This window comes from Synechococcus sp. HK05 (assembly GCF_019104765.1).
In the GTDB taxonomy this organism is placed as follows: Bacteria; Cyanobacteriota; Cyanobacteriia; order PCC-6307; family Cyanobiaceae; genus Vulcanococcus.
Genome location: NZ_JAHRXJ010000012.1, coordinates 1 through 53281, shown reverse-complemented (window position 1 = coordinate 53281; position 53281 = coordinate 1). Strand labels below are relative to the sequence as shown.

The 53281-nt window shown below is 65.6% G+C and carries 61 protein-coding genes and 1 tRNA gene (1 of these 62 cut by a window edge); 25 read left to right on the top strand and 37 right to left on the bottom strand.

Going from position 1 to position 53281, the window contains the following annotated elements; all coding sequences use genetic code 11:
- Positions 1 to 587: the 5' portion of an aromatic acid exporter family protein gene (locus tag KUL97_RS12910; RefSeq protein WP_217797404.1), read on the bottom strand. Its footprint begins 385 nt before the window's first position; only the first 587 of its 972 coding nucleotides appear in the window; it begins with the start codon at positions 585 to 587; its stop codon lies beyond the left edge, outside the window.
- An 84-nt stretch (positions 588 to 671) separates the two neighbouring features.
- Here KUL97_RS12910 and KUL97_RS12905 point away from each other — a divergent pair, with 84 nt between their 5' ends.
- Positions 672 to 1124: an MgtC/SapB family protein gene (locus KUL97_RS12905; RefSeq protein ID WP_217797403.1), complete on the top strand. Its 453-nt coding sequence runs from the start codon at positions 672 to 674 to the stop codon at positions 1122 to 1124.
- Positions 1117 to 1353, top strand: a complete 237-nt coding sequence (locus KUL97_RS12900) for a DUF6737 family protein (protein WP_217797402.1) — start codon at positions 1117 to 1119, stop codon at positions 1351 to 1353. The genes KUL97_RS12905 and KUL97_RS12900 overlap by 8 nt, the downstream gene beginning before the upstream one ends.
- Here the strand turns inward: KUL97_RS12900 and KUL97_RS12895 are convergent.
- Both KUL97_RS12895 and KUL97_RS12890 read right to left on the bottom strand, forming a co-directional pair.
- Positions 1335 to 2225, bottom strand: coding sequence for an LCP family protein (locus KUL97_RS12895; protein WP_254896530.1), 891 nt, complete (start codon positions 2223 to 2225; stop codon positions 1335 to 1337). The genes KUL97_RS12900 and KUL97_RS12895 overlap by 19 nt on opposite strands.
- Before the next feature lie 125 nt (positions 2226 to 2350).
- Positions 2351 to 4141: an ABC transporter ATP-binding protein gene (locus tag KUL97_RS12890; RefSeq protein WP_217797430.1), complete on the bottom strand. Its 1791-nt coding sequence runs from the start codon at positions 4139 to 4141 to the stop codon at positions 2351 to 2353.
- 65 nt (positions 4142 to 4206) lie between these two features.
- Between KUL97_RS12890 and KUL97_RS12885 the strand changes: the two genes are divergently transcribed.
- The gene (locus KUL97_RS12885; protein WP_217797400.1) at positions 4207 to 5106 is read left to right on the top strand and encodes an oxaloacetate decarboxylase; all 900 of its coding nucleotides are present in this window, start codon (positions 4207 to 4209) and stop codon (positions 5104 to 5106) included.
- Between the two features lie 72 nt (positions 5107 to 5178).
- Entirely contained in the window at positions 5179 to 5379 is a 201-nt protein-coding gene (locus KUL97_RS12880) for a hypothetical protein (protein WP_217797399.1), read from the top strand.
- Between the two features lie 116 nt (positions 5380 to 5495).
- Here the strand turns inward: KUL97_RS12880 and KUL97_RS12875 are convergent, their stop codons facing one another.
- Positions 5496 to 5924 (bottom strand): RNA-binding protein, encoded by a 429-nt coding sequence (locus KUL97_RS12875; RefSeq protein ID WP_217797398.1) that lies wholly within the window; start codon positions 5922 to 5924, stop codon positions 5496 to 5498.
- Positions 5925 to 6163: 239 nt separating this feature from the next.
- Between KUL97_RS12875 and KUL97_RS12870 the strand changes: the two genes are divergently transcribed.
- A complete protein-coding gene (locus tag KUL97_RS12870) occupies positions 6164 to 6376 on the top strand; it encodes a hypothetical protein (protein WP_136644158.1) in 213 nt (70 codons plus the stop codon).
- A 23-nt stretch (positions 6377 to 6399) separates the two neighbouring features.
- Here KUL97_RS12870 and KUL97_RS12865 read toward each other — a convergent pair whose 3' ends face one another.
- The 6 genes from KUL97_RS12865 to KUL97_RS12840 form a co-directional block, all read right to left on the bottom strand.
- A complete protein-coding gene (locus KUL97_RS12865) occupies positions 6400 to 8127 on the bottom strand; it encodes a DEAD/DEAH box helicase (protein WP_254896536.1) in 1728 nt (575 codons plus the stop codon).
- 302 nt (positions 8128 to 8429) lie between these two features.
- The gene (locus tag KUL97_RS12860) at positions 8430 to 8801 is read right to left on the bottom strand and encodes a phosphomannose isomerase type II C-terminal cupin domain (protein WP_217797397.1); all 372 of its coding nucleotides are present in this window, start codon (positions 8799 to 8801) and stop codon (positions 8430 to 8432) included.
- Between the two features lie 10 nt (positions 8802 to 8811).
- Positions 8812 to 10380 carry an ATP-dependent RecD-like DNA helicase gene (locus KUL97_RS12855; RefSeq protein ID WP_217797396.1) on the bottom strand — a complete coding sequence of 523 codons (1569 nt, stop codon included), beginning with the start codon at positions 10378 to 10380 and terminating at the stop codon, positions 8812 to 8814.
- Positions 10377 to 13997, bottom strand: coding sequence for a UvrD-helicase domain-containing protein (locus KUL97_RS12850; RefSeq protein WP_217797395.1), 3621 nt, complete (start codon positions 13995 to 13997; stop codon positions 10377 to 10379). The genes KUL97_RS12855 and KUL97_RS12850 overlap by 4 nt, the downstream gene beginning before the upstream one ends.
- A complete protein-coding gene (locus KUL97_RS12845) occupies positions 13994 to 17251 on the bottom strand; it encodes an exodeoxyribonuclease V subunit gamma (protein ID WP_217797394.1) in 3258 nt (1085 codons plus the stop codon). The genes KUL97_RS12850 and KUL97_RS12845 overlap by 4 nt, the downstream gene beginning before the upstream one ends.
- 3 nt (positions 17252 to 17254) lie before the next feature.
- Entirely contained in the window at positions 17255 to 17932 is a 678-nt protein-coding gene (locus KUL97_RS12840; protein ID WP_217797393.1) for a metallophosphoesterase, read from the bottom strand.
- A gap of 92 nt (positions 17933 to 18024) precedes the next feature.
- Here KUL97_RS12840 and KUL97_RS12835 point away from each other — a divergent pair, with 92 nt between their 5' ends.
- Positions 18025 to 18378 carry a hypothetical protein gene (locus KUL97_RS12835; RefSeq protein ID WP_217797392.1) on the top strand — a complete coding sequence of 118 codons (354 nt, stop codon included), beginning with the start codon at positions 18025 to 18027 and terminating at the stop codon, positions 18376 to 18378.
- 12 nt (positions 18379 to 18390) lie between these two features.
- On the opposite strand, the gene KUL97_RS12830 is transcribed toward KUL97_RS12835, so the two are convergent.
- Together KUL97_RS12830 and KUL97_RS12825 are read right to left on the bottom strand one after the other, a co-directional pair.
- The gene (locus KUL97_RS12830) at positions 18391 to 18711 is read right to left on the bottom strand and encodes an MgPME-cyclase complex family protein (RefSeq protein ID WP_217797391.1); all 321 of its coding nucleotides are present in this window, start codon (positions 18709 to 18711) and stop codon (positions 18391 to 18393) included.
- On the bottom strand, positions 18708 to 19457 hold the full coding sequence (locus KUL97_RS12825; protein WP_217797390.1) for a pyridoxine 5'-phosphate synthase: 750 nt from the start codon (positions 19455 to 19457) through the stop codon (positions 18708 to 18710). The genes KUL97_RS12830 and KUL97_RS12825 overlap by 4 nt, the downstream gene beginning before the upstream one ends.
- Positions 19458 to 19584: 127 nt before the next feature.
- Here KUL97_RS12825 and KUL97_RS12820 point away from each other — a divergent pair, with 127 nt between their 5' ends.
- The 4 genes from KUL97_RS12820 to grxD are packed head-to-tail and all read left to right on the top strand — an operon-like array spanning position 19585 to position 21472.
- Positions 19585 to 20325, top strand: coding sequence for a 1-acyl-sn-glycerol-3-phosphate acyltransferase (locus KUL97_RS12820; RefSeq protein ID WP_217797389.1), 741 nt, complete (start codon positions 19585 to 19587; stop codon positions 20323 to 20325).
- 9 nt (positions 20326 to 20334) lie between these two features.
- On the top strand, positions 20335 to 20862 hold the full coding sequence (locus KUL97_RS12815) for a hypothetical protein (protein ID WP_368656168.1): 528 nt from the start codon (positions 20335 to 20337) through the stop codon (positions 20860 to 20862).
- Between the two features lie 49 nt (positions 20863 to 20911).
- A complete protein-coding gene (locus KUL97_RS12810) occupies positions 20912 to 21148 on the top strand; it encodes a BolA family protein (RefSeq protein ID WP_010303368.1) in 237 nt (78 codons plus the stop codon).
- A 3-nt stretch (positions 21149 to 21151) separates the two neighbouring features.
- A complete protein-coding gene (grxD, locus tag KUL97_RS12805) occupies positions 21152 to 21472 on the top strand; it encodes a Grx4 family monothiol glutaredoxin (RefSeq protein ID WP_010303363.1) in 321 nt (106 codons plus the stop codon).
- A 15-nt stretch (positions 21473 to 21487) separates the two neighbouring features.
- Here grxD and KUL97_RS12800 read toward each other — a convergent pair whose 3' ends face one another.
- The gene (locus KUL97_RS12800) at positions 21488 to 21754 is read right to left on the bottom strand and encodes a DUF6761 family protein (RefSeq protein ID WP_010303359.1); all 267 of its coding nucleotides are present in this window, start codon (positions 21752 to 21754) and stop codon (positions 21488 to 21490) included.
- Positions 21755 to 21835: 81 nt separating this feature from the next.
- Between KUL97_RS12800 and KUL97_RS12795 the strand changes: the two genes are divergently transcribed.
- The gene (locus tag KUL97_RS12795; RefSeq protein WP_217797388.1) at positions 21836 to 22618 is read left to right on the top strand and encodes a response regulator transcription factor; all 783 of its coding nucleotides are present in this window, start codon (positions 21836 to 21838) and stop codon (positions 22616 to 22618) included.
- Here the strand turns inward: KUL97_RS12795 and KUL97_RS12790 are convergent, their stop codons facing one another.
- The gene (locus KUL97_RS12790; RefSeq protein WP_217797387.1) at positions 22619 to 23140 is read right to left on the bottom strand and encodes a hypothetical protein; all 522 of its coding nucleotides are present in this window, start codon (positions 23138 to 23140) and stop codon (positions 22619 to 22621) included.
- Complete coding sequence (locus KUL97_RS12785) at positions 23137 to 23433, bottom strand: hypothetical protein (RefSeq protein ID WP_217797386.1); 297 nt, start codon at positions 23431 to 23433, stop codon at positions 23137 to 23139. The genes KUL97_RS12790 and KUL97_RS12785 overlap by 4 nt, the downstream gene beginning before the upstream one ends.
- A 29-nt stretch (positions 23434 to 23462) precedes the next feature.
- On the opposite strand from KUL97_RS12785, the gene KUL97_RS12780 reads away from it, so the two are divergent.
- Complete coding sequence (locus tag KUL97_RS12780; protein ID WP_217797385.1) at positions 23463 to 24953, top strand: glycoside hydrolase family 13 protein; 1491 nt, start codon at positions 23463 to 23465, stop codon at positions 24951 to 24953.
- 117 nt (positions 24954 to 25070) lie between these two features.
- Here the strand turns inward: KUL97_RS12780 and crtH are convergent, their stop codons facing one another.
- From crtH to KUL97_RS12750, 6 genes are read right to left on the bottom strand one after another with little or no spacing between them, the layout of a single operon-like run.
- Complete coding sequence (gene crtH, locus KUL97_RS12775) at positions 25071 to 26642, bottom strand: carotenoid isomerase (protein ID WP_217797384.1); 1572 nt, start codon at positions 26640 to 26642, stop codon at positions 25071 to 25073.
- A 28-nt stretch (positions 26643 to 26670) separates the two neighbouring features.
- A complete protein-coding gene (locus KUL97_RS12770; protein WP_217797383.1) occupies positions 26671 to 27003 on the bottom strand; it encodes a type II toxin-antitoxin system PemK/MazF family toxin in 333 nt (110 codons plus the stop codon).
- Positions 27000 to 27248 carry an antitoxin MazE family protein gene (locus KUL97_RS12765; RefSeq protein WP_217797382.1) on the bottom strand — a complete coding sequence of 83 codons (249 nt, stop codon included), beginning with the start codon at positions 27246 to 27248 and terminating at the stop codon, positions 27000 to 27002. The genes KUL97_RS12770 and KUL97_RS12765 overlap by 4 nt, the downstream gene beginning before the upstream one ends.
- A 32-nt stretch (positions 27249 to 27280) precedes the next feature.
- Positions 27281 to 28219, bottom strand: coding sequence for a cation transporter (locus tag KUL97_RS12760; RefSeq protein ID WP_217797381.1), 939 nt, complete (start codon positions 28217 to 28219; stop codon positions 27281 to 27283).
- 37 nt (positions 28220 to 28256) lie between these two features.
- A complete protein-coding gene (gene trmFO, locus KUL97_RS12755) occupies positions 28257 to 29651 on the bottom strand; it encodes an FADH(2)-oxidizing methylenetetrahydrofolate--tRNA-(uracil(54)-C(5))-methyltransferase TrmFO (protein ID WP_217797380.1) in 1395 nt (464 codons plus the stop codon).
- Positions 29652 to 29660: 9 nt separating this feature from the next.
- On the bottom strand, positions 29661 to 30110 hold the full coding sequence (locus tag KUL97_RS12750) for a hypothetical protein (protein ID WP_217797379.1): 450 nt from the start codon (positions 30108 to 30110) through the stop codon (positions 29661 to 29663).
- 106 nt (positions 30111 to 30216) lie between these two features.
- On the opposite strand from KUL97_RS12750, the gene KUL97_RS12745 reads away from it, so the two are divergent.
- Entirely contained in the window at positions 30217 to 30720 is a 504-nt protein-coding gene (locus KUL97_RS12745) for a hypothetical protein (RefSeq protein WP_254896529.1), read from the top strand.
- A gap of 8 nt (positions 30721 to 30728) precedes the next feature.
- Positions 30729 to 31499, top strand: a complete 771-nt coding sequence (locus KUL97_RS12740; protein ID WP_254896528.1) for a hypothetical protein — start codon at positions 30729 to 30731, stop codon at positions 31497 to 31499.
- Positions 31500 to 31603: 104 nt separating this feature from the next.
- Here KUL97_RS12740 and KUL97_RS12735 read toward each other — a convergent pair whose 3' ends face one another.
- Together KUL97_RS12735 and KUL97_RS12730 are read right to left on the bottom strand one after the other, a co-directional pair.
- Positions 31604 to 31726: a photosystem II protein Y gene (locus KUL97_RS12735; RefSeq protein ID WP_010303228.1), complete on the bottom strand. Its 123-nt coding sequence runs from the start codon at positions 31724 to 31726 to the stop codon at positions 31604 to 31606.
- A 93-nt stretch (positions 31727 to 31819) separates the two neighbouring features.
- Positions 31820 to 32344, bottom strand: a complete 525-nt coding sequence (locus KUL97_RS12730; RefSeq protein ID WP_217797377.1) for a gamma carbonic anhydrase family protein — start codon at positions 32342 to 32344, stop codon at positions 31820 to 31822.
- Between the two features lie 126 nt (positions 32345 to 32470).
- On the opposite strand from KUL97_RS12730, the gene KUL97_RS12725 reads away from it, so the two are divergent.
- Positions 32471 to 32542 (top strand) — tRNA-Lys (locus KUL97_RS12725).
- Between the two features lie 234 nt (positions 32543 to 32776).
- Positions 32777 to 34141 carry a hypothetical protein gene (locus KUL97_RS12720; RefSeq protein WP_217797376.1) on the top strand — a complete coding sequence of 455 codons (1365 nt, stop codon included), beginning with the start codon at positions 32777 to 32779 and terminating at the stop codon, positions 34139 to 34141.
- Between the two features lie 55 nt (positions 34142 to 34196).
- On the opposite strand, the gene KUL97_RS12715 is transcribed toward KUL97_RS12720, so the two are convergent.
- The 3 genes from KUL97_RS12715 to KUL97_RS12705 all read right to left on the bottom strand — a co-directional run bounded on the left by KUL97_RS12715 (position 34197) and on the right by KUL97_RS12705 (position 34988).
- The gene (locus KUL97_RS12715) at positions 34197 to 34406 is read right to left on the bottom strand and encodes a hypothetical protein (RefSeq protein WP_217797375.1); all 210 of its coding nucleotides are present in this window, start codon (positions 34404 to 34406) and stop codon (positions 34197 to 34199) included.
- Entirely contained in the window at positions 34406 to 34603 is a 198-nt protein-coding gene (locus KUL97_RS12710; protein WP_217797374.1) for a hypothetical protein, read from the bottom strand. The genes KUL97_RS12715 and KUL97_RS12710 overlap by 1 nt, the downstream gene beginning before the upstream one ends.
- Positions 34604 to 34673: 70 nt before the next feature.
- A complete protein-coding gene (locus KUL97_RS12705) occupies positions 34674 to 34988 on the bottom strand; it encodes a hypothetical protein (protein ID WP_254896527.1) in 315 nt (104 codons plus the stop codon).
- Positions 34989 to 35159: 171 nt separating this feature from the next.
- On the opposite strand from KUL97_RS12705, the gene KUL97_RS12700 reads away from it, so the two are divergent.
- The gene (locus KUL97_RS12700) at positions 35160 to 35405 is read left to right on the top strand and encodes a galactose oxidase (protein ID WP_368656167.1); all 246 of its coding nucleotides are present in this window, start codon (positions 35160 to 35162) and stop codon (positions 35403 to 35405) included.
- A 10-nt stretch (positions 35406 to 35415) separates the two neighbouring features.
- Positions 35416 to 35712, top strand: coding sequence for a DUF1651 domain-containing protein (locus KUL97_RS12695; protein ID WP_254896526.1), 297 nt, complete (start codon positions 35416 to 35418; stop codon positions 35710 to 35712).
- Positions 35713 to 36137: 425 nt separating this feature from the next.
- Here KUL97_RS12695 and KUL97_RS12690 read toward each other — a convergent pair whose 3' ends face one another.
- The 5 genes from KUL97_RS12690 to KUL97_RS12670 form a co-directional block, all read right to left on the bottom strand.
- Positions 36138 to 36299, bottom strand: a complete 162-nt coding sequence (locus KUL97_RS12690; RefSeq protein WP_217797370.1) for a hypothetical protein — start codon at positions 36297 to 36299, stop codon at positions 36138 to 36140.
- Between the two features lie 128 nt (positions 36300 to 36427).
- The gene (locus KUL97_RS12685) at positions 36428 to 36904 is read right to left on the bottom strand and encodes a hypothetical protein (RefSeq protein WP_217797369.1); all 477 of its coding nucleotides are present in this window, start codon (positions 36902 to 36904) and stop codon (positions 36428 to 36430) included.
- Positions 36905 to 36970: 66 nt separating this feature from the next.
- On the bottom strand, positions 36971 to 37345 hold the full coding sequence (locus tag KUL97_RS12680; RefSeq protein ID WP_254896525.1) for a hypothetical protein: 375 nt from the start codon (positions 37343 to 37345) through the stop codon (positions 36971 to 36973).
- On the bottom strand, positions 37345 to 38517 hold the full coding sequence (locus KUL97_RS12675) for a hypothetical protein (protein WP_217797368.1): 1173 nt from the start codon (positions 38515 to 38517) through the stop codon (positions 37345 to 37347). The genes KUL97_RS12680 and KUL97_RS12675 overlap by 1 nt, the downstream gene beginning before the upstream one ends.
- 90 nt (positions 38518 to 38607) lie before the next feature.
- On the bottom strand, positions 38608 to 39021 hold the full coding sequence (locus KUL97_RS12670; RefSeq protein ID WP_217797367.1) for a sigma factor: 414 nt from the start codon (positions 39019 to 39021) through the stop codon (positions 38608 to 38610).
- A 509-nt stretch (positions 39022 to 39530) separates the two neighbouring features.
- Here KUL97_RS12670 and KUL97_RS12665 point away from each other — a divergent pair.
- The gene (locus tag KUL97_RS12665) at positions 39531 to 39986 is read left to right on the top strand and encodes a hypothetical protein (RefSeq protein ID WP_217797366.1); all 456 of its coding nucleotides are present in this window, start codon (positions 39531 to 39533) and stop codon (positions 39984 to 39986) included.
- On the opposite strand, the gene KUL97_RS12660 is transcribed toward KUL97_RS12665, so the two are convergent.
- Together KUL97_RS12660 and KUL97_RS12655 are read right to left on the bottom strand one after the other, a co-directional pair.
- Complete coding sequence (locus KUL97_RS12660) at positions 39883 to 40740, bottom strand: DNA-binding response regulator (protein ID WP_254896524.1); 858 nt, start codon at positions 40738 to 40740, stop codon at positions 39883 to 39885. The genes KUL97_RS12665 and KUL97_RS12660 overlap by 104 nt on opposite strands.
- A 56-nt stretch (positions 40741 to 40796) precedes the next feature.
- Positions 40797 to 41729, bottom strand: a complete 933-nt coding sequence (locus KUL97_RS12655; RefSeq protein ID WP_217797365.1) for a sigma-70 family RNA polymerase sigma factor — start codon at positions 41727 to 41729, stop codon at positions 40797 to 40799.
- Between the two features lie 419 nt (positions 41730 to 42148).
- Between KUL97_RS12655 and KUL97_RS12650 the strand changes: the two genes are divergently transcribed.
- The 3 genes from KUL97_RS12650 (at position 42149) to KUL97_RS12640 (ending at position 46610) form a co-directional block, all read left to right on the top strand.
- Positions 42149 to 43204 (top strand): hypothetical protein, encoded by a 1056-nt coding sequence (locus KUL97_RS12650; protein ID WP_217797364.1) that lies wholly within the window; start codon positions 42149 to 42151, stop codon positions 43202 to 43204.
- A gap of 62 nt (positions 43205 to 43266) precedes the next feature.
- The gene (locus tag KUL97_RS12645) at positions 43267 to 44970 is read left to right on the top strand and encodes a DnaB-like helicase C-terminal domain-containing protein (RefSeq protein WP_217797363.1); all 1704 of its coding nucleotides are present in this window, start codon (positions 43267 to 43269) and stop codon (positions 44968 to 44970) included.
- A gap of 29 nt (positions 44971 to 44999) precedes the next feature.
- Positions 45000 to 46610 carry a CHC2 zinc finger domain-containing protein gene (locus tag KUL97_RS12640; protein ID WP_217797362.1) on the top strand — a complete coding sequence of 537 codons (1611 nt, stop codon included), beginning with the start codon at positions 45000 to 45002 and terminating at the stop codon, positions 46608 to 46610.
- A gap of 202 nt (positions 46611 to 46812) precedes the next feature.
- Here the strand turns inward: KUL97_RS12640 and KUL97_RS12635 are convergent, their stop codons facing one another.
- From KUL97_RS12635 to KUL97_RS12620, 4 genes are all read right to left on the bottom strand, one after another.
- The gene (locus KUL97_RS12635; RefSeq protein ID WP_368656166.1) at positions 46813 to 47034 is read right to left on the bottom strand and encodes a DUF3136 domain-containing protein; all 222 of its coding nucleotides are present in this window, start codon (positions 47032 to 47034) and stop codon (positions 46813 to 46815) included.
- A gap of 1327 nt (positions 47035 to 48361) precedes the next feature.
- Positions 48362 to 49252 (bottom strand): winged helix-turn-helix domain-containing protein, encoded by an 891-nt coding sequence (locus KUL97_RS12630; RefSeq protein WP_254896522.1) that lies wholly within the window; start codon positions 49250 to 49252, stop codon positions 48362 to 48364.
- Between the two features lie 1041 nt (positions 49253 to 50293).
- The gene (locus KUL97_RS12625; protein ID WP_217797360.1) at positions 50294 to 50692 is read right to left on the bottom strand and encodes a gamma-glutamylcyclotransferase family protein; all 399 of its coding nucleotides are present in this window, start codon (positions 50690 to 50692) and stop codon (positions 50294 to 50296) included.
- Positions 50693 to 51488: 796 nt separating this feature from the next.
- Complete coding sequence (locus tag KUL97_RS12620; RefSeq protein ID WP_217797359.1) at positions 51489 to 51590, bottom strand: DUF4278 domain-containing protein; 102 nt, start codon at positions 51588 to 51590, stop codon at positions 51489 to 51491.
- Positions 51591 to 52071: 481 nt separating this feature from the next.
- Between KUL97_RS12620 and KUL97_RS12615 the strand changes: the two genes are divergently transcribed.
- The 3 genes from KUL97_RS12615 to KUL97_RS12605 are packed head-to-tail and all read left to right on the top strand — an operon-like array spanning position 52072 to position 52964.
- On the top strand, positions 52072 to 52251 hold the full coding sequence (locus KUL97_RS12615) for a hypothetical protein (RefSeq protein ID WP_217797358.1): 180 nt from the start codon (positions 52072 to 52074) through the stop codon (positions 52249 to 52251).
- Positions 52232 to 52708, top strand: coding sequence for a hypothetical protein (locus KUL97_RS12610; RefSeq protein ID WP_217797357.1), 477 nt, complete (start codon positions 52232 to 52234; stop codon positions 52706 to 52708). The genes KUL97_RS12615 and KUL97_RS12610 overlap by 20 nt, the downstream gene beginning before the upstream one ends.
- Positions 52709 to 52727: 19 nt before the next feature.
- Positions 52728 to 52964 (top strand): hypothetical protein, encoded by a 237-nt coding sequence (locus KUL97_RS12605; protein ID WP_217797356.1) that lies wholly within the window; start codon positions 52728 to 52730, stop codon positions 52962 to 52964.
- The last annotated feature ends 317 nt before the right edge of the window (positions 52965 to 53281 follow it).

The window sequence follows — 53281 nt, the reverse complement described above, 5'->3', positions numbered from 1 at the left end:
AGATCACCGGTGAGGGGCGCCGGGTTGAGGGGGAGGGGACGCTCCGCCTGCTCAAGCAGCCAGGCGCTGTAGTGCCGCAGTTGGCGTTGCAGGCTGCTGCGCAGCCGCGCGTCGGCGGCCGTGAGTTCGTGGTAGCTGTTGCGCGGCCAGAACAGCAATCCCACCAGGATCGCCACCACGCATCCCACCACCGTGTCGAGGGCTCGATTGAACACGTAGTTCCAATTGAGCGCCACGTGGCTGGGGATCATCAAAAACATGATGCTCGTCATGCTTGCGGTGCCCAGGGCGCTCTGCCAGCCCAGCGCCTGCAGGATCGGAATCATCAACAGAAGCGACACCAACACCCCCATCCAGCCGGAGAGGATTGTGTGCACGATGAAGGTGATCAGCCCGCCCGCCACCGTGCCGAGGATCCGGGCTGATGCGGCGCTGATCGTCTGATCATCGTTGTCATCCACAACGATGATGGCCGCTAAGACGGGATACCAGACAAACTCAATGCGTTCCGTCCAGACCGCAATAGTGGCTGTGATGAACACCGCCACCGCCAACTTGAAGCTGTTGCGCAGCAGCTCATTCGACACGTGTTGCGGCTGCCGGCGCTGGCTTGGAGCTTATGGCCCAGATTCCGTTTGTGCGTGGCTTGCGTCGGGGCGCTGATCACCGTGATGCCGAACACCGGGATGCCGGCCCTCTCCCCTGATCTCGAGGTGTTGCTGCGCCTGGGGCTGGCCGTGCTCTGCGGTATGGCGGTGGGGGTGAACCGTGCTCAGCATTTTCGCCATCCCCAGCCCAGCCGCCTGCGCATGCATGTGCTCGTGGGGTTGAGCGCCTGTTTGCTGGTGCTGGCGGCGGGGCCGGATCTCGAGGCCCGTAGCCGGGTGATTCAGGGGGTGGCCACCGGCGTGGGGTTCCTGGGGGCGGGCGAAATCCTGGTGGACCGCCGCGGCAATGGCCACGACGACCCCACCCCGCAGGTGCATGGCCTCACCAGTGCCGCCTCGATCTGGTTCACCGCCGCCCTGGGGGTCACGGTGGCTGCGGCCAGCCCGTTGATGGCGCTGGTGGCGTTGCTGCTCGCTTTGCTTGTGCTCTCCCGCTCCGGTCAAACCCATGGCTGACAACATTTGGTGCCACAAACCCTGGTGGTGCCAGCCCTGGTCGATCCTGCTCACCGGTGTGGTGGTGGTGGGCGGCAGCTGGTGGTGGCTGCGGATCTGGTGGATCACGGCGCCGCTGGGCTTGGCCGTGCTGCTGTGGTGGTGGCTGTTTCTGGTGGCCGTGCCGGCGGCCTACCGGGCTGAGCCGTTGGCGGGCGAGCCGGCTCCCGATCAGAACACCGAGCCGTAGCGCTCGCTCTGGCTGGTGCTTGCGGCGCCTGAGCTGGGCGCGGGCCATTCCGCTTCCCAGTAGCTGATGCCATCGCGCATGAAGGGGCGCCCACCCAGGCGTTCCGCATCGAGGCGGGTGCCGCCCATGGCGGTCATCAGGCCGCCGATTTCCATCGGGCCCAGATCGGTTTTCATATCTTTGCCGGCGGCGGCCAGCAGGGCGGGCATGCGCACCAGGTTTTCCGGCTTGGTGAGCTGATCAAACAGGGCCTTGAGCAAGAGCTTCTGGCGATCGAGGCGGCCGATGTCGCCCAGTTCGTCGTGGCGGAAGCGCAGGAAACCTTCAATGTCGCGGCCGCGCAGCACCTGGCGGCCGGGCTGAAGATCGATGTAGAGGCCCTGGGTTTTGTCGGTGTAATACATCCGCTTGGGCACATCCACCTCGAGGCCGCCGAGGGCGTCGCCGAGGCGGCGGATCACCGAGAGGTTCACCAGGATGTGGTGCTGCACCGGCCGGCCCAGGTGCTTGGAGAGCTCCTGCTTCACCGCGTCGGGGCCGCCGAAGGCATAGAGGGCATTGGCCTTGAGCGGGCCAAAGCGGGCCGAATCGATGAAGGTGTCGCGCGGCACCTGAGTGAGCTTGGTGACGCCGTTCTCCACCCGCAGCGTGTACATCACATCGGTGTTGCCACCGCCCACATCGGTGCCGAGGATCACCACCTCCTTGTCGCCCATGCCGGCCCAGCGGCTGAACGGATTCACCACCTCGTGGTTGCTGCCGGCGGGCGGGCCATCCAGCAACTGGGTGAGCGGCGCCGCCAGCAGCAAGCCGCCACCCAGGCCCACGGCAATGGCCATCAGGATCGGGCCCCGATCATCGCGGGGGCGCATGCCGATGCTTTTCAGGCCATCACTCTTCATCCTCACAACTTATTTCACGTCTCTTGACCATCCCTTAACCGCTGCCTAGGCCGCGGTCAGTTTCTGGGCTGGTTGGTGGGCGTGCCCCCGGGCGATCAGAGCCGCAGGGCTTCATCGGCCCGCAGGCCCGCCTGCACGCGCCACAGGTTCACGTAGGCGCCGCCGGCCGCAATCAGTTGATCGTGGCTGCCGCACTCCACAATCCGCCCCTGATCCATCACCACGATCTGATCGGCGTGGCGCACGGTGGAGAGGCGGTGGGCAATCACCAGGGTGGTGCGCTCGGCGGTGATGTGATCGAGGGAGCGCTGGATCGCGGCTTCGGTTTCGTTGTCCACCGCGGCGGTGGCTTCATCGAGGATCAGCACCGGCGGGTTCTTGAGGATGGCGCGGGCCAGGGCGATGCGCTGGCGCTGCCCGCCCGAGAGGCGCTGGCCTCGCTCCCCCACCACCGTGTCGTAGCCCTGGGGCAGCGCTTCGATGAAACGGGCGGCCTCAGCGAGATCGGCGGCGCGTGCGATCGCGGCGCGTGGGGCGGCAAAGCTGCCGTAGGCAATGTTCTCGGCCACGGTGCCGTGAAACAGGAACACCTCCTGACTCACCAGGCCGATGGCGCGCCTGAGGTCAGCCAGCTGCAGCTCTTGGATCGGGATGCCATCGAGCAGGATCTCGCCGCCTTGGAGCTCATAGAGCCGCAGCAGCAGTTTCACGATCGTGCTCTTGCCGGAGCCCGTGGCACCCACGATGCCGATGGTGCTGCCGGCGGGCACCTCCAGATTGAAGTTGTGAAGTAAGGGCTCGCGGCCGCTGTAGGCGAAGTTGACCTGGTGGAAGCGGATGGCGCCCTGCACGCGGCCCAGGGGGAGAGGGCGATCACCGCTGGGGATGGCGATGGGCGTATCGATCAGATCGAGCACCCGCTGGCTGGAGGCCATGGCGCGCTGGTAGTCGTCGAGGGTGCGGCCGAGGCTGGTGAGCGGCCAGAGCAGCCGCTGGGTGATGAACACCAGAAAGGAGTAAGTGCCCACGGCGATGGCGCCATTCCAGGCCTGCAGGCCGCCGATCACCAGGATCGCCAGGAAGGCGAACAGGATCGCGAAGCGGATCAGGGGGATGAAGGCGGCTGAGAAGCGGATCGCTTTGGCGTTGCTGATCCGGTAGGCCTGGCTTTGCTCGGCGAGGCGTTGGTTCTCCCACGGCTCAGCCGCGTAGCTCTTGATCGTGAGCATGCCGCCGAGGTTGTTGGCCAGGCGGCTGGCGAGATCTCCGGCGCGCTCGCGCACCTCGCGGTAGCGGGGTTGCAGCTGTTTCTGGAAACGCAGCGATCCCCAGAGGATCAGCGGGATCGGGATGAACGACACCCCCGCCACCATGGGCGAGAGCCACACCATCGCGCCGCCCACCGCCAACACTGTGGTGATCAGCTGCAGGATCTCGTTGGCGCCGTGATTGAGGAAGCGCTCGAGCTGGTTGATGTCGTCGTTCAAGATCGCCATGAGGCGACCACTGCTGCTGGCTTCAAAGAAGCCCATCTCCAGCCGTTGCAGATGGCTGTAGGCCTCGAGGCGCAGCTCGTGCTGCACGGTTTGCGCCAGGTTGCGCCAGAGCAGGGCGTAGAGGTATTCGAACAGCGATTCGGCGCTCCAGATCACAAAGGAGAGCGCGGCCAACACCCCCAGCTGTGCGGGCACCGTGGTCACCCCGAAGGCCGCAAGCCAGGAGGTGTTTTGCTGCACCACCACATCCACTGCCAGGCCGATCAGCACTGGCGGCGCCAGATCAAACAGCTTGTTGAGCACCGAGCAGCTGGCCGCCAGCCACACCAGGCAGCGGTGGGGGCGAAGGCTGCCAAGCAGGCGTTGCAGGGGGGAGGGGTGGTGAGCCATGGCTGCATTCAAGGCCAGGCGCACGATGAGCTGTGCAACGCTCAAGCGATGGCGCCAGGGGTCTGATGCAACCGTTCACCAGCCCCGCCGCCCAGCTGCGCACCCTGTTGGCGGCTGACGCGTGCCAGGTGATGCCCTGCTGCTTCGATGCCCTCTCGGCGCGGTTGGTGGAGCGCGCTGGCTTTCCGCTCACCTTCATGAGTGGTTTCTCGGTGGCCGCGGCGCGGGCGGCGTTGCCCGATACGGGCTTGCTCACCGTGTCGGAGATGCTCGATCAGGGGCGCTCGATCTGCAGTGCGGTGCGCATCCCCGTGATCGGTGATGGCGACACCGGCCACGGCAACGCGGCCAACGTGCAGCGCACCATGCACCAATTCGCCCGGGCTGGGTTCGCCGGGATCATGCTGGAAGACCAGCTGGCCCCGAAGCGTTGCGGCCACACCGGTGTGAAGGAGGTGGTGAGCCGCGAGGAGGCACTGGGCCGGATCCGCGCGGCGGTGGCGGCCCGCGCGGAAGGTGCCGACTTGGTGATCGTGGCGCGCACCGATGCCCGCTCGGCCCTGGCGGCGAGCCATGGCGACGAGGCGGCGCTGGAGGAGGCCCTGTGGCGTTTGCGGGCGTTCGCTGAGCTGGGCGCTGAGGTGTTGTTTCTGGAGGCGCCGCGCTCGGAGGCGGAACTGCGGCGCTTCTGCGCCGAGGTGCCTGGCTGGCGCATGGCCAACATGCTCGAGGGGGGCTTCACACCGCTGCTGCCGCCGGCGCAGTTGGCGGAGATGGGCTTCCGGCTGGCGGCCTATCCGCTCACCCTGCTCTCCTGCGCGGCCGCCGCGATGCAAGAGGCCCTGGCGGATCTGGCGGCCGGCCGCACCCCGCAGCGGATGCTGGAGTTCGCCGAGCTGCGGGAGCTGGTGGGCTTCGATCAGTACGACGCGGTGCTCCAGGCCCAGGCCAACGGCTCCTTGTGAAGCTGTTGCCGATGAACAGTGCAAGGGTTGCGCCCGGCGTTAGACCTGTGGTGTCACCACCAGGAGGTGTTCATGACACGGACCCGAGACTTTCATCGCTTCCATCGTTGGACGGCGAAGCTGCGCCGCCGCAGCCTGCGCAACGCCTTGCCGGAGCCCCGTGAAGGCGAACTGCAACCCACCCATCCCGTGACCGAGGTGCGTTGCCGCGAATGGCAGCGCGATCAGCTGCACGATCTGGTCGAACTCGAGGAGTCCGAAGCGATCGCTTGATTGCTGTTGATCAGCCCTCGATGGCATCCGCATCGAGGGCCAGCAAAAAAGCCCTGGGCCGGCCTGATGACCGGAACCCAGGGCTTTCTGTTGAGCGGGCGCTCAGAGGGGCTGGATCACCAGCGGTTGCCGCCGCCGCCGTCGTAACCGCCACCGCCGCCGTAGCCGCCGCCACCGCCGTAACCACCACGGTCACCGCCGCCGCCGTAGCCGCCGCCACGGTTGCCGCCGCCACCGCCATAGCCGCCGCGACCACCGCCGCCACCGCCACCGCCGTAGCCGCCGCCACCACCACCGCCGCCCTGGCGGGGGGTGGCCTTGTTGACACGGATCATGCGACCCATCCACTCCACGTTCTGGAGGTCGTCAATGGCCTTCTGCTCGTCGGCGTCGGTGGCCATCTCCACGAAGGCGAAACCGCGCTTACGGCCGGTTTCACGGTCGAGGGGAAGGCTGCACTTGGCCACTTCGCCGTACTGGCTGAAGAGGTCAAGCAAATCCTCTTGTTCGGCCTGGAACGAGAGGTTGCCGATGTAAATGGTCATTCCTTGTTGCGGAACCTGAAAACTGATCCGTGGGTGCTGCGCGGTTCCGGATGGAGCCAGTAAGCCTTTGAATCTCAGTCACACTACAGCGGCACCGTCGGGCAGCTTGGCGCTTGCGGCAAGGGTGCTGCGCTGCGTGAAGAGGCTTGAAGCAACCCCGAAGGGAAGCGGAAGAAACGCCACGATCCCGAACTATTGTCCGAATGTCAGTAAATCCACACTCGTAGCGAGCGCCTCCCATGACGGCACCCGTGCCCTGGAGTCTGGCCTGGAGCGAAGACGGTGAGCTGGCTCCCCAGGATCGCTTTGATCTCCTGCAGAGCCTGGTGGCCAGCGAATGCGAGAGCGTGCAGCCCAGCCTGGTGGTAGCGGTGGAGCGGCTCAGTGTGGAGCAGCTGACGTTGCTCTCGTCTGAGTTGTCCACCGAGGGGCTCACTGGCCTGTGTGCCTGAGCCCCGCTTTAGCTGAAACCAGATCAGTCGCGGGAGCGGCTGATCTGCAGTTCGCGGTTCATCACCTTGAGGCGCCGCAGACCCTGGAACACGTCCTCGGGCATGCCTTGAGGCAGGTCCACCAGACTGTGGGCATCGAAGATCTGGATGCGGCCAATGCTGCGGCCGTTGAGGCCGGCTTCATTGGCAATCGCGCCCACGATGTTCCCGGGCTTGACGCGATCGCGCCAGCCCACCTCGATGCGGAAGCGCTCCATGCCCGATTCCGGCGGGCCGGACTGTTCGCGGGGGCCGCGGCGGCTGGCGCCGGGCCGGTCGTCACGGCGCCCATCGCGGCGACCATCACGCCCGCCATCGCGACCGCCGTCACGCCCGCCGGCCTGGCGAATCCAGCTTTCATCGCCTTGCACCAGCAGCGGCTGGGGACCCACCACCAGCTGCAGGGCTGCGAGGGCGAGTTGCTCCGGGCTGGCGCCGCTTTCCTGGGCCACCCGTTGCACGATCTCCGAGAGGAGAGCGCGCTCTTCCTCACGGCCTTCGGTGGTGAGGCCGTCGCAGAGGCGCTGGCGCAGGCGATCCAAGCGGCTCTGGTTGATGGTGGCGTTGCTGGGAATCTGCATCGGCTCGATCGGCCGGCCCACCGCCCGCTCAAGGCCGCCGAGGAAGCGCCGCTCCCGCGGGGTGACGAACAGAATCGCGTCGCCGCTGCGGCCGGCGCGGCCCGTGCGTCCGACCCGGTGCACGTAGGCCTCGGAATCGAAGGGGATGTCGTAGTTCACCACCAAGGTGATGCGATCCACATCGAGGCCGCGGGCGGCCACATCGGTGGCCACCAGCACATCCACGGTGCCGTTTTTGAGGCGCTCGATTGTGCGTTCCCGTTGGCTCTGGGCCACATCGCCGTTGAGCACGGCCACGTCGTAGCCCTTGGCCTCTAGGGCCTCCGCCACGGTGACGGTGATCGCCTTGGTGCGGGCAAAGATGATCACCCCCTCCTTGGTTTCCGACTCGAGCACCCGGGTGAGGGCTTCGAGCTTCTGAGGACCGTTGACGGTGATGAAGCGCTGGCGAATCCGACTGGAATCGGCGCCCTTCGTTTTGATCGTGACCTCAGCGGGATCGTTGAGGTATTTGTGCGAGATGCGCCGGATCTCAGGCGGCATTGTGGCGGAGAAGAGCACCACCTGGCGCTGGCTGGGCAGCTGCTCGAGCACCCACTCCACGTCGTCGATGAAGCCCATGCGCAGCATCTCGTCGGCTTCATCGAGCACCAGGCTGCGCAGGCCTGAGAGATCGAGGGTGCCCTGGCGCATGTGATCCATCACGCGGCCGGGGGTGCCCACCACGATCTGCACGCCGCGCTTGAGGCGCACGATCTGATCGCGGAAATCGGAGCCGCCGTAGAGGGGCAGCACGCGCAGGTGCGGCATGTTGGCCGCATAGCTCTTGAACGCGTCGGCCACCTGGATCGCCAGCTCGCGGGTGGGGGTGAGCACCAGCACCTGGGGGGTGCGCTGCTGGCCGTCGAGAGCCGCGAGCATCGGCAGGGCGAAGGCAGCCGTTTTGCCGGTGCCGGTTTGGGCCTGGCCCACCAGGTCGCGGCCGAGCAGCAGCTCGGGGATGGCCGCCTTCTGAATCGGCGAGGGCTCCTCGTAGCCGATGGCGGTGAGGGCATCGAGCAGCTCAGGCGCGAAGCCGAAGCTGGCGAACCCCGTGGGTTTGGCGGGGATCACAGTGGTGCTGAGCTCCAGCGGGGCCTCGCCTTCGGCGGCGGCGTTGCTGGCGAGATCGAGGGCGCTCAGATCAACGGCCACCTGGGCTGCGTTGGTGGCTTCAGGGCTGCTGGGTTCAGCCGAATTGGTGGATTGGGTTTGGATGGATGTTTCCTGGACGCGTTGATCCACAGAGCTGTCGAGGCTCTCGCAAAGGTTCTGGGTCACGTTCTGAATGGCTGGGCCTGAAATGTCCTTCGTCGACAGGCCGGCAGACACCCTGGTAATGAAGCGGTATCGCTTCGAATAACTGCCTTGCCCTTACACAAAGGGTCTCTCAATCAATCTAACACTTGGCCTGAAGCGCTCCTTGTGGGGCGTTGGTAGTCATCGGCGAAGCGTTCGATGTCGTCTTCGCTGAGCAGCTCACCGCGCTGCACTTCCACGATCAGGAGATCCTGCTCGCCGGCGCTGGCGCGGTGCACCGCGCCGCAGGGGATCAAGAGGGTGGTGCCGGGTTGCGCCTGCACGCTGTGTTGCTCGCAGAGCAGGGTGCCGCTGCCCGCCACCACCACCCAGTGCTCGCTGCGGTGGTGGTGGCGCTGCAAGCTGATGCGCTGGCCGGCGCGGATGCAGAGGCGTTTCACCAGGTAGCCCTCGCCGCCCCCCAGCGGTTCAAACCAGCCCCAGGGGCGTGCCACCACGTTGGTCATGGCGCTGACGCTAGGCGGGTGACGCCGGTGTGACCAGCAGCACCCGCCTCCGGGCCCGGGTGAGCCCGGTGTACAGCAGTCGCGGATCGCTGTGGCGGCTGGGGGGCAGTAGCAGCAACACCTCGCCGTATTGGCTGCCTTGGGCCTTGTGCACCGTGAGGGCCAGGGCTGGCTCCGCCCCCGCCAGCCGGGCCGGATGGAGCAGCCGGCCGCTGCTCATCCACACCAGCCGCTGGCCGTCGCGCTCCACAAGCACGCCAATGTCGCCATTGGCGAGCTCCTGTTCCGGGCGGTTGAGCCGGTTGAGCACCGGTGTGCCGAGGGGCCAGCGCTCCAGCGGCGCTGCCGCCGCTGGACCGAGCAGGGCCCGATGCAGGGCCTCCACCCCCCAGGCCCCCTGCCGCAGCGGGCTCAAGGCGATGCGCTCCTCCAGTGCCTCGAGCAGGGCCGCCCCATCGCTGGGGTGCAGCTGCTCCCCCTGCCAACGCAGCGTTTGGCACCGCTGGCGCAGCTGCTGTTGCTGCTCTCTCAGGGGCTGGAGCACCGCTGCCGGTAGTTGGGGCAGGGGGGCTTCCAGCCAGGTGAGGTTGGCCTCGGCGGGCAGCTGCTCGAGCTGCGGGCGCAGGGCCTCGAGTGGACCTGTAGCAGTCGGCTGTAGCTGGCGCAGGGCAGCAGCCAGCTCGGCGATGGCGCCGTTGTTGCGGTAAGTGGTGGTGAGCTCAACCACCGCGCCGCCGAGCTGCTCGCGGCAGTGGGGGCGACAGAGCTCCTCGAGCACCGCGCCGGTGCCCACCGGCGGCAACTGCCCTGCATCGCCCACCAGCAGCACCCGCGCCCGCTCGGGCAGGGCCTCGAGCAGGGCGGCCATCAACGGCAGATCCACCATCGAGAGCTCATCCACCACCAGCAGATCGAGCTCCAGCGGATGGCGTGCGTTGCGGGCGAAGCGGTTGCTGCCGCGGGCCTCGAGCAGCCGGTGCAGGGTGGAGCAGGGCAGCGGCTGCGCGCCGGTGAGGGCTGCGCTCAGGCGGGCGGCGGCTTTGCCGGTGGGGGCCGCCAGTTGCACCCGCAGCTGCGGCTCCCGTGCCAGGGCGGCCTCAAGCATCCGCGCCACCGTGGAGGTTTTGCCCGTGCCCGGGCCCCCGAGCAGCAGCACCAGCTGGCGCTCGAGCAGGGCCACCACGGCGGCCTGTTGTTGCGCGTCGAGCCCGGCTTGGGCCGCGGCGGCTTGGGCGGCTTGACGGGCGCTTGGGCTTGGGGCCTGGCTGAGGGGCGTGTTGGCGCGGGCGATCAGATCGCTTAAGCAGTGCTGGAGTTGCTCGTGCCAGCGGCGCCAGCGCAGCCAGGGGCCATCGCGCACCAACAGCGCCTCGGGTCCGTTCAGCCAGCCGCTGGCGGTCAGGGCCTCCAGGGCGGCCTCCTCCACGCTGTGGTGGCGTAGATCCAGGCCGAGCTCGCCCTGCTCCAGGGCCTCGAACAACGCGGCGATCAGCGGTTGCAGCAGGCGCGGATCCACCCCCGCTGCCGGGGGGAGGCGGCGCAGCAGGGTGTCCTGCAGGGCGGCGGCCAGGCTGCTCATGGCTGGCCCTCCCGCAGCAGGGCGTCGAGGGCGATCAGACGCTCCAGGGGTGGGGTGTCCACCACCACGCCGGGAACGCCCGCTTCGGGATCGGCCATCGGCCCCGGCACACCCCGCAGGAACACGTAGGCGTAGCCACCCAGATGGGCTGAGGGGTCGTAGCCCGGCAGCCGCCAGCTCAGGTAGCGGTGCAGTGCCACCAGATAGAGGTGCGCCTGGAGGGGGTAGTGGCTGCGGGCCATTAGCTCCGCCATAGCGGCCTGGCTGTAGTCGGCCGGGCCGCAGGCCAGCACTTGGCGCTGGCTGCCTTTGCGGCCCAGCCAGTTGCTCTTCCAGTCGGCCACCCACCAGCGCTCCTGCCACTGGAACACCAGATCGATCGACCCGGTGAGGAAGCCGCGGCTGGCCACCTGCAAGCTGCGCAGCTGGCGGCCGTAGTCAGCCCCGAAGGCGCCGCCCGGGTGCTGCTCAAAGGCGGCCGCGAGGCCGCTGCTGCGCACCAGCTGCGCCGGGTTGTCGTGGGCGAGGGGGAGATCGAAGTTGAGTTCGCTCAGCCAGCTGCCGCTCGTCAGATCCATCAGCCGGCAGGCCCCCAGGGCTCCGCCCAGGGGGCTTTGCACCAGCTGCACCAGCCCTGCCAGCAGCGGATCGATCAGCTCTGGCTCGAGGCCGGCGCGCTCCAGCTCCTGGACCAGCAAGGGGCGACTGGCTTCCGGGTTGCAGGCCAGCGCGCCGAAATCGAGTTGCTCGAGCATGCGGTGCAGGGCATCGCCGGGACCGGCGCCGCGGGGGAACTGGGCGAGAGGGCCCAGGGCTGGCCAGTGGGCGCTGGCAGCTGGCGGCGTGGCGGCCCCATCGCTGTCGTCGCTGGGGCTCAGGGCGTCGCTGTCGCGGCCCTCGTCTTGCGCTTGGGGGGGTAGGGCGGCGCCGGCATGGGCCCAGGCGGAATAGCTGGCCCGGCCCCAGCGGCTATCGAGGCTGCGGTTCGGGGTGGGGCCCAGCTCCAGCTCGCCCTGCTCGGGATCGGGCTGCCAGGGCCGCTCCGGCGGCGGTAGCTCGGCGGGATCGATCGGGTGCAGATCGGCCGGCTCCGGTTGCTCCAGCCAGGGGCTGAGCGGGTTGCCGGCTTCGGCGTGATCGGCGCCGGGCCAGGCGAGCACCAGCAGGTGTTGGGCGCGGGTGCAGGCCACGTAGGCGAGCCGTTCCGCCTCCTGCAACTGGTCCTGGTGGTCTTGGCGGGCGGCGGCGCGGCCGGGCCCCCAATAGGGATTGAGGTGGAGATCCAGCCGCGGCGCTGGGCCATCGGGCGGTAGCCAGCGCCGCCCGAGCCGTTGGCCACCGGCCTTCGCCGGCGCTGGGGCCTTCCAGAGATAGGGGCAGATCACCACCGGGTATTCGAGCCCTTTGCTGCGGTGCACGGTCACCACGGCGATGGCGGATTGGGCGGCATCGCTGCGGCAGAGATGGGCATCGGGGGAATCGCGCTCCTCCTGCAGGCGCAGGTTGCGCAGCCAATCGGCCGCCGCCACCGCCCCCAGCCCCTGGCTGTGCATCTGCTCCTGCACCAATTCAGCCGCCTGCTGCAGATCCGCGAGCGCTCGGCCCCGCAGCGACAGCTGCGCCAGGCCGTCGGCGGCGAGCAGCTCAGCGAGCACACCGGTGAGGCCGAGCCGCGGCAGCTGCTGCGCCCATTGGCTCAGATCCGCCGCCAGCTGATCCCAGTGCTCCGGCGGGCGGCTCTGCAGCTCCTCGGCCGACCAGCCCAGGAGTGGCGAGGCCGCCAGCAGGCGTTGGCGGCCGGGGTCGCCGGGGCTGGCGAGGGCATCGAGCAGGCGCTGCAGTGCCGTGGCCCCCACGGTTTCAAACACGTCGCCGCGGCTCACCAGCCGGCTGGGCAGTTGCCGCTGCTCCAACGCGGCCCGCAGGCTTTCGGCCTGGCTGTGGCGCCCCACCAGCAGGCAGAGATCACCGGGCGCCAACACCCGTTCACTGGTGCCCTGGCGCAAGATCAGCCGCCGCTCGAGCACGGCCTGGCACAGGGCCGCGACGCGGCTCTCGAGCTGGGATGGCTCCACCGGCAACAGCTGCAGCGGCGCTTCCTCCGGACTGAGGAGCAGCTCGCCTTTGTTGGCCTGGGCCTCCACTGCGGGCACCTCGAGGTTGGAGCGCACCAACCCTGGCCGCATGAGCGCATTCAGCCTCTCCACCAGGGCGGCGCTGGAGCGGCGATTTTCGATCAGGCCGTAGCGCTCGCCCGCGCTGGCGGCGGCCTGGCGGTAGGTGGCCAGTTCGCCGCCGCGGAAGCGGTAGATCGCCTGCTTGGGATCGCCCACCATCACCAGCAGGTGGCGGGAGCTGGGCCCGGTGAAGGCGCGCTGCAGGATCCGCCACTGGATCGGATCGGTGTCTTGGAATTCATCGATCAAGGCGGCGCGGTAGCGCTGGGCTACGGCCTCCAGCAACGGCGAATCGGCGTTGGCCTCGGGCCCCGGATCGAGGGCTTCGAGCAGCTGGCCGAACCCCATCTGGCCGCTGCGCTCCCGCCGGCGCTGCAGTTCGGCGCGGCCCCAATGGGCGAAGTGCAGCAGCGCCAGCTCCGCCGGCCCATCCACCAGCGCGGCGATCGCCTCGAGCAATGGCCGCTGCGGCAGCGACACCCCCTCGCCATGGGCCACCGCCGCCACCTTGCAGAAGCTGCCGGGGTGGAAGTAGCCGAGCAGATCGCTCTGGCTGAGCACCTCCTGATAGCTCGGGGTGCCTGGCAGGCCATCGAGCCAGGCCTGCACCCGCTGGAGCTTGTCGGGTTTGGCCTTGAGCCGGAAGGGTTTGTAGGGCAGCCCCAGGCTGTTGAGCTCGCTGGCCGCGGCGGCCAGATCCGTTTCCAGCAGCTCACTGCGCGCGTGCCACTCCTCCTGGAAGCGCTGCCAGCGCTGCGGCCAGAGGGCCTCCAGCTGGGGGGCCAGCGGGGCATCGGCCGCCAGGGGCGGCGGCAGCGGATCGAGCTCCAGGGCTGGATCGCCATCGAGGCTGCCCAGCAGCCCTGTGAGCTGCTCGGGGCTCACCTGCTTCTGGCGCAGGCCCGCCAACAACCCTGGCGGCAGGGGCAGCACCTGGCGGCTCCAGTAGTCGTGCACCAGCTCGGCGCGGCGTTCGCGGCCTTCGCTCTCGAGGCTCACCGCGGGCCCCAGGCCGGCTTCGAGGGCTTGGCGCTGCAGCGTGCGGCGGCAGAAGCCGTGGATGGTGGTGATATCGGCGCGATCGAGCTGCTCGAGGGCCAGGAGCAGGCGACCACGCAGCAGCGCTGGTGGAGTGGGGCCGAGGGCCTCAAGCCAGGCCGCCAGCGGCCCATCGCCCGGGGTAGCAGTGCTGCCGGGCTCCAGCAATTGCAGGGCTTCCTGCAGGCGGCGGGCGATGCGATCGCGCAGTTCCGCCGCCGCCGCATCGGTGAAGGTGACCACCAGCAGTTGCTCCACCGCCAGCGGCGCGCTGCCCTCACTGAGCAGGCGCAACACCAGGTGGGCCAGGGCGAAGGTTTTGCCCGTGCCCGCACTGGCCTCCAGCAGGCGGATGCCCGCCCCCAGGGGCATGGCATTGGCATCGAAGCGGCGGAGGCTCATCGCTTCTTCTCCTCCTGGCGCCGTTGCAACAGGGGCCCATGCAGCTGCATCGCCAGGGCCTGAAGCTCGGGGGTGAGCAGCTGCTCCAGGGGGAGATCGGCGCCGAAACACACCGCCTGCACCGGATCCTGCCGCTCACCCCGCAGCAGGGCGTTGCCTTCCCAGGCCCCCAGGGCTGCGCTCCAGCGGCGCTGCTCGCTGGCCGCGGCGTAGGCCCAGCCGGTGTCGGGGGGAAGGGGCCAGCAGCGCTCGCGGTGGGTGTGGTGCCACTGGCGCAGTTGCTCGAGCTCCTGCGCTGCCTCCGCCGCAGGCAGGGCTTCGAGGCGCTCCAGCACCCGGAAGCGGTGGCCATCACGGCCCACCAGGGCGGCGCCGCTCGGGGCTTGGCCGGCTGCACAGGCGAGCAGCAGCTCCAGCCAGAGCACCAGGCGCTGCGGGGTGCGCGGCTTAGCGCTATGCACCAACACCAGCTGGCGGCCGCGCCAGGTGAGCGCGCCCGTGAGCCCCTGCCAATGGGCCGGGCGCTGCTGCGCCTCGCCGAGCCCCTCCAAGCAGCTGCGCAAGGCCAGCCAGCGCTGCTCCAGCTGCTCCACCTCCAGGGCACCGGCGGCCTGGGGGGGCAGCAGGCCCGTGCCCCGCTCCAAGTGCGGCCAGTCGGGCAGCTCCTCAGGCAGGGGATCGAGCTGTTGGCGCAGCAGCGCCGCCCGCTCCCGTTCGCCCAGTTCGAGGGCATCGCGATCGAGCACGGGGTGATCGAACTCCCGGGGCCGCAGGCCCAGCCCCTCGAGCCAGCGGCGTTGCGGCTGCTCCACCCAGGCGCGCAGATCGCTCCAGGCCTGCTCGGCGGTGGCGGGGGGCTCTGCCGCTGGCGGCGGCATGGCGCTGAAGGCCAGCCCCCGCTGGGGCGCTGCGGTGCGGCCCTGCTCGAGCTGTTGGCGGGCCTGCAGCAGGCGGCGGTCGCAGCTGGCGGGCGGCCAGGGTTCGGCCGCCAGGAAATTGGCGCGCTCCAGGGGGTTGGCGCAGTGCACCCGCAGGGGCAGCTGCGGCAGCTCGCGGCTGAGCCACTCCAGCCATTGCCGCACCGGGGTGGAGGCCTCCAGGGCTTCGCCGGTGCGTTCATCGCGGTTGCTCCAGCTCACCACCAGGTGCTGCCGCGCCGAGAGCAGGCTCTCGAGCAGCACGTAGCGGTCTTGATCGCCGCTGTTGGGGTCGCCCAGCTGGCGCTGTTGCTCGAGCAGGTGGAAGCCGGGGCGCTGGCGCTGGCGGGGGAAGGCGCCGGCATCGAGGCCCATCAGCACCACCACCTTGTGGGGAATGGCGCGCATCGGCTCCAGGGCGCTGATGGTGAGGGCGCCAGAGCGGTGGCCGAAGCGGCCGCTGCCCTCGCTCAGCCGTTCGCCGAGCAGCTCTGCCACCACCGGCGCCGCCAGCTCCAGGGCGCTGGTGCTGGCCACCGTCTTCCAATCGGCCAGCACCGCGTGGAGGCTCTGCAGCTCCCAGGCCCGCTCGCCGCCATCGCCAAACAGGGTGTGCAGCAGCGGCCGCAGCCCCTCGATCCACTGCGTCGGTGTGCGCGGTGTGGCCAGCCAGCGCAGTTGCTCCAGTAGGGCGCGCAGCAGGCCGATCCAGCGCTCCTGTTGCTCGAGGCTGCCCTCCATCGCCAGAGGGGCGCACGCGCCTGGGGCCAGGCCGGGCCGCTGGGGCAGCACCAGGCCGAGCACCAGGCGATCGAGGGCCCATTCGAGGCTGTGGGTGCCATCGCCACCGCGATCGCGGGCGTCGAGCCCCCAGCGGAAGCCGGCCTCCTGCAGCACCCGGCTGATGGCCGCGGCGTCATCCCCCTCAAGCCCCTGGGCCCTGAGCAGCGGCGTGCAGGCGAGCAAGCGCTCCAGGGCCGAGGCGGTGAAGCGTTCCCCGCCGAGTTGCAGCAACTCGAGCAAGCCCTGGCTGATGCCCGCCTCGCTTTGTTGGCTGCGGTCGGTGAGGCGCCAGGGCAGGGGCACGCCGGTAGCGCCGCTGTCGCCGAACACGGCGCCCACCAGCGGCGCGAAGGCCTCCACCTGGGGGGTCATCACCAGGATGTCGCGTGGTTCGAGGCTGGGATCGGCGGCCAGCAGCTGCAACAACCGATCGCGCAGCACCTGCAGCTGGCGCAACCGGCCCGGGCAGGCGTGGAACTCCAGGGAGCTGTCGCCGGGGTGGGCCTGGAGCGTGGCGCCGGCTTCCCCATCGGCACTGCCGCTGGCCAGCCGTTCCTGCAGTTGCTCCAGCAGCGTGGGGGGGCGGCCCTGGTCGATCGCCACCGCCGCCGGTGCAAAAAACAGATCCCCTTCGCGCCATGGGCCCAGCTGGTTCTCGCCGCTCCCTTCGAGCAGCTGTTGAAATTCCGCCCCGAGCCGCCCGAAGCGTGCCTCCAGGCCCGGCACCTCCAGAAGCCAATCACTGCTGAGCGGATCACGGCTGCCGGCGGCGTCGCGCCGCTGCCACAGGTCGCGGCAAGGGGTGAGCAGGTAGAGCTCCACCGCCTGGCAGGCCGAGATCGCCTGGAGCAGCTCCACCTGCACCGGCGCCAGGCTGCTCAGGCCAAACAGGCGCAGGGGTTGGGGGCTGGTGGATTCAGGCCGCCAGCCCTGCTGCAGCCGGCGGATCAGGGCCAGGGCCCGCAGGCCGAAGGCTTCCCCGGGCAGGGCTGCCGCCAGGCGCTGCACCAACAGCGGCTGCCAGAGCAGCGCCGGCCCCAGCGCTTGGCCGCGGCCATCCACTGCCTGGCCCTGCAGCCAGGCCTCGAGCATGGCGGGGCGGTAGAGGCCGTAGTCGTCGATGGCATCGGCGATGGCGCGGGCCAGCTGCCAGAGGGGGCGATCCAGCTGGCGCAGTTGGCTGTGGCCTTGGCGCTGCTGCAGCCAGCGCTGCAGGGGGGCTGCTTCTGGGTGCTCCAGCAGCTCTGGCAACAGCTCGAGCAGGGGCCACACCAGGTTTTGGGCGCGCCAGGGATCGGGGCCTGTGGCGGGGGTGCCGCCGAGCCAGTGATCCACCAGTTGGCGCAGCTGGCTGGTGGGAAAGGGGAAGCGCAGGTTGGCGGCGATACCGGCGCTGAGGCCCGTGGCGATCTGCTCCCCCAGCCAGCGGCTGGTGGGCCAGGTGTTCACCACCACCTGCACCTGCTCGAGCGGGCCGGGCGGCTCGAGCTGCAGCTGGGCGGCCAACACCTGGGCCAGCAGTTCAGCGCGATTGCTGCGGTAGAGCGTGAGCAAGGCTCAGCCCAGGGCGGCGGCCGGCTCGGGGGAGCGGGCGCGGAAGCCCGGCAGGGGGCTGGCCTGTTCGGCCCGCAGGCCGGGCACCGAGAGCACAGCCTGGGTTTCAGGGCAGTAGGCGCTGAGGTCGCCGCCGTAGCAGGCGCCGGTGTCGACCATCACGATGTGGTGCAGCCGGCGCACATGGGGGCCGGGGGTGTGGCCGATCACCACATCACCGAAGCGGCCGTCGTAGTTCTGCCAGAAATCGAGACGCACCCGCAGGTCGGGCTGCCAGGTGCTCGGATCAAAGCCGGCATGGGTGGCCACCCAGCCTTCGCCCCAATAGGCCAGAGGCAGGTGCTGCAGCCGCTCGAGCCATTGGCGGCAGCGGCTATCGCCCAGCTGGCGGTAGGTGTCGCAGCCGGCGAGGCGGCGCTCGGCCTGCCAGTTGCCGCTCTGCAGACCGTTGATCAGGTCTTGTTCGTGGTTGCCCCGCAGCCACACGGCACGGCCTGATTCCACCAGGCTCCAGATGCGCTCCATGCTGGCGGCGATGCCCGGGCCGCGGTTGATCGCATCACCGCAGAAGATCAGCCGATCTCCCGCAGGAAGCTTCAAGAGCAACTGCTCCAGCGCATCGGCGCAGCCATGAACGTCACCGATCACCCAGTGATGGGGGCGGCGCTGGGGGGACGTCATACCGACGGCGCGTTGGATCCAGTCTTGCTCGTTGGTGGTGGATCTGTCATCCCTGCACCGCCGTTAACCTGCGCGCAACCACACCAGCGCCGATGGATAGCCAGCCCGTTGATCCGCGCACGCTCTCGGTGGGGCAACGGGTTTCGATCCTGGTGAAAGCGCTCGATGGCGCCAAACGCACCAATGAAGCCCTGGCCAACTGCAGCAATGGCGATCAGATGGTGGAGGTGCTGCTGGATGCCTCCCGCAAGCTCGGTCTTGGCCTCACCCGCGCCGAACTGACCCGCACCCCACCGATCCGCGACTGGATCTGGTGGAAGAACAAAGAAGCGCTGCTCACCATCGGTGATGCCAAACCCCGCTACCAGCAGGACGGCGATCAGGGCCGCCCTGTGGCGGCGACCGATGGCGCGCAACCGCGCAAGAAGTTTCTGGGGCTGTTCTGAGGCTTCAAGGCCTCAGGCCGCGCTGGCCAGGGCGTCGGGGATGGAGGCGCTGGGGGCTTCAAAGCTGCCCTTGGCCACGAACTCCAGGCGCAGCTTCATGAACTCGATGAACTTCGCGTCGGTGGACACCACAGCCGCGGCGGGCTGGGGCACCTGATCGGCAATCGCCTTGAGCTCGGGGGCGCTCAGGAAGGCGGGGCGCTTCACCAGCCAGAAATCGATCTCCTTGCCCTGTTCGCCGTAGTTGCGCACCCGCTCGCGCAGCACCTCATCGAGGGGCTCCTCCACGGTGAGGAAGGTCTCGCTGGCGGCCACGAAGTGGTACTGGGTCATGAACTGGTGCTGCCGAACAGGGGTTCCCGGCGGGGATTCTGAACTAACGCCTTCATCTGCCGCACCGCCTCCTCCAGCCCCACCGCCAGGGCGCGGGCCACGATCGTGTGGCCGATGTTGAGCTCCTCCATCCCCTCGATCGCCGCCACCGGCTCCACGTTCTGATACGTGAGGCCATGGCCGGCATTCACCCGCAGGCCGAGGCTGCGGGCGATGAACGTGCCCTCGGTGAGACGGGCCAGCTCCAGGGGTTGCTGCTGCCAAGTGGCTTCGGCGTAGGTGCCGGTGTGCAGCTCCACCCAGCGGGCACCGGTGGCGCGGCAGGCCTCGAGCTGAGTGGTTTCGGCATCCACGAACAGGCTCACGCCGATGCCGGCGTCCTGCAGGCGGCCCACCAGGCCTTTGAGCGGTTCGAGCTGGCCGGCCACATCCAGGCCGCCCTCGGTGGTGACTTCTTCGCGCTTCTCCGGCACCAGGGTCACCATGTCGGGCCGGATGCGCAGGGCGATCGCCTCCATTTCGGCGGTGGCGGCCATTTCGAGGTTGAGGCGGCTGCGCACGGTCTGCCGCAGCAGCTCCACGTCGCGGTCTTGGATGTGGCGGCGGTCTTCGCGCAGGTGCACGGTGATGCCATCGGCGCCGCCCAGTTCCGCCAGCAGCGCGTAGCTCACCGGATCGGGCTCCACGGTGCGGCGGGCCTGGCGCACGTTGGCGATGTGATCGATGTTCACGCCAAGGCTGGCCATGGCATCGGAGGCGGTTGCCCGGATCTTATGGATTCGGCCGCAGGGGGAAGTGCCTGCCCGGTGCTGCGCCAGAGCACCACCACCACTACGTTGACCCTTTGGAGATGGCCGTTCCGGCCGCAGAACGGTGGCCACGGCATCGAGTCAGCTGAGCAAGCGCGAGCAGAGCCTGTGCAACGGCATCAGCCCCTGGCTGTCGCCCCTGGCGATGCTGCTCACGCAAGACGTGGCCCTCAAGGGCTTTTTCCGTTCGCTCACGGTGCTCGGCACCGAGCATTTGCCCCACCACGGCCCGGTGCTGATGGCCCCCACCCACCGGGCCCGCTGGGATGCCTTGATGCTCCCCTACGCCGCCGGCAGGCGCGTGAGCGGCCGCGACTGCCGCTTCATGGTGACCCTCGATGAGATGAAGGGGCTGCAGGGCTGGTTTTTGCATCGCCTGGGCTGCTTCCCGGTGAATCAGCTCAAACCGCAAACCGCCAGCCTGCGCTTTGCCGTGGATCTGCTCGAGGCCGGCCAGCAGCTGGTCGTGTTTCCGGAGGGGCGGATCATGCGCGAACCCGGCCCGATCCGGCTGATGCAGGGGCTGGCGCGCCTGGCATTGCTGGCCTCGGCCCATGGCTTGCGGGTGCCGGTGCTGCCGATTGGCATCGCCTACGGCCGCGCGATTCCCCGCTTCGGGGACCGGGCGGCGCTGGCCTTCGGGGCGCCGCTGCATGTGGAAGGCCACGGCCGTGAGGCGGCGCGGCGCTTCAGTGCGCAACTGGCGGAGGCGATGGCCGCGGCGGAGCGTCAGGCCCTCGAAGCGGTGGGCCGCAGCGCCGCCGAGGGCGGCTTTGCAACGCCCGTAGAGTTTTCCAACGTCTGACTTGTTGCCGTGCGCCGGCCGATCGCCGCTCTTGCCCTCAGCGCCCTGGCGTTGATGACCCCCTCTCTGCCGGCTGTGGCCCAGCAGGAGCCCGAGAAGGTGTTGGCCTCCGCCAGCTCCGGCCTCAATCTGGCTTCGGTGCAGGCCAAGGTGGCCCAGGGCGACGCCGCTGCCGCCGCCGGCAAGCTCAATGAAGCCAAGAGCGATTACGACCAAGCCTTGGAAGCGGCCAGTTATCTGGTGAGCGCCTACCGGGGTCTCTCCGGTGCCTTCCGCGGCCTCGATGCGCGCATCCCCCGCGAGATGGATCAGAAGGGCCGGGAAGCCACCGAACTGCAAGCCAACATCGAGCTGCGCCTGGCAGCGTTGCTGCGCCGCATGAACCAGCCCCAGGTGGCGGTGCCCCTGCTGGTGCGCGTGGTGCAGCGCATGTCGCCCACCAGCCCCCAGGGCCAGAAGGCTTATCAGAGCCTGCTGGAGCTGGGCTTTGTGGCCACCCCATACAACGCAGTGAGCGCCACCCCGGCAGCCCAGTGAGGGCGGCGCCTACATTCGCTCGCTAGCCCGCTTCGCGACTCTCCAGTTCATGGTCCATCCCGACCAGGTGCGAGCTGCCATCACCCAGGCGCTGCCCGATGCCCGTGTTGAGGTGGAAGACCTCACCGGCGGCGGCGATCACCTGCAGGTGACGGTGGTCTCCACCGCTTTCGACGGCCTGAGCCGCGTGAAGCAGCACCAGCTCGTGTACGGCGCCCTGCGCAGCGAGCTGGCCAGCGAGGCCATTCACGCCCTGGCCCTGCAGACCTCCACCCCCACCGCCTGATCCATGGACGCCTCCACCCAGCAACGCATCGAACAACTGGTGGGCAGCAGCCCGGTGTTCGTGTTCATGAAGGGCAGCAAGTTGATGCCCCAGTGCGGCTTTAGCAACAACGTGGTACAGATTCTCAACTCCCTGGGGGTGGCCTTCGAAACCTTTGACGTGCTCTCCGATATGGAGATCCGTCAGGGCATCAAGGAGTTCTCTGACTGGCCCACCATTCCCCAGGTGTACGTGAACGGCGAGTTCATCGGCGGCTCCGACATCCTGATCGAGATGTACAACTCCGGCGAGCTGCGCGAAAAGCTGGCCGTGGCCCTGGCCTGAGCCTGCGGGGCCGGATCAGTTCCGGCCCGTTTCGTACAAGGTGCTCATGTCATCGCCGGGGCCGATGAAGCTGGAGGGATCCATGATCCAGCGATCCACCAGCTCCTCCAGGCGCCGCTGGGTGAGGGCATCGAGCACCGCCGTTTTGCGCAGGGCGTGCAGGTAGCCGTCGGCGTAGAGGCGCAGCTCAGCCGGGCTGTGATAGCGGCTCGCCAGTGACTGGCAGGCATCACAGAGGGATTGGAAGTGGCGGATCGCGTCGGGGTGTTGCAGGGCGGTCATGAGCGGACCGGTTGGGACAGCTGGCAAGGCATCGCCTGATACCACTCTGGCCAGGAAAACAGGGATAGCGTAGGCAGAATCATGGAGAACCAGGTGGATTCCTCCGCTGCCGGCTCCACACCCCCTGGGGCCGAACCAACCCTGAAACGCGTGTTGGTGGTGGATCCCCACCCCACCCTGCGCACCGTGTTGGCCCAGCGCCTCCGCCAGGACGGCTATCTGGCCGCGGCGGTGGCAACAGCCTCGGAAGCCGTGGCGCTCTGCGAGGAGCTCACCCCGGACCTGTTGGTGGCCGCCGAGCTGCTCGAAGAAACCACAGCCTTGAAGCTGGCGGCCCAGCTGCGCTGCCCGGTGATGGTGCTCACGGCGCGCTCGGGCTCCGAGCCTGTGGTGTCGCTGCTCGATGCTGGCGCCGATGAGGTGCTGCGCAAGCCCTTCGGCCTGGAGGAACTCGCGGCCCGTAGCCGTTCGCTGCTGCGCCGCAGCCGCAGCGGCCTGCAGGAGCGGGTGTGCGTAGGACCGTTGGAAGTGCATCTGCTGCTGCGTCAGGTGACGCTGAGGGATCAGCCCGTGGAGCTGAGCCCCCGGGAATTTGCCCTGCTCTGTGCGTTGTTGATGCCGCCCGGGGTGGTGCGCAACCGCAGCGAGCTGCTGCGCATGGCCTGGCCACCGTTCAGTGGTGGGCCTCGCTCTGTGGATACGCAGGTGCTCACCTTGCGCCGCAAGCTCGAGCAGGCGGGCCTGGGTGAGGGCGGTGGGATCGAAACGGTGCGGCAGCAGGGGTATCGCTTCAGTTTGGATACGATTCCGGCGGAGTCAGTCGCGTCCGACGCCAGCCGGGCTGCCCTACCAGCGCTGCCTTGATCAGCGCTGCAGCGTCATCAGCCCAACCAAGGCTTCGGCTGCGAGGCCTAGAGCGCACAAGACAGCGAGGAGCTGATACGTCCACGGTGGGCTGATCCGGCCGATGGAGCTTGTGCTCAGACCACTTGCCTGGCTGAAGCGGCTCAGGAAGTCTTCGAAGGCTTGCACCCGCTGGGGGAGCAGGTAGGCCGATCCGTCTGCTGTGCGCACGTAAAACACGCGGCCGCCCTGGCTTGTGGTTACGGGGGTGAGGCCGGTGATTTGCTCCCAGTTCAGTTGCCACCCGCGGCGCAGCAGCCAGGAGCACCAGGCAGGATGGCCCACGCGGATGCCGGTGTCGCTGAGTTCCACCTGCTCGCTTACCAAGGCCAGGATCAGCGCCAGCCCCAGGGGCAGAGCGGCCCACAGCCAGACCACCAGCTCCGGTGGTGCGAGCAGCGGCAGGGGCAACACCAGCGCCAGATAGAGGCTGATCAGCGTGAAGCGGATCAGCGGTGCCATCGGGTAGCGCTGGAGGCTCATCGATCCTCTGGCGAGCCGGGCAGGGGTTCGATCAGCTCGGAGGGCTGGTAGCGGCCACTGAACACCTCGTGCTCTCTGCCTTTCCAGAACTCGCCCAGCCGCATCAGATCCGCGTGGGCTTCCTGCAGCTTCTCCATGTAATCCTGCGGATCCATGGAGGCCCGTGCCTCCTTCAGCTTGGTGAGGCGCAGCAGCTGCAGCATCCAGGGCTTGCCCAATTCGCCGCGCTGCTCGAGATAGCGCGCCAGTTCAACGGAGCTGAGGTTGGCATCGCCAGGTGTGGGGGCGGCCATGGAGCTCTGGAGGCAAGTTGAGCCACCTTATGGAGAGGCATGGGGCTGGTGTGAGTACGGATGTCCGCGGGGGCCTGGCTGATCCGCCCGCCTGGGTGGCGGATGTGGTGGTGTGCCAGATCTTTCCGGATCGCTTCCGCCGCAGCGGCCGCGTGCCTGCGCAACAGGGGCTGGCCCTGCAGCCCTGGGGCACATCGCCTGATGGGGTGGGGTTTCAAGGGGGTGATCTTTACGGCGTGATCGAGGGGCTCGATCATCTGCAGGAGCTCGGCATCACCTGCCTGTACCTCAACCCCATCTTCAGTTCCGCGGCGAATCACCGCTATCACGCTTACGACTACTTCCAGGTGGATCCCTTGCTGGGTGGTGATGCCGCCTTCGATGCCCTGGTGGTGGAGCTGAAGAGCCGTGGGATGCGGCTGATTCTCGATGGTGTGTTCAACCACTGTGGCCGTGGCTTCTGGGCGTTTCACCATCTGCTGGAGAACGGTGCCGCCTCGCCGTATGCCGATTGGTTCATCACCGAGCGCTGGCCGTTGAAGGCGTATCCGGCCGCTGGTGAGGCCTGCGGCTATCACAGCTGGTGGTGTGATCCGGCGCTGCCGAAGTTCAACCACGCCAACCCACAGGTAAAGGAGCACTTACTTGCAGTGGGTGAGCACTGGCTACAGCGCGGCATTGATGGCTGGCGGCTGGATGTGCCTGATGAGGTGGAGCCGCCGTTCTGGCTGGATTTCAGGCGGCGGGTGCGGGCTGTGAACCCCGAGGCCTGGATCGTGGGAGAGATCTGGGGGGATGCGCGCGAGTGGCTAGGCGGTGCGCATTTCGATGGGGTGATGAACTACCGCATCGCCTGGAGCACGTTGGGCTGGGTGGCCGATGGACGGTTGCAGGAGGGCCATGCCCGCGAGTCGATTCCATACGGCTGCATCAGCGGAGAGCGCTATCGGGAGGTGCTGTTGGAAACGCTCAGCTGGTACCGGCCGGAGGCGAATCAAGCCCAGCTCAATCTGCTCGATAGCCACGATGTGCCCCGGGCGCTGCACATGCTCCAGGGCGATGTGGATGCGTTGAAGATGGCGCTGGTGTTGCTGTTCTGCCTGCCTGGGGTGCCGTGCGTGTACTACGGCACGGAAGCTGGATTGAGCGGTGGGGCTGAGCCGGCCTGCCGGGAGGCCTTTCCCTGGGGGGATCCAGGTGATTGGCCGCAGGATCTGCGGGGGTTCATTGCTTCGTTAGCTCAGCTGCGCCGTGAGCAACCGGCCCTGCGTGGTGCTGAGCTGAAGGTTGAGCGGCTGCCAGGCCCCTATGTAGAGCAGGGATTACGTCTATGGCGCCGTGATGCGGGCGGCGCGTCATCGGTGGAGCTGGTGGTGAACCGCAGCCGCACGCTGCCGTTACCGCTGGCTTCTTCAACCGGGGCCGTTCTGTGGCCCCCAGAGTTGGCGGGCGGGGCACTGCCCGCTGTGCTTCAACCGCAGACGGCGTTGGTTCTGATGTCGACTGCCTCTCACCGCTGAGCGATTGCGGTGAGCTCAGCAGCTACGAGTTCGAGGAATCGCCTGTGGAGGGATGTGGGGTTGAGCTAGACAAGTGTTCCCGCTCGAAGCGCTCGAGCCGGACTTGTGTTGCTCTGCTTAGGCCGGCAACGCCCAGGGGTTGAGCCCCAGATCAGCGCCAATGCGGTGGGCGCAGGCGAAGCCGCTGAAGGCCACGGCGTTGAGGCCCTGGCCTGGGAAGCAGGAATCGCCCACGCAGTAAAGGTTTTGCAGGCCGGTGCGGTTGAAGGGCATCGGTAGGAGCCCCGGCAGCCGCAGGGCTGGGATCGGGCCGTAGCTGCCGCCCATCCGGCCGAGGAAGCGGCGGTGGGTGCGGGGGGTGCCGATCTCTTGATGGTGAATTGCATTGCCTAGGCCCGGCAAAATCGCCTCAAGGCGTTGCACCAGGCTGGCTGCGTCAGCTGCTTTCTTGGTTTTGTAGGCGGCGGGGCTGAGATCCTTCCAGGCCTGGATATCGCTGGGAGTGAAGGTGTGCACGATGTGCCGGCCCTCCGGTGCCAGGGAGGGATCGAGCAGCGTGGGGATCGACACGAAGATCACCCCCTGCTCGCTTTCCATCTCGGCCCAGTCTTCGAGCAGCAGGTGGTGGCAGTGGAAGCCTTCGGGGATCACGGCTGCATCCACGCCGAGGTGCAAGGAGAGGAAGGAGGGCGAGGGTTTGTAGCGGCGGCGCCAGGTGGTTTCGGCCTTGGGGGTGTGGGCAGCGTCCACCAGGGCGGCGTTTCTTGGGCGCTGCACGTCTGCGCTTTCCTGCTCGGTTTCAAACGTGTCCCAGCGGGTGGCGTTGCTCACCACGCGGCGGGCGCGGATCTCTTCGCCATCGGCCAGCCGCACGCCCACGGCCTGGCCGTTCTCGATCAGCACCTTTGTGACGCGAGCCCTGTAGCGGATGGCGCCGCCATGGCTCTCCAAACCGGCCACCAGCTTCTCGGCGATCACCCCAACGCCTCCCTTGGGGTAGTTGATGCCGCCGGCATGGCGATCGGAGAACACCATCCCCGCATTGATCATCGGGGTGAGATCGGCGGGCATCACGCTCCAGCAGAAGCATTCCATGTCGATCAGCTTGAGCAGCTGTTCATCGCGGATGTGCTTGCGGGCTACATCGCCCACGTTGAACGGCAGCCAGCGCGCCAGCCCGAGGCAAGCCCAGGGTGCGCGGAAGAACACCTTGGCCAAATAGGCCGGATCCTCGAGCGAGAGCAGTGGCATCGCATCGAGGCAGTTGAACACCTGCCAGCAGGTGTCATAAAACGCGCGGATTCCCTTGGCTTCGTGGGGGAACAGCGCAGAGAGCCGGGCGATGAAGGCCTCGTAGTCGCGGTCCACCGCCACGTTGAGACCACCGGGCAAGTGGTATTCGAGCTGGGCCGGATCGGGCACCGTGTCGCAGTGCTGGCCCACATCAGCCAGGGCGCGGGTTAGCAGGTTGGTATGGCCCTTCTCACCGAAGCCGAAGATCATCGAGGCCCCCACATCAAAGGTGTAGCCCTCGCGCCGAAAGCTCCCTCCCGAGCCCCCCGGGATCAGGTAGCGCTCCAGCACCAGCGTTTTTGCGCCCTTGGCGGCCAACTGCGAGGCGGTGACCAGGCCGCCGATGCCCGAGCCGATCACGATCACATCCCAGGTGGGGGCAGGGGGTGTCGTCACCGGGGAGAGCTGTTCGAATGGGGCGACCCTAGGAGCCGGCCAGGCCCAGAAACACGATGGCGCTCTGATTGAGCCGTTGCAGATCGCTGCGTTGCAGTACGCCGATGCACTGCCCAAGCCGCCGCCGCGACACCGTGGTGATCTTGTCGACCATCAATCGGCTGGCGGCCGTGAGGCCGTTGGTGGGAGACGGTTGCACCAGGACTCGAAACAAGGGCAGGTCTGTGGGATCAGTGGTGAAGGCGCAGATGGTCACGGAATCCGTCCCGTCGAAAGCGTCGTGCTGCAGGATCACTGCCGGTCTCGGCTTGCCGGTCACGTCACCGCCGCCTGCCACCGTCCAGATCTCGCCCCGTTTCACAGCTCGTCCAGCTGGTTCACGCTGTCGATGAAGGCTTGATCTTGATTGGCAAGCGCACTGCGGCTGGCGGAAAGCGACTGCTGATGAGCCGCTGCTGCAAAAAATTCTGAGCGCGTGTCGGGAATCCAGATCTGCACCGGCCGCATGCCCTGGTTGCGCAGCCTTTGGCGATGGGCGGCAACGCGCAGCCGCGCCTTACTCGGCCCTGGGTCGCGGTTTTCAGGGGGGGACGGTGGCTGAACCATCGAGGTCGCCGAGGTCTGGTGTCTGTTACATGTTACGCGGAAAACGGCGCCTGCCCCGTGAGGATCACCTCGGTGCGCACCGGGCCCAGCAGTTCAGCGCAGCGCTGGTCGATGCGTTCCCGCAGCCGATCGAGCCAGGCACCATCCACCGGCATAGCGGGGTTGAGATAGGCCACCACAAAGGTGGTGCGCCCCACCTTCATCACGGTGAGATCGAGCAGCCAAGCCGACATGCCGCTGAGCAGCTCCTGCACCGCCAGCCGCGTGCGCTCGATCAACGCAGGTTCACAGGCAGCCCCGGCGCTCTGCAGCAGGGCACGCCAAAACTGTTGCAGGGGCTCCGGCAGCACCACCACCGCCAGCAACAACACGAGCACCGAATCCGCCACGGGCACCAGGGGCCGCAGTGGGGTGGGCTCCAGCAACGGTGCCCCCAGCAGGGCTGCGCCCGCCACGCCGCTGATCAAGCCATCGATGCGGGCGGCCCGGGCTTCGGTGCGCAGCAGTTCACTGCAGCGGCCGCTGCGCTGCCAGTCGTGCTCATGGCGCCAGGCCAGGGCGAGGCAGAGCACCACCATCAAGCCGGCGTAGGCCGCCACGGGTTTCAGGTGCACCGCCGCCACGGCGTGGCCGGCCAGGTGATTCACGATCGTGGTGCCCGCCGTCACCACCGCCACGCTGAGGATGCCGATCAGCACCAGCGAGCGGAACAGCACATACAGCGCCTCCTGACCGTCGTAGCCGTAGGGGTAGGCGCGATCCGGGGGGCGCACCACATTGGCGCCGATGCGGGCGGCAATGAAGCTCGAGGCCGCCATCACACCGGAATAGAGCCCGTCGAGCAGGAGCGCCTCGGAGCCTGAGAGGGCGTAGACGCTGATGCCCATCGCCGCCATCAACAGGCTCGCAGCTACACCGATCTGCAACGAACGGCGCTCGATCCGGCGGGCGCCGGCTGGGGCGGTGGGCATGCAGCCTCTGCTGTTATCTCGGTGCTAGCACCGTTGCTCAGGCTGGAACGAGCGCTTCGGGCCGTACTGGGTTTGCCGTGAACGGCGCCAGATCCTCTAGGGCCCGGTCGCGATAGGCCCCATAGCGGCGGCGCTTGTCGCGGATGCGCTCGGGAAGTTCGGGTAGCAGGCCGAAGTTGGGGGGCATCGGCTGGAACTTCTCGCTCGGGGCTTCGGCGATGAAGTGGGTGAGAGCGCCGATCATCGACGTGGCGGGCAGCTGCAGCGGCTCAAGGCCGCGGGCCAGGCGGGCGGCGTTGGTGCCAGCCAACCAGCCACCGGCCACCGCCGCCGCATAGCCCTCGGTTCCGGTGATCTGCCCAGCGGCCAGCAACGAGGGGCGTTGGCGGAACTGCAGGGTGGGATCGAGCAGTTGCGGTGCCTCCAAGAAGGTGTTGCGGTGCATCACCCCGAAGCGCACGAACTCGGCGTTCTCCAGGCCCGGAATCATGCGCAGCACCCGTTTCTGCTCGCCCCACTTGAGGTTGGTCTGGAAGCCCACCAGGTTCCAGAGGCGGCCGTCCTTGTCTTCCTGGCGCAGCTGCACCACGGCGTAGGCGCGCTTGGCGCGGCGCACGTCGCGGTCGTTGACATCACCCCAGCGGGGGTCCCACAGGCCGATCGGCTTGAGCGGGCCGTAGCGCATCGTGTCCTCACCGCGGCGGGCGAGTTCTTCGATCGGCAGGCAGCCCTCGAAGAAGGTGGCGTTCTCCTTCTCGAAATCCTTGAGTTCGGCCTGCTCGGCGGCCAGCAGCGCCTCGCGAAAGGCGAGGAACTGCTCCTTGTCCATCGGGCAGTTGATGTAATCGGCGTCGCCCTTGTCGTAGCGGGAGGCGCGGAAGGCCACGCTCAGATCAATGCTCTCGCCCTCCACGATCGGGCTGGCGGCATCAAAGAAGTGGCAGTCGGCCCGGCCGGTGAAGGCGCGCAGCTGCTCGGCCAGCGGTTCGCTGGTGAGCGGGCCGGTGGCGAGCACGGCGATCTCGCCGAGGCCCGGCAGTTCGGTGTGCTCGCGGCGCTCCACCGTCACCAGTGGGTGCTGCTCCAGCGCTTCGGTGAGGGCGGCGCTGTAGCGGCCGCGGTCTACCGCCAGGGCGCCACCGGCGGGCACGGCGTGCGCATCGGCGGTGCGGATCACCAAGGAGCCGAGGCGGCGCAGTTCCTCTTGGAGCAGACCAGCGGCGCGGTCGCTGCTCAGCGCCCCGAAGCTGTTGCTGCACACCAGCTCGGCGAATTCGCTGCTGTGGTGGGCCGGGGAGCGGCGGATCGGGCGCATCTCCACCAGGCGCACGGGCACGCCCGCGCTGGCGATCTGCCAGGCGGCCTCCGTGCCAGCCAGGCCAGCACCGATCACCAACACCGGAGGGTTGCCGTTGCTCGTTCCGGCCTGCATCGCGCCTGTTCAGCTCACATCCACGAAGTTCACCGTGGCATACACCCGATCCCAGATGTGACCCGGCCCGGCCAAGAGGATCGTGAAGGCGTCCTCTTCCGGGGTGATGGTGCCTAGCATCTGATCGGTGCCATCCACGCTCCACATCAGGAATTCCTTGGCCCAGGGGTCCACCATGCCGATGTACTCCTGGGTGTAGGTGGTGCCGTCTTTGTTGAAGGTTCGTGTGGCGCTGAGTTGCCCGTTGGTGAGAACGTCGAAGTCGAGCCGGTAGTTACGGGCGTCGCGGAAGGTGTTGTCACCCCCGGCGTTGATGATGTCGTCGTTGTCGACGTAGCTCATGCTGTGGTAGCTGGGCCGCCAGTCGCCATCGGCGAGGTAGTTGTTCCAGCGGCGCAGTTCGCGGCTGAAGCGGCGGTTGCTCCGGGCAACGGTTTTGATTGTGTCCTTGGCAGCCAAGGTGTGCGTGCGGATGCGCTCACCGTGACCATGGGCTGCATGCGCGTCAACTTGACGCGGGCTTCGCCGCTGGTCAGGTTTCGGGAATCAGATCCCGTGGGTGGCGATGAAGCGATGGTTGCTCTTGTGGGTGGGTGCAGGGCTCGCCTGCAGCGGGTTGGGCTGGTGTGCGGCGCAGGCGCAAACGGAGCGCCTCTACAGCCTCGACACCACCTGCAGCCTCGGTCAAGGCAAACCGCAGCCCTGCCAGGTGGAGGCGGTGGAGGTGGGTGAAACCACGGAATACCGCCATCAGTTGGGGGCCCGCACGATCAGCTACCGGATCCTGGATGATCCCTACGTGCGCATTGAAGGGCGCAAGTCGGCCGGTGCCCCCTGGACCAGCGTGCGCAATGCCTGGATCAACTTCAGCACCAACGAGCTCTGCTTCAACAACCGCGCCTTCTGTGTGGTGAATCCCACCTTCCTGGCGGATGTGAAGGCGGAGGCGCAGGGGCCGGCCTTTGAGGGCCGCGAAACCGTGGGGCTGGCCTTCGGTGAGGGCGGCCGGGTGGATGTCGCCTGCTTTGACAACGGTTGCCGTCGCCTGTTGGAGGCCATTGGACGATGACGATTCGGATGCGTGGTGTTGCCCTTGGTTTGGGGTTGGCGTTGTTGCTGCAGCCGCTGGAGCTGCTCGCCGCGGTGGAGATCCCGGCGGCGGTGGAGATCGCTCGTGGGGGCGGCGGGCGCGGCGGTGGCGGACGTGGCGGTGGTGGTCGCGGTGCCTCCCGCGGTGGCAGTGGTGCCCGCACCGGGTTTGCCTCGTTCAGTGGCGGTAGCAATCGCAGCAGCCTGCGCCTGGACTCCAGAGCCGCGGACCGCAGTGGGCGCGTTGACACGCGGCAGGGGAACCGAACCGATCGCACCGATCTGCGCCAGAGCAATCGCAGCGATCGGGTGAATGACCGCAATCGCACCCGACGCCAAGCGATCAACACCTGGGACCGCAACCGCCCCAACTGGGTGAACACCAACTGGAGCGTGAATCGTCCCTGGCGCTACGGCTGGTATGGCGGCTCCACCTGGAACAACTGGGGCTGGTGGCCGGGCCGGGCCGCTGCCTGGGGCCTGGGCAGCCTGGCCACCTTCGCGGTGATCGACAGCCTGGTGGACAGTGCCGTGAGCAACCAGACCACCTACATCGTGGTGCCAGACTCGGATTACTCCCTCTACTACAGCTCTGTTCAGGTGTCGGGTGATCTGGTGACGTTCCAGGCCGACGACGGCTCGAACACCCTCACCTTCCGCGCCGATTGCCGCTCGGGCACGCTCAACGGTTATCCCCCGCAGAACGCCGACGAAGCCCAATTGCTCAATGCGGCCTGCCAGGTGGCCTTCGGCCAATGAGAGGCGGCTTCAGCTGGATGGGCTGATCATGCAAAAGCCCCCGCGAGTGCGGGGGCTCTGCAGTGCGCCGGTGGTGAACAGGCCGGCGAACGCGTTGTCGGCGATCAGCCGTTGGCACGCTTGAGCATCATTTGCAGCTGGCCCACGGCAGCGCGGCCGATGTTGAACACGGCCCAGCCAGCGGCCAGCGCGATCGGGGTCACAACGAGCAGGAGCCGGGCGTCCATGACTGGGCGTTACGTAGGAGCGTGTGCTGATCTTACGGACCATCCCAAGGCCCCCGAGCGCAGCACCAGGCAGTTGACTGAATTCGCAGCAATTCAGGCCGCCGAAAAGCCGGGATCGCTGGAGCGGCCCGCATGGGCCATGGCCAGTTGCCGGTAGCGGCGGGCGTGATCGCGCTGCTCCGCTGCCTGCTCCTCGCTCAGTTCCCGCTTCACCTGGGCCGGTGCACCCATCACCAGAGCCCGGGCTGGCACGTTTTTGGTCACCACCGATCCGGCTGCCACCAATGCACCAGCCCCCACGGTGACGCCGTTGAGCACGATGGCGCCGATGCCGATCAGGCAGCCGTCATCCAGGGTGGCGCCATGCACAACGGCCCGATGGCCGATGGTCACGTCGGCGCCGATCGTGACTGGTTGGCCGGGGTCGCCATGCAGCACGGCCCCGTCTTGCACGTTGCTGCCCTCGCCAATCGTGATCGCGCACACGTCGCCGCGGGCCACGGCGGTAGGCCAGAGGCTGGCCCCAGCGGCCAGGCGCACATCGCCGATCAGCACGGCCGAGTCGGCCACCCACGCATCGGGATGCACCGTGGGCTGAGGCCAGGGCTGATCAGGCATGGCAGGCAGGCACGAGGCAGCTTCGGCCCACCATTCTCGGCGCGGTTGGAGGGCGGACCCTCCGGGTGATACGTTCACGTGGTGCCCGAAAGGGCCACCCCCGAACCTGGTTCTCCAGCTCCGGGCGGGTCGTTAGCTCAGCGGTAGAGCACTCGGCTTTTAACCGATTGGTCCTGAGTTCGAATCTCAGACGACCCATTTCTTGAGATCGTTTGGACTGCAAGGGTTTGACCCTGCGGCGCAAGGGGTTTCAGGGCTTCTGAAGGCACTCCACTCCGGGCGAAATGAGTCCGGGTTGATTCGCCGAAAACCGTAGTTGTGTCATTTCCTTGGGACTTGTCCCAAGGAATCCACTTCGTCTCATCAGGTGAGACGAAGTGGGGGTTCTGGAGCCTGATCAGTGGGAACACTCACGACAGAGATGCGTTTCCCATGGCCACGATTCAGAGCCCCATGCAGCGCTGCAATGCGGTGCTGCGCGCCTTCGGCGCCCGCTACCGGCTGAGAGAGCACCGGCGAAGCCCCTGGATCACGGTGTACCAGCTGGGCAAGGGCGGCACGACCCGCGAGCACACGGTGAAGGGCTATGCCGCAGCAGACCCTGAGGCGATCGAGAGCCTGCAGGACCTGTTGATCGAGGCCACCCGCAGCGGGAAGCCCGCCGTGTTGCCCGACGGTCAACAAGACCTCGTGAGCTCCGATTCGAACGCCCCCTGCTGGCCTGAGATCTGCGCCGCGGTAGTGGCGTTTCAACGGGGCCAGGGGGTGAACATGAACCTGGTGGGTCCGTTCAAGGGCAAGGGCTATTTCTGCTTGCTGCCGGCGGACCGTGCGGCTACTGAGGCAGACGTGCGGAGGTTTGCTCTGCACAGCAGCGAGAGCCTCAAGGCGCGGCTGGAGGACCCAACAGCACCGCTGATCCCGATGGCAACGCACCGCCAGGGCTTCCGCCAGAAGCGCGAGGTGGTGTCGCTATTGCGCCGCGCTGGCTACGGAGCGATTGCACCGGAGAGCCTCAGCGAGGAGCTCAAGGGAATGGTGAACCGCAAGAAGGGAGCCCTGGTGGCTGCCGGTGAATCCAGACGCCGCATCCCGAGCACTACAGCGATTCAGGAGTGGCTGGATCAGGTGGTGGAGGAAGACCCGCTCTGGGGCTGGGTGTTCGCGATGGTGGCCACCTACGGACTCAGGCCCCACGAGGTGTGGCACATCGCCGAACTTCCTGATGCGCAGGGGATGGTGAGCATCGGTGTGGCCGCCCGCCATATCAAGGTGACCAAAACGGGCTTCCGGGTGGCCCTGCCGCTCCCGGCGGAGTGGGTTGAGCGCTATCAGCTGGGTGGAGAGAACGGAGAACAACGACTCGAGGAACTGCGCCGCCGCTACGTGCCCAAGTTCGTCAATGAAGACGGCCAGCCGTTTGATCCTGAACGCGATCTAGTGAAGCGCTGCGATAACAACGAACGGCTGGGTGCGGTGTGCTGCCACAAGCTGCGCAGCTCTGATGCCAAGGCGGAATTTGAGCTGAAAACCAAGCTCTACGCCTGGGTGGACACAGTGCCGGCCCAGGGCAAGAAGAAAGCGCAGAAACGCAAGGAGCGCTGCGTGCCCTATGACCTGCGCCACGCCTATGCGATTCGCGCCCGGGAGACAACGACCTGGAACTACGCGGACGTGGCGGCGGTGATGGGCCACAGCCCTGAGGTGCACCGCCGCACGTATTTAAGTGAGATCACCGGCGAGCAGACCAAGGCGTCGGTGGCGCGTCGGATGCTCGGGGATCAGCAAGCGGCTTGATTCAGGCTCTGCACAGATCTATCAAAAAGGGGGCCGATAGCCCCCTTTCTTGTGGTTATGGCTTGTGGAGCAGAGAGCGGCAGGCTGCCAGCGACCAGAGCTGATCGGAGCGGGGAGCGGCAGGGTTCTTACGCACCCAGTGGATGCCCTGACGGAACACCTTGCGCTGCTGCAAGCGGCAGAGCTTGGAGCGGCTGATGGCGAGGGAGTGGCAGAGCTCCGTGGTCGTGAGCCAATCGCCGTTCGAGCTGTTCTTGGAGCTCATCAGCTGATCCTCCCGAGGGCGAGCTCACAACGCTGCCGGTGCCACAGGAGGTGGGAGCGGGCGCTCGTGGGGTTCTTGGCCACCAGATGGCGCCCGTCTTTCAGGAGCCCTGCGCGACGGATGGCGAACAGCGTGGAACGGCTGATCGCCAGGTGAGCGCAGAGCTCGGCGGTAGTGAGCCAGAGGGTGTCGCTCATGGGCAGCGATGCAAAGAACGCTGCGGCCAGAGCCGGCAGCAGGGGAGGCTACCGGCGGCGTTCTGCGGAATCAGAACTCCTCCTCCCAGAGCCCCATGCGCTCGAGCCAGGCGTCGGATTGCTCAAAGCTCCAGCCGTGATCGGCCTCGAGCACGTCGGCAATGGCGAACATCAGATCAAAGGAGCGGCCGTCGTAGCCGCCGCGGCTGATGGCGGTGCGCTGCAGGGCATTGGCGAGTTGGAGTAGCTCCAGTTCAGCCAGCCAGTCGCCCTGCTCAAAGGCGGCCAGGGCGTGGTCCTGCTGGTAGGTAGGGAGCCCGGTGGTTCGAGAGGTCAGGGCCGCGGAAGGCCCTGAGGCTGCAGTGGGTCTGAGCCAGCTGACCATCGGCAGCAGGGAGGGCAGAAAGGGCAAACAGAAACGGAAGAAGGCGAGCAAAAGGAATCGCGTGAGGCCCTGAAGGGTTCCGACATCGCCCCATCGCTGCTAGTACTGGTGTACGCATGGAGGAGTGTGATGGCGCTGTCTCGATCCAGGGCAGGCCAGTCAGTGGCGCCTGTGGCGCAGGGTGACTGCGAGGCCTGGCCCTATCTCGATGAGGGGGTGCTGCGCCCCAGCCGCAGCCGCAAGGTCTGCATGACCTGCCACTGGTTTCGCCATCACGCTGGGCCGGAATGTATCCCCGTGCTCACCTGTCAGCTGCACCAGGGCTTGATTGCCCAGGGCGAGCACCTGATTCGCCGCTGCCAGGGCTGGACCGATGACATGGCCCTCCAACGGGGCTGGGCACCGGAGGTGGGCTGAGGCTGAGGCGTTGCACGTTGCCAAGCAAGAGACCAAGGTCCCGGCCTGTCCGGCCGATGGCTGGCTGAGCGACGGCCGGCGGGTGTTGCACTTCAAGCCGGTGATCTGGGACCGCTGGCAGCAGGAGCTGGAGATCACCAGTGGGGAATGGCTCGCCGATCAGCAAGCGCCGTTGCTCAAGCGGCGTCAACGGCTCAGCCGTGAGCAAGCCCTGGAGCTGTGGCGCCAACGCTGCTCAGAGGGTTGGACACCATGTGCGCCGCAATGGCAGCCGCCACAACCTCCGCGGATGGTGTTTCTGCGCTGAGAGGCCGCGCCAAACCAACCAATCTCGTCGTCCTTGGCGCGCGAGGCAATGCGTGTAAATCCCGATTGCCCAAGCCCTTGTGGAGTGGCGATGCTGCAGGCACCAACCAAGGGAGGAGCCACCGATGGCTGACACTCCGCCTCAGCACCAGTAGAAGCACCGCTGACTGCAGGCCCCTGCTCCAACAGTCTTCACCCAACCGTGGGCAGGTCGTCAGTTCGGACACTGGATAAGGACGTCTGAACCGTCGACACTCCGCATGCACCGCCACAGGTGCCCCAGGAGAACCAATCGCTCACACCTGGAACGTTCGGCCCCAGGTGCCAACGCCAGCAGCTTCGATCGACCATTGCCATTGGAATGTTGATTACGCCTTGACCCTCGGGCTCTGCCCGGGGGTTTTTGGTGTGCGCGCCTAGTTGGGCTCAGCCGTTCTGCTCACCCGGCTCGGGGTTCACCAAGGCCAAACGGCAGCCGGGGTAGAGCTCTTGGCCGTTTTCCAGCGCCTCCTCTTTGCTGTTGGCTTCGATCTGAAAGGTGCTGGTGCCGGCTTCTGTGTCGACGATCAGTTCGTAGAGGAGCCCCATGACACGTTTTCCGCTGCCTCTGTCGTAGCGACGGTTGGCTGTGGCGAGGAGGTGCGGCGACGGTTCACAGCAAAAAGCCCCGGGCCGTAACCCAGGGCTCTTGATCGCGTGATCCGTGTTGTGGCGCGTCAGCCTTTGCCGGCCCGCACCTCCCAGAACGCCGCACCCACGCTGTAGCTGGCGACGCCGCTCTGCTGCTCGTAGCTCTGGCGCGCCTTGAGTTGGCATTCGATCTCTTTGCAGTCGATCGAATAGCTCCACTGCTTGCGGCCAGGGCGGCGGTTGAGCACGAGGTCTGGAGTGATCTGATAACCATTCCCGTCTTTGCCGGAAGGCAGGAGGGTGAGCAGATCACCGCGTAGGTGAGCCAGGCGCAGCTGTTCGTTCAGTTCCTTCAGCTCATTGGCGAGGAGCTCCTGCTGTTGCTTCACCTCAAGGAGGCGGGAGACGCAGGTGGTGATGGCATCAGCGGTGAACCGCGGATCCTCTGTACCTGCGCTGGCTGGGAGAACTCCGGCATTCGCCAGGAGCAGCAGCGCTTCCGGGGATCCGGGGGTGGGTTCGCCGAGGGCGGTGGGGTTTGTGTTGGAGAGGGTTGTGGTCATACGCGTATGGGTTGTGTGTGTAGTGGGTGGGATCTGAATCGCAAGGGCGCCCTCGGTGCCTGGCGGTTAGGCGCCGAGCGCTTGGATCTGGTTGAGGGCTTCGATGAGTTCGGAGCGGCGCAGGCGTTCGATTGCGGCGGGCAGGGAAGTGCGATCGATGGGGTAGCTGCGCAGGAGGGAGCGGAGTTCCACGACGGAGAGCTCATCCCAGAGGGGGGAGAGGTTGACCGGGCAGCACGGGGCTGGCTTACTGCTGCACCGGCTGGGGGCTTCTTCCATCCAGGGCTCAGCGGCCTGGACTGAGGTGCTTGTGGCTGGGAACTGGTTGGCCAGCTGACTCACCAGTTGGGTGAGGCCGGTGATCGCCTGGAGCAGGGCGGTTTGGAGCTCAGCGGCCTGGCTGGTGGCGCTGCAGGCGCAGGCGGGAGTGGAGACAGACATCAGACAACAACCTGATAGACGACAGAAGGGGTGTGGAGTTTGCGTTCGCTCTTAGGGCAGTAGGCCTCCCATTCGGCGGCAAAGGGATAGGGCTCGGTTCCGCTCACGTCCTGCAGGTCGACCTTCATGCCATCAATGGCGCCCGTGCCTTTCGCACCGGTCACGATGTGGACGTTCTGAGCGGCCTTGCTGCAGAAGTTCAGGCCCGCCTCGGAGTACGCATTGCTGCCCACCAGCGAGGCATTGCGGGCGTGGTAGTCGCCGATGGCGCTGGCGTGCAGGTGGCCGAACAGCGTGTAGTCGACCGTGATCCCCTGGGCGGCGTACTTGCCGGCGATTTCCTGCACGGACTTCTGAACGTTCGCGCCGATCTGGTGGCCGTGCAGGCACAGGAACGTTCGGCCCATCACCTCAAAGAGCAGTTCATTGGCCCGGAAGCCGCAGAAGGCGATGCCATCGGTGCCGGCAAAACCGCGCTTGAGGATCTCGTAGATCATCAAGTCGTAGCTGTCGGTGGCCAGCTCATCACTCCAGCCGAGCTCTTTGTTCACGCGGCTTTCATTGCCGGTGATGCCGTACACCTCAACCTCAAACTGCTCGCGCAGATCGAGCAGAAACGCTCGCAGGATGTCCGCCGCCAGAAGCGTGGCTTTGGAGCGGTTGGTGCTGTTGCTGAGCAGTTCATCGAGGCGGCGATCACTGTTGAGGAAATCCCCCAGACAGGCCACCACCACCTTGCGGGCGCCGTAGCTCTGCCCCAGTTGCTTCACCCGCTGGGCGAGCTTCCGCAACCGTTGAGCTGCCACGGTGAAGTCGTAGCGGTTGGAGGGGAGTTCAACGCGCTCATTGAAGTGCAGATCACTGAGCTGCACGATCAACACGGACTCACCGCCCTCCGGGATGCGGGAGAGCGTCACGCCCTGGGTGAACCCCCGCTCATCGAGCAAGGAGCACAGCTCACGGGAGTAAGCAGCCACGGCGTTCTCCACGCGGGCGTGCTCGCGGAAGGCCTTGCGTTCGATCCGGTTGGTGTCGGCCTGTGCCTGGCGGGCTTTGGCCAGACGCACGTTGAACTGCAGGAGTTCGCGGTCTTGATCATTGCTGATGGCCGGTGTTGGCCCCCGGCCGGGGAGATGACGGGGTGGTTGTTGGCGGTGTTTGGCTGAACCCATAAAGAGATGCAGGTGCGGGAGGCTACTGGTGGTGCTTGAAAAACCTGAGCGGACCCCAAAGGGTTCCGACGTGGACATCAACGTCTGTGCTCAATCGCGCTGGAGTTCATGCAGCGGCACGGGCCGTTGTCCGCAGGCACGGCGGCAATCCAGCCAGCGCTCCAGCGGTACATCCAGCGCTGCCGCAATCTGTTGATCGCTGAGGCCTTGGGCCACATATCGGCGGGCTTTGATCCACAGCTCCCGCAGGCGGTGGCTGATGCGCAGCGAAAAACCTGTATCGCGCAGATAGTGCAGCAACTCGCCTTTGACCTTCGGGACGAGATAGCTGGAGGGGCGATGGCCCAGCGCTGGATCAAAGCCAACGGCGCCTTTGCACAGGCCCTCGTAGGCCGGGCCGAGCAGGTCATCAACGGCCATCGACCAGCGGCGGGCAAAGCGGTGCGCCTGTTGATGGGCAAGGCCCAGGTGTTCACAGGCAAACGCCCGCTGGGCGCTGGTCATCGGCCGGCGCAGACAGCGTTTTGGCATGCAGGGTTGTGCAGGTGCGGGAGGCTACCGGCGGTTCCCTGGATCCCAGTGACCGCCATTGATCTGGTGGCATAAGCCGGCACAACAAACGCCCCTCGCACCACTGCCCCGAGCGGTGTCGGCCCACACGCCTGCACCACCAGAGCCAACACGCCGCCAAAGGCGGCTCCCCGAGAGATCAACGACATTCAGCGCGTGCAACTCCCCAAGGGTTCCGATGGGGAGCAGGGCCCCTTTCGGTGGAGTTGGGGCTGTGTTGTGGGGTTGCGCCCTGGAAGAAAGGCTGAGGGAATGGCCCGCTTGAGCCACACCCCGTTCCGTGAAATCCCCCATCGCGACTTGATGTCGCCAACTGAATGCCCACACTCATCCCACATCTGTGACGCGCTGACCCCACAGCTGTGGGTCAGGTGAGCCCACAGCTGTGGGCGGTGGCAACCGGGGCCTCAAAGCCAGAACCGGTGCAGTGATTCCTCGCTGCCATGACCACCAAGGTTCTGCTCACCCACCACCACCGCGATGCCCTCGAGAACGCCGCTGATCGCGGCTTCTGGATGCCCCTGCCGCTTGAGGCCGAGCAACGCAAGGACGTGATGTATCTCACCTCCCTCAGCTATGGCGAAACCACACTCAAGCAGCTGGTGGAGGTGGCCAGCTTTGAGCCCTGGCGCGAGAGCGATGGCCTCGAGCGCTGGTTGCCGTTCCTCGGCCAACGGCTCGAGCTGCCCCAGCCGCTGCCCCTTGGTGATCGCGGCCTGCTCGCCGGTTGGCTTCCCCGTCAGCGCGAGGCGGTGCAGATCATTGAGCTCGATGCACTTCTGGCCGCTGATCGGCTCAGCGATGTGTTGCTCGGCTCCGGCGCTTGCTGCCACCTGCCGCGGCGGCCTGCGCTTTCCGCCGTGGTGGGCGCAGCTGGCAGGCGAGATCTTGCTGCTTGAGCACCCCGTGCTCCAGACCCCAGATCATCAAGGCGCCCCGGCCAGTGGCGCCTGTTTTTTTGTACAGCTCGCAGAACACCTTGCGCACCGAATCAGCCCGCATCACCAGTTGTGAGCCGATCTCGCGGCTGCTTCGGCCGCCCGCCACCATCCGCACGATGCGCTCTTCTTTGAGGGTCAGCCCGATACCTTCGCTGGCGGGGGTGACATCGGCAAACAACTGCCGCAGACGATCGGAGAGGGCGGGGTCTTCGTAGCGGCCGTTGCGTAGGAGCACGGCCACGCACTGCAAGAGCCGCCCGCTCCCGCAGCGTTCCCGGCAACTGAGGCCATCGGGCCGTAGGCGCCAGAGGTGCACCAGGCGTGAGGCGGCGATGCCTGCGTCCAGGCAAAGAAGGAAGCAGCAGCGCCCGGCGCCATGGCGCTCGCGCATCTGGCTGATCAACTCCACGGCCCCACAATCAGCGCCGTCGTCATCGCAGATCACCAGCAACTTGCCCTCGCTGGGTAACGGAAGTGCCAGACACTCCGCTGTGGAAGAGGCGGTGAACTGCAGGGCTGGCAACAGCAAGGCCGCGGTGTCAAGCAACCGCTGGTGGTTGGAGCAGACCACCAGGGTCCAGCCATCGAGCAGGGTCTCAATCGCTTGCTGCAGCGTGTGGATCTGGCTGCGGAACTCCTCGGGTTGCATCACCCCCAGGTCGATCACCCTGGTGTAGCAACACAACCGCGACTTGCACCACAGAACAACCAACGCCCATAGGTAGTTGCCCCTGGGCGTTGTGTTGGGGGCTGGCCCCTGGAGATGAACTAGGCGTCGAACTCGTTCTTGCGCTGCTCGGCGGCGGTGCGGAGTTTGGTGAGGGCCTGCTCCTCCAACTCCTTGAGTCGCTCTGGCTCCATACCGCCCATGGCTTTGCGCAGCTGGCAGGGGCTCAGGGGCGGACGGCGGAGATAGCGGTTTCGGATGATCTGCTGCTCCTGCTCCTCCAGGCAGGCCATTAAGTGCGGTAGGGCCGAGTGATGTGGATCGCCCGCCTCCAGCTGCTCCTGCTCGGCGGCCTGGCGCTGTGACGCCAGATCCAGACGGGAGCTGCCGGCGTTCTCCTCACTGCCGTCATCGCTGGCCTCCAGCGAACCAGTGCGTGTGGCATCCCACTGCTGAATGAACTCCGCCAACTTCCCCGCAGGCAGCGGCTTGCCATCAAACGTGAGTTGGGCGGCCAGCCACTCCAGGGTGGGTTCATCTCCGGTGTTGGCCAGGTGGTCCTGGCTGAGCCGCAGCGCCTTGATCACCACCGCTGCCTTCTCTGCGGGGAAGCGAATGGCGCGCTTGAACCGCTGCTCGAACTCGGCAAGACCGCGCCGCACCCAGAACGTCGCGTAGGTGGAGAAGCGGTAACCCTTGGTGGGATCGAACTTCTCTGCTGCCCGCACCAGATTCAGTGCGGCTTCCTGCAGGGCATCGGCCGTGGTGTCGTCATGGGCGGGGAGGCTGCAGCGATGGCGGCTCCAGGTGTGGGCCACCAGGCCGAGGTTGTGGCGCACCAGCTGCTCACGAGCCCGTAGGGCACTGCGGCGCACGGGCTTGGGTGCATGGGCCGGGCCATCGGGATGTTGTTGCCAGCGCTGAATCCGGCGGGAGAGTTCCATCACCGTGCGCTCGCATAAGGGGCGATGGGCAGCGCTGGTGTTCAGCCAGGTGTGGACGGTGGAGGCAACGGGTGCATGACGAGGAGGCATGGGAATGGGCGCAACTGCCGGGAGCATTCCCCGTGGTTTCACCCTTGCGCCGCTTGTGCGATGTGGGTTATGGCGGTGGCGCGCGTGAGGCACCCAATGCCTCAGCTGCTACATCCCATGCCTCACGGCCAGGTTTTGTTGATTGAGGTCTGTGCTGCATCCCGTGCCTCAGTCACTGCTGCACCCGGTGCCTCAGGGGTGATGCACCCCGTGCGGCACATCTATATCTCTGAAAGGTTTTAGAGAATCAATCCAAAAAACAAAGACAAACAAGCAAGCCAACAGCCGGCTTTGGGGGGAAGGAGGAATCAGGCAGATGAGCGGCCTTGAGCAGGGCGTTGGTCTGAGTTGACAGGACCTCACGAGCACCGCCAGTAGCCTCCCGCAGCTCGTCAGGGGCTGGTCCTCCTGATCACACCGTGCAGTTCTTCTGCATCCGCAATGAGGCGATCCGTCAGACCCATGCAGCCCTGCAAAGGCTGAGCAATGCGCGGCAGGGTTCGCTCAGGCCAGGGCGGGTGTTGCGGGTCGCTCAGCTCTACGGCTACCTGCAGTGGCGCAGCCGCAGCAACCGTGATGTGCGCGTCACTCTGAGAGATCTGGGAGCAGCCTGGTTCGTACAACCGCGGTTGCTGAAAGCGGATCTGGATGATCTGCAAACCCTCGGTTGGCTGCGCTTCTGCAGCGATGCCAAAGGCACCACGGTGACGCTGATGTCAGCCGCCACGGAGATCGAAGCCTCCGGGCCTGATGAGCAGGACTGCGCATCCCAGGAGCTTCTGCAGTCGCTGGTGACCTCAGCAGAGATTCCGAGCACTTCCGAGACGCAAGCCTGCGCCGTGGTTCAGCCACGAGTGATCGCAAAGACGCAGTCGGAACCCTCAGCTGAGCCCAAGCGTGCGCCGCTGCAGAGCCCATTGATTGCCCAGTTCGCCGCCACCTACAACCAGCACAAGCCCGAGACCTGGCCCGCCTACAAGCCCACTGGCACGCTGTTGGCCAGTCGCCTGCGGCAAGCGATCCGCCACGCCGGTGGCGCTCAGGCATTTGAGGAAGCGCTGATCCGGGCGCTGCGGGGGATGCCTGAGTTCTGGTGCACCGAATACCCGCAAGAGCGCAGCGGCGCGGATTGCGCCCGTGCCTTGCTCCAGGTGGATCGCGCGTCTGAGGGGCGTGGTGTGGAGCACTGGCACATTTTTGCCTGGGGCGCTTACACCGGGCGGCTCAACGGCGGCAACGGTGGGAACACTCCAGGAGTGGGCCAAGGGGTTGCACCGGGCATGCAGGAGAGCGATCTGGACAAAGCCAACCGGCTGCTCTTTTGGAACCGCGATCACTGGCATGGCCGGGGGATCGAGGCCGCCAAGCTCGATCGCTGCGAGAAGCAGCGGTTGGCAGAGCTGCTTGAGGCCCAGGGAGAAGGCATTCCCGGCAGCGCCGCCGAGCAATTCAGCCAGCCCCCCAGACAGCACTGACCCCAAAGGCCAAGTGCTCCGCAACAGCAACCCCACCCGCCTTGTTCCTCGCAAAGCAGGCCATGACTGACTCCATCACCACACCCTCTGCCGGCGCCGCTGACAACAACTCCCATCAGCCGGATCAAACGCCCACCATCCCCGGCGGCTTCGATCCAGCGCTGATCCAGCGGATGATTGATCAGGGGATTTTTATCGAGACCGCCGCTGGGTTGATGGCGGCCGAGGTGCCGGAGGTGCCGGCGACTCACTCACTCGCCGAGCACGAGAAAAACCTCCTGGCTGCCGTCCTGGTGGGAACCGACGATCAACACGAGCGCTGGGGCCTGTTCCGCCGCGCCATTGGGCTGCGGTTTGACGAGATGGTGCCGGGCTCGATCTGGACCCAACCGGGCCTCAGGGCCCTGGCACTGGAGATCGACGAGCTGTTCCGCGGCCGGCGTGACATCGATGTGCTCAATGCCTACGCGATTCGGGAGGACGTGCGGCAACGCGCCCTGGATGGCCGTTTCCGCGGCTCGCTGCTGCAGATAGAAGAAGCCCTCTCGGAGGTGATCGCCTGGGGTGATGACGGCCTGATTCACCCCGAGCTGGACTTCAAAATCGCTTGCCGGCTGTTCCAGAGCGCCAAGGCACGGGCGCTGTTTTATCCAGGGCTGCGCAAGCTCCTGGCGCGTGAGCAGATCGACAACCTCATCGATGACGAGCTGGAGAGCTGCCGCCAGCTCCTCAATGACGCCACCTCGATCACCGCGGGGCGTTACCGCCAGAGCTTCCAGGTCTGCAGCGAGGCCGATGCCCGGCGCGAGTGTCTGGCGCTGGCTTCCCTCCCGGCAGAGCAACGCCCCAAGCCGATCTCCACAGGGATTCCTTCTCTGGACATCGACATGCGTGGCGGCGTTCTCCCTGGAACGGGCGACAGCACCTGGGTGTTGGCGGCTAAGTCCGGTGTGGGCAAAACCACCGTGGGTATTGCGGCGGCGATGGGCCTGGCCATCAATGGCGCCTCGGTGTTGGTGCTCTCTTGTGAATTGAGCCGCCGCGCCATCGGTGCACGGCTACTGGCCAATTACTGCCGCCGCGCCAGCGGGGTGTTCACACCCCGCTACTCAGCCAATGAACTGGAGGGCCGCGGTGAGGTGATCGAGGGCCGCGATTTCGAGTATCTCGATCAGCTCTCTGCTCAGTTCGCAGAAAGCATTGCCCCCAACGGCCAACGCATGGGCCGGGTGCTCTACCAATCGCACTTCGCCGCCACGGTGGAGGAACTGGCAGCGCTGGTGGAGGACTGCAAGAGCGCTCACCCCGAACTGGCTGCAGTAGTGCTCGATCACTTCCACGCCATGGGCCCCACGCCCGGTTACGGCAGCAACACCACCGCGGAACTGGCCGCCAGGGCAACGGCCATCAAGGCCCTGGCTGGCCGCTGTGAACTCGACATTTTTGTGGTGGCGCAGCTGAACCGCGGCGCCTACGGCAACCCCACCGGCCCCGATGTCTCCCACCTCGCCGGCACCTCAGAACTGGAGCGCTACGCCTCGGCGGTGTGGCTGATCGATCGGCCCAAGCTGGATGAATTCAGCAAGCCCAAGCCGGGTGTGCTCGAGATCCACCACGGCAAGTTCCGCCACGGCCAGATGAGCGGAGAAGACGACTGCAGCAAGACCACGATCCGCATGGACCGGGCCCACTGCTATCTGGAAGCGGATGAAGCCAGGCACCTGTTCATCGGCAGCGACCTCTACCCCGGAGTGGAGTGCCTATGAACAGCAGCGGCAAAGCCGCCCCTCATCGGGTGGTTGCAGGAGTTGGCCGGCGTGCACCCAGTGGGCACCCTTCGGGGCGCCCGGCTGGGCTGCTCACGCCGGCGGTGTTGGAGAGCGTGCGTGAACGGGCCCAGATCACGGATCTCTTTGGGCCCGCCGAACTCAAGAAGAGTGGTCGGGATTTTGTGACGCGCTGCCCCTGGCACGACGATCGCCGCCCCTCACTGACTGTGAGCCCGACGCGTAACCGGGTGCATTGCTTTGTCTGCGACAAGGGCACCGATGCCATCGGCTGGCTGCAGGACAGGCAGGGCCTGTCGTTTCAGGAGGCCGTGCTGGAGCTGGCCCGGCGCAACGGGGTGACGGTGGTGGAAGGCGACCCCGAGGCGCAGGCGCGTTTTGAGCAGGAATGGCGCGAGCGCCGTCAGTTGATGGCTCAGCGCGCGGAGCAGCGCCAGCAGTTCCACCAGGCCCTTTTGCAACAGCTGGAGCAGGGTGGCGCTGGCGCTGACTACCTCCGCTCCCGTGGCATCTGCACCGAGACCGCTCGCACCTGGCAGCTGGGGTACGCGGGCGGCCGTCTGACGATTCCGCTCAACGACGCCTCAGGCCAGACCGTGGGCTTCTGCGGTCGCGCCACCGGCAGCCAGGAACCCAAGTACCGCAACAGCACAGGAGACCTGCTGTTTCAGCGCAACGGGCTGGTGTTCGGCTTGGACCAGGCAGCCGAGACCATCCGTAAGGAGGGCACCGCTCTGTTGGCGGAAGGTCCGCTGGATGTGATCCAGCTCCACCAGGCGGGGTTCACCCATGCGGTGGCCTGCCTGGGCACGAGCGTTTCGGAGTTACAGCTGCAGCTGCTTAGGCGCCAGGGGATGAAGCACCTGCTGATGGCTCTCGATGGCGATGGCGCGGGGCAGGCCGCTACACAACGCCTGATTGAACAGTTGCAGCCGCAGCTGGTGAACGGTGGGTTGAGCGCCTCGGTGGTGCAGTTGCCCGAGGGCCATGACGCCGACGGGTTGATTCGCAGCCAGGGTCCCACTGCTGTTGAGGGCCTGATCGTCTCAGCCCAGCATTGGTTGGAGTGGCGACTGGACCGGCTTCTGGCTCCGCTGGCCTCAGGCAGTGCTTCCCCATCACTGGAGACTCTCCAAGCGGTGGAGCAGGCCGGTCAGGCCCTGATTGAGCAGCTGCCTGACGGGGTATTGCGCCGCTCGGCGGAGCAGCGGCTGAACGTGGCTCTGCAGGAGCAGGGCGACAAGCCGTCATCAACCCGGGCCAACGCCCCGAGCAACGCTGCGCGCATCGAGCCCTCCGCATCCACCGCTCGACAGCGGGCCGAGCACCGCGCCCTGCGGCTCTTTCTGTATGCAGCGGAGTGCCGCGAACTGCTGCGGTGCATCGCGTTCAAGGACCCCGTCTGCCGAGGTGCCATGGAGTGGCTGAGCAATCTGGCCTTGGTCACCGTTGACGGGGAGATCACAGCGATGGGATTGCAACTGGCGGATCAGTTGCCTGGTGCCATTGGCGCAGCCATCGCTCAGGCCGCAGCCACCAGCCCTGATGTCATCGCGGTGTTGCAGCGTGATCCGCAGACGGAACTGCAGGCACTGCTCGATGCTCTCGAGCCGATCTGAAGCCGCGATCGCTGTGGTGACGGCTCGTTGTCTTGCTGCTGTCTGGCTCCCGCAGCTTCAGCCAACTTTCAAAAGCTCATCACCTTTGGTTTAGGAAGCAGGCGCTCGATCTGGTGCTCCAGGTCGCCAGGCACAGTCCTCAGGATCAGTTCAGATCGAGGCAAACGCTGCCGAATAGGCAAATTCGTCTGGCCCACGGTGGTCAGTGCTCGGAGCGGCTCAGGCTGGCGATCTGCTCACGTCTCAGGAGAAAGAAGAGCTGTTGGGGATCTCGGTATCGCCGCGGTAGGCACCCATGCAGTGTGGCGAGCCGACTCCAGCAGACCGTTCGCCTGGCTTTGTTTTCGCTCACGCCGTCACGGACCAGGATGCGCAGCGCCTTGCAATACGTGGGGTAGCTGGCCTCCAGTTCGTCAATCGTCAAGGGGCTCGTATAGGTGGGTGTGGTCATCTATGCCTTCTCATGGCAGTCTCTATCCGACTGCATCGCAAAGGCACAGCGCAAGACCCCGTCTGGGGGTAATCGCGGTATTCGTAGCAATCATCACAAATATGAGCTGTTGAGTCGTTCGGTGCCCCGGTCGAACGAGCTGACCTAACCGTGCTGGAGGAATACAGCTTGCGTACCCCTACAGCGACCGGTGTGAATCAGTCATGCCAATCAGTGATGTCGTGCTGCTTCGAGGCTGCAGTCAGCTCGCTGGGTTCAGCACTCAAAGAAGACGGATCGGCGTTGAGCTGCGCAGCGGTCATGGAGAGTGGCGCACCTACCAGCTGCTAGCACTTCTGCTCTGCGCTTTTCAGCTTGTTCCGGGTGGATGTGGAGAAGCTCGATGGCTGATAGCACCTGCAGTGTCGCAATGAAAACAGTTTGTCTGGGTGCAGGCACTTGTTTGTCGCCTGGTTGGCTGATCCCAAAGCTGATCAGTCCTTTTGGAGCTTAATGGGTGGTTTGGTGTGAATCTGACTGAATCAAACCCATGCTTAAGCCATGATCATCATCCAACGTCGCGACGTGTTCACAGGTCTGTGGGTGGACACTGTTGTGCGTCATTCCATCTGGAATGCTCGGCGAACAGCCAGGCGGAACTGCAGGCGATCGGGTCACGACTATCGAGTCGTCGCCGCACAAAGTGGAGCGGTGTTGGAAACAGCCTTTGCGGCAGAGCTGGGGTTTTGCTGTCCAATCAACAGCAGGGTGACCAGACGTCCGCATTATGGTCTTGAACCATGGACATAAGCTGGATTCTGTTGCCATCACTACCTTCATTAATGTCATAGCTGGGTCGATCCCAAAAGAAACCTAGTACTTCTGTGACAGATCTCTGATCACCTTTTCGATGGGATGAGATCAGGCCATTGCCATGTTCGTCATCGAAAGCCTTTATCCCGATGGATGGAAACCCATCGGCCATGCCACACAGGAGTACTGGGCCTATCAGGAAGCTCAACTGAGGTCTTGCTCTGATGGACGCCATTACAGAATTGTTGATCCTTCGTGCATGCGAGTGATGGCGCTGGTCTCTGCGAGTCGGCGGACAACGCTATCCGAGCGTGGATCACTGCTATTAAGGTGACTGCCGCAGGGATGCAAACATCCAAGCCAGCAGGGTCGACACGGCCGCCCCAAAAGCAAAAACCGCGATCAATAGGTCTGTGCGTTCCATCAGCTCAGAATCACACGAAAATTCTGGATTTTCGGTGCGATCGGTAGCCCATGTGTCGATTTCCTGCTCGCCTGCGACAGCAACCTATGGAGGTGGAAGGCCCCATTGACGTGCTCGCCAGGCATCGAGGTCGATGACATCATCGTCTCCAGCTTGCGGGCCGCCCTCCGGCTGACGCTGTAACCGTCGAAACATGTAGCCCACGCCGCGGATGGTGAGTATTAACTCAGGGTTGTCTGGATCAACCTCAAGCTTGGCTCTCAGGCGTGATACCGCAGAATCTACAAGTCTGCGAACTGATACAAATTCTGAGTCAAACCCCCACACGAGTTGCACAAGCTCCCTGCGGCTGAGCGTTTCCCCTGCCCTGCAGATGAGCGCTTCGAGCAGTTTGCACTCCAGTCCAGTCAGTCTGATCCGTTGCTGCCCCCGCCAGGCCTGGCGACGCTCAAGATCGAGATGTAACTCTCCAAGAATGAGTGAATGCGGCAGCGGCTGTTCCGCTGGGGGGGCAGCCCCTTTTGCTCTACTGGGGATCCGCCTGAGCACAGCTCGGATCCGTGCTTCCAGCTCCCTTACGCTGAAAGGCTTGATCAGAACGTCATCAGATCCCAGCTGGAGTGCTGTTACTCGTTCCGCGAGATCATGGTTTGATTTCAGGAGAATGAGGGGTTTATTGGAATGCTGCCGCAATGCCATCAGATGACATAGCCATTGCTGGCCATCGAGGATGATCAGATCTGGTTCGGTCAGTCTTAGCAATCGCAATGCGTCGGCAAGGCGATTCGTGATGAGAACACTGTACCCAAGCTTGATGAGTCGGGTTGGTAGTTCCTCATGGATCGGTTCTTCAAGATCAACTAGCAGGACTCGGATCGACGTCGTTTGGGGAGGTGTCATGGCGTCGACCAGCTGGAATCCTGCCAGAGCGTGGCGTGATTGTAATTGAATGATCCGGAAGAACCATTCGTCCATCGAAGGCTGTGATTCAGGTGGTAATTGCAGTTGTCGATACTTTTCTCTGAGTTCAACGGTTAAGATTGTCCGTGTGCCAGCAATGCGAAGAGCTAATAGCTGTTGCGATTGAGTGCATCCCAGTAAAGGCAGCGCTGATCAGCGAGGGAGGACCCTCCGAGTGGATCTGTGTCTTTCTGGTTCTTCGTCGGATATGACGTCAGCCGTTCGGCTGCGATGGCAGATAGCCAACAGGTCATTGCGACAGCGATGTATCCCATAGGTCAAAAGCAATCACTGAATTCTGAAGGTCATGAATAACGTGTGTAAGTTCAGTGTGGACAATGTGGCCGATTTTGGGTATTGATACTCAACGGCGCGCATCAATGATCACCACTGCACAGTAGTGATTGCGACATCAGACACTGAATGACTGGGTTTCGATTGAATTGTCCCGGCGGCCATCGTCATTGCGCCATGGACCGCCGAGCTTTGTTGTTTCATCGTCTTGCCTGGTATGGAAATTCTCTTTGTCGTCTTGATCTGCTCCGCAGCAACACTTGCGGCGGCGCGTATGGGTCGCTAACCAGGATATTCCGCTCGCATAAGGCCGACGCCAGCGCCGTGGTGTTGATCCGGTCGGCCGCTGAGCGGATTGCCAGCTGGCATGTGCGTGTAGCACGACAGATCGCCCCTCCAGCGTTAGTTGCATTGCTCAGTTGACTCGGTGGCCTCATGATCGAGCTCGCCAAGTGTTCCGCAGCGCAGATAGCGGTAATGGCTCTTGGAGACGCTGCCGGCGTCGATGTAGTCGGCCACGGCGTGCTCGGTCAAATCAAGCACGCGATGGCTTGTTCCGTGCCTTGCTGTGCGCGTTCGAGCGGCTGTCATGGCCCGCAAACGGGTTCGATAAACGTTCTGGCCTACCAAATGCCATTGTCCATTGACACATTCTTCCAGTCGAAACATTGGGTGTGCGCTACTCATCCCAGCCTGCCTAGGCATGGAATGCGTGCCAGTTAATTTAAGCTCTGCGTTGGGATCGCGGTCTGCGTGTGGATCCTATTTGTCTTCACGTTCGATGTAGACCCAGGCTCTGCCGCCCGATTCCAAAGGCGCTTGAACGCGCACGTATGCTTCCACCTCATAGGCGTCAGCTTTGCTTAAGTCCTCATCTGTTAGTTCGAACACAGTCCCTGGAACGCGATGACGGACATTACCCGTCGCTCGAATCATGGGGTGATTCACCTGGCCACTGATCTGGATGACTTCAGGATCCGTAATTTTCAGGCTTGTCACGATGTAGCCGATAATGCCATCTGCGCGACCGTTCAGGGGCCTGCCAAAGGTGCTGATCTGCACATGCTCTTGTTGCAACGTCCCATAGGAGAACAGGAGATGAACTGGATGATTACCCACGTCGATCAGGCCTGACGCTGCCGGCTCCAGCCATGACTGCATAGATAAATGGAGAACGCTTCTGCCTCATCGAGTGACTTCAGTGATATGTGTTCAACGAGCTTGCGTTGGCCCTGAGGTTGCTCCACTTCATGTCTGGCAACGTACTGGAGACTGGTTTCTTTCACAATGGTCCATTGCCCGCGATAGGGTGTCTCATGATGAACCATTGTCGCCAATAGAGGGTTCTGATACTGCGTAGTCATGGCATCACGAACTGAAGATTGGGGGATTGCCACGCTTGCCAACTCAAGCGATCCATGCACTTAAGCATTGGCCGCTAACGACGTCATCCGTGTAGGGATCGCTACTGCAGTACAAATATTCATCACTTGCTTTGGAAATCTTTGTATATCCCAAGAATCTGTCATGCATGGCTTGCTCTCTGCTTGATTCACGAAACCTCAACGGTTGCAACCCGGCCAACGGTGCTGAAATCCTGAATTCATCTTGCACTGTGGTCGTCACCTAGGCCATGAAGGAGTCGTGCTTTTTATCCAGCCGGCAGAGGGCCTCACCCCTCATTCGCTCTAGCGCGCAGCGCGGGCCCCTCTTTCCCCTTGGATCTGGATGGCTGGCTTCTCTGTGTTCTTCTGCGATCTGGAGCGCTGCAGCATTCAGCCGGTGCGATGGACCCTGACTACGCCATCGCGCAGGTGCCGATGCTGCGGGCTGGTGCTTGTGCCGAATGAACTGCTCGAGGGCGTGGATCCGCAACAACTGCTGCAGGAGTGGGTCCAAGCACGGGCATGAAAAAGCCCCGCCTCGGCGGGGCTCTGTGATCATTCGATCAGGGTGATCACTTCTTGTAGGAAACGCCGCGGTAGGCAAGAACAGGGTGCTGCAGAGGAGCAGCTTGCTTGTTCTGCTGGTACTTCTGGCCGCGATAGGTGAGGGTCATGGTTGTGATCCACAGGTAAGTCCAGGTCCCCGTTCCATGGCCTGGATCGAACTGCGCCCCGCGGATGCGGGGTGAACGTCTTGGTAGCGGTTGCTACAAGGGAATCATCAGCCCAAGTGCGCAGGGTTGTCGTTCGCTGGGCTACATAACCCGGGTGCCGCCAACATTCTCAGACACTTCTTAACACTGACCTGACCTGAGAACCACGTCCGCCTGAGAAGCGTCCTGAGCTCGGCGTGCAACAGCTCTGGCAGGAGGAGGAGCTGGGCCGCCCTCTCCCGCGTCGGCGCGAGCGATTACGTCATCGTTGAGGCAAGAGCGAGCTGCCCAAGCTCTACCCACTGCCCACTCATCTGTGGATGGACAACGGCCCGGAGTTCAACCGCTTCGCAGAAGCCCAACGGTTGCCCCAACGCCTTGCAGGAGTGGTGGGGCTGCTCCTGCTGCATGGAGCTAACGGTTGATTCAGAGGCGCCTTCGTATGCCGGATCAAACCAAGGTGTTGCATGCCGAGCTCTGGCTGCTCGCCGGGCAGCTCCCGTCAAACTCCAGCGCTGCCATCGCTCAGGCCGAAGCCACCAGCCCTGATGTGATCGCGGTGTTGCAGCGAGATCCGCAGACGGAACTGCAGGCGTTGCTCGATGCTCTCGAGCCAATCTGAAAACAACCCGGGCCTCAACCCTCGCCTTCGTCTGTTGTTGCTGGAATCCAGTCGATGCGTTGAGCACGCGGCCATGTCGTCAGGAACAGCCTCCAGGCGATGGTGGGGGCGCCTTGTGTTCGGGCTCTCTGCAGCCGTGGCCGCACTAGCTCTCACGCAAGCTGTCCGATCTGGTGGCGACTCCGCCGAAGCTCCTGCGTTGGCGGTTAATGAACCGATCACCGTGGTGAATGCCCATTTGCTTGCTGCCGGGTGGTCACCGCAGCCAGAGCAGGAGCCGCTGCTGTTTGAGCGAGAACGCGCCGGGAACAACCTGGCGAGCCTGAGCGCCTGCTCCGGAACGGGCATGGGCTTTTGCCGGTACGACTACCGGCGCGGTCATCAGCAGTTGGCCGTTGTCACGACGCCCGGTTCAACAGGTGATGGTGTGGTGCACAGCTGGTTCAATCCGGACTGAGCGCAGCGCCGCCGATCCGGTGAGACATCTCCTTCTGATGCTGCTGCTCCTGGCATCGGGTTGCAGCCTCGAACCTTCGCCCTGCCGCGATGGAGGTCGATCCTGTGCCGCGGCTCAGGCACCGGCGGGACTGCGCGGCGTGCGCAAGGGGTATCGGATCATTCGATCCCAGTGGATGGATAAGACCAATAAGGAATCGGGTGTGCCGGATATCGGCATCAAGGCTGAATGGGCTCCGCTGGTGGAGCGGGAGTGAACGGAGCAGCGTCAACGGCTGACAATCCACCATGCCTTTTGCACCATCGTGGTGTTGCAGTTTCACGACACGTGCTCGCAGGAAGTCTGGCTCTGTTGATCGGGCTGAGTGGTACCCGGGTCCAAGAGGTCTGTGCTCGATGGAGCAATCGCCGCATCACCGGCTCTGAGGCCTACGGGATCCTTCAGCTCAAGCAGTTGCCTCCAGCGCCATACCCCGGCGCAACGCAGGCTGACCGTATGGATGCTGCCGTGGCGCAAGTATGCAGGTCTCGGCTACAGCTTCCGGGAACCTGAATTTTCAGCAAGCGCATGCCG

Excerpts from the sequence above, each read along its gene's own strand:
- KUL97_RS12760 (WP_217797381.1), bottom strand. The coding sequence starts at position 28,219 with ATGCCCACCGCCCCAGCCGGCGCCCGCCGGATCGAGCGCCGTTCGTTG.
- KUL97_RS12710 (WP_217797374.1), bottom strand. The coding sequence starts at position 34,603 with ATGAGCGACACCCTCTGGCTCACTACCGCCGAGCTCTGCGCTCACCTG.
- KUL97_RS12645 (WP_217797363.1), top strand. The coding sequence starts at position 43,267 with ATGACTGACTCCATCACCACACCCTCTGCCGGCGCCGCTGACAACAAC.
- KUL97_RS12620 (WP_217797359.1), bottom strand. The coding sequence starts at position 51,590 with ATGACCCTCACCTATCGCGGCCAGAAGTACCAGCAGAACAAGCAAGCT.
- KUL97_RS12835 (WP_217797392.1), top strand. The coding sequence starts at position 18,025 with ATGGATAGCCAGCCCGTTGATCCGCGCACGCTCTCGGTGGGGCAACGG.
- KUL97_RS12895 (WP_254896530.1), bottom strand. The coding sequence starts at position 2,225 with ATGCGCCCCCGCGATGATCGGGGCCCGATCCTGATGGCCATTGCCGTG.
- KUL97_RS12665 (WP_217797366.1), top strand. The coding sequence starts at position 39,531 with ATGACCACCAAGGTTCTGCTCACCCACCACCACCGCGATGCCCTCGAG.
- KUL97_RS12630 (WP_254896522.1), bottom strand. The coding sequence starts at position 49,252 with ATGGACGAATGGTTCTTCCGGATCATTCAATTACAATCACGCCACGCT.
- KUL97_RS12860 (WP_217797397.1), bottom strand. The coding sequence starts at position 8,801 with ATGACCAACGTGGTGGCACGCCCCTGGGGCTGGTTTGAACCGCTGGGG.
- KUL97_RS12800 (WP_010303359.1), bottom strand. The coding sequence starts at position 21,754 with ATGACCGCCCTGCAACACCCCGACGCGATCCGCCACTTCCAATCCCTC.
- KUL97_RS12825 (WP_217797390.1), bottom strand. The coding sequence starts at position 19,457 with ATGGCCAGCCTTGGCGTGAACATCGATCACATCGCCAACGTGCGCCAG.
- KUL97_RS12685 (WP_217797369.1), bottom strand. The coding sequence starts at position 36,904 with ATGACCACAACCCTCTCCAACACAAACCCCACCGCCCTCGGCGAACCC.
- KUL97_RS12715 (WP_217797375.1), bottom strand. The coding sequence starts at position 34,406 with ATGAGCTCCAAGAACAGCTCGAACGGCGATTGGCTCACGACCACGGAG.
- grxD (WP_010303363.1), top strand. The coding sequence starts at position 21,152 with ATGGACGCCTCCACCCAGCAACGCATCGAACAACTGGTGGGCAGCAGC.
- KUL97_RS12655 (WP_217797365.1), bottom strand. The coding sequence starts at position 41,729 with ATGCCTCCTCGTCATGCACCCGTTGCCTCCACCGTCCACACCTGGCTG.
- KUL97_RS12670 (WP_217797367.1), bottom strand. The coding sequence starts at position 39,021 with ATGACCAGCGCCCAGCGGGCGTTTGCCTGTGAACACCTGGGCCTTGCC.
- KUL97_RS12690 (WP_217797370.1), bottom strand. The coding sequence starts at position 36,299 with ATGGGGCTCCTCTACGAACTGATCGTCGACACAGAAGCCGGCACCAGC.
- KUL97_RS12850 (WP_217797395.1), bottom strand. The coding sequence starts at position 13,997 with ATGAGCCTCCGCCGCTTCGATGCCAATGCCATGCCCCTGGGGGCGGGC.
- KUL97_RS12795 (WP_217797388.1), top strand. The coding sequence starts at position 21,836 with ATGGAGAACCAGGTGGATTCCTCCGCTGCCGGCTCCACACCCCCTGGG.
- KUL97_RS12890 (WP_217797430.1), bottom strand. The coding sequence starts at position 4,141 with ATGGCTCACCACCCCTCCCCCCTGCAACGCCTGCTTGGCAGCCTTCGC.
- KUL97_RS12885 (WP_217797400.1), top strand. The coding sequence starts at position 4,207 with ATGCAACCGTTCACCAGCCCCGCCGCCCAGCTGCGCACCCTGTTGGCG.
- KUL97_RS12745 (WP_254896529.1), top strand. The coding sequence starts at position 30,217 with ATGAAGCGATGGTTGCTCTTGTGGGTGGGTGCAGGGCTCGCCTGCAGC.
- KUL97_RS12790 (WP_217797387.1), bottom strand. The coding sequence starts at position 23,140 with ATGAGCCTCCAGCGCTACCCGATGGCACCGCTGATCCGCTTCACGCTG.
- KUL97_RS12705 (WP_254896527.1), bottom strand. The coding sequence starts at position 34,988 with ATGGTCAGCTGGCTCAGACCCACTGCAGCCTCAGGGCCTTCCGCGGCC.
- KUL97_RS12610 (WP_217797357.1), top strand. The coding sequence starts at position 52,232 with ATGCTCTCGAGCCAATCTGAAAACAACCCGGGCCTCAACCCTCGCCTT.
- KUL97_RS12780 (WP_217797385.1), top strand. The coding sequence starts at position 23,463 with ATGGAGAGGCATGGGGCTGGTGTGAGTACGGATGTCCGCGGGGGCCTG.
- trmFO (WP_217797380.1), bottom strand. The coding sequence starts at position 29,651 with ATGCAGGCCGGAACGAGCAACGGCAACCCTCCGGTGTTGGTGATCGGT.
- KUL97_RS12740 (WP_254896528.1), top strand. The coding sequence starts at position 30,729 with ATGCGTGGTGTTGCCCTTGGTTTGGGGTTGGCGTTGTTGCTGCAGCCG.
- KUL97_RS12905 (WP_217797403.1), top strand. The coding sequence starts at position 672 with ATGCCGAACACCGGGATGCCGGCCCTCTCCCCTGATCTCGAGGTGTTG.
- KUL97_RS12840 (WP_217797393.1), bottom strand. The coding sequence starts at position 17,932 with ATGACGTCCCCCCAGCGCCGCCCCCATCACTGGGTGATCGGTGACGTT.
- KUL97_RS12875 (WP_217797398.1), bottom strand. The coding sequence starts at position 5,924 with ATGACCATTTACATCGGCAACCTCTCGTTCCAGGCCGAACAAGAGGAT.
- KUL97_RS12765 (WP_217797382.1), bottom strand. The coding sequence starts at position 27,248 with ATGGTTCAGCCACCGTCCCCCCCTGAAAACCGCGACCCAGGGCCGAGT.
- KUL97_RS12830 (WP_217797391.1), bottom strand. The coding sequence starts at position 18,711 with ATGACCCAGTACCACTTCGTGGCCGCCAGCGAGACCTTCCTCACCGTG.
- KUL97_RS12625 (WP_217797360.1), bottom strand. The coding sequence starts at position 50,692 with ATGCAGTCATGGCTGGAGCCGGCAGCGTCAGGCCTGATCGACGTGGGT.
- KUL97_RS12675 (WP_217797368.1), bottom strand. The coding sequence starts at position 38,517 with ATGGGTTCAGCCAAACACCGCCAACAACCACCCCGTCATCTCCCCGGC.
- KUL97_RS12810 (WP_010303368.1), top strand. The coding sequence starts at position 20,912 with ATGGTCCATCCCGACCAGGTGCGAGCTGCCATCACCCAGGCGCTGCCC.
- KUL97_RS12880 (WP_217797399.1), top strand. The coding sequence starts at position 5,179 with ATGACACGGACCCGAGACTTTCATCGCTTCCATCGTTGGACGGCGAAG.
- KUL97_RS12615 (WP_217797358.1), top strand. The coding sequence starts at position 52,072 with ATGCCGGATCAAACCAAGGTGTTGCATGCCGAGCTCTGGCTGCTCGCC.
- KUL97_RS12735 (WP_010303228.1), bottom strand. The coding sequence starts at position 31,726 with ATGGACGCCCGGCTCCTGCTCGTTGTGACCCCGATCGCGCTGGCCGCT.
- KUL97_RS12720 (WP_217797376.1), top strand. The coding sequence starts at position 32,777 with ATGGCCACGATTCAGAGCCCCATGCAGCGCTGCAATGCGGTGCTGCGC.
- KUL97_RS12870 (WP_136644158.1), top strand. The coding sequence starts at position 6,164 with ATGACGGCACCCGTGCCCTGGAGTCTGGCCTGGAGCGAAGACGGTGAG.
- KUL97_RS12785 (WP_217797386.1), bottom strand. The coding sequence starts at position 23,433 with ATGGCCGCCCCCACACCTGGCGATGCCAACCTCAGCTCCGTTGAACTG.
- KUL97_RS12730 (WP_217797377.1), bottom strand. The coding sequence starts at position 32,344 with ATGCCTGATCAGCCCTGGCCTCAGCCCACGGTGCATCCCGATGCGTGG.
- KUL97_RS12680 (WP_254896525.1), bottom strand. The coding sequence starts at position 37,345 with ATGTCTGTCTCCACTCCCGCCTGCGCCTGCAGCGCCACCAGCCAGGCC.
- KUL97_RS12855 (WP_217797396.1), bottom strand. The coding sequence starts at position 10,380 with ATGAGCAGCCTGGCCGCCGCCCTGCAGGACACCCTGCTGCGCCGCCTC.
- KUL97_RS12900 (WP_217797402.1), top strand. The coding sequence starts at position 1,117 with ATGGCTGACAACATTTGGTGCCACAAACCCTGGTGGTGCCAGCCCTGG.